The 54,077-nt window shown below is 59.9% G+C and carries 61 protein-coding genes (1 of these 61 only partly in view); 28 read left to right on the top strand and 33 right to left on the bottom strand.

Annotation, left to right across the window (positions count from 1 at the left end; all coding sequences use genetic code 11):
• The 3 genes from AC2FD8_RS03795 to AC2FD8_RS03785 form a co-directional block, all read left to right on the top strand.
• Positions 1-123: the 3' portion of a DMT family transporter gene (locus AC2FD8_RS03795; RefSeq protein ID WP_496854113.1), read on the top strand. Its footprint begins 756 nt before the window's first position; only the last 123 of its 879 coding nucleotides appear in the window; its start codon lies beyond the left edge, outside the window; the stop codon is at positions 121-123.
• 137 nt (positions 124-260) lie between these two features.
• Positions 261-1,538: a phosphopyruvate hydratase gene (gene eno, locus AC2FD8_RS03790; RefSeq protein WP_496854112.1), complete on the top strand. Its 1,278-nt coding sequence runs from the start codon at positions 261-263 to the stop codon at positions 1,536-1,538.
• Positions 1,539-1,758: 220 nt separating this feature from the next.
• Entirely contained in the window at positions 1,759-1,929 is a 171-nt protein-coding gene (locus AC2FD8_RS03785) for a hypothetical protein (protein ID WP_496854111.1), read from the top strand.
• On the opposite strand, the gene AC2FD8_RS03780 is transcribed toward AC2FD8_RS03785, so the two are convergent.
• From AC2FD8_RS03780 to mazG, 3 genes are all read right to left on the bottom strand, one after another.
• A complete protein-coding gene (locus AC2FD8_RS03780) occupies positions 1,926-2,375 on the bottom strand; it encodes a GNAT family N-acetyltransferase (protein ID WP_496854110.1) in 450 nt (149 codons plus the stop codon). The genes AC2FD8_RS03785 and AC2FD8_RS03780 overlap by 4 nt on opposite strands.
• On the bottom strand, positions 2,372-3,310 hold the full coding sequence (locus AC2FD8_RS03775; RefSeq protein WP_496854109.1) for a nucleoside hydrolase: 939 nt from the start codon (positions 3,308-3,310) through the stop codon (positions 2,372-2,374). Before AC2FD8_RS03775 ends, AC2FD8_RS03780 begins: the two co-directional genes overlap by 4 nt.
• Positions 3,311-3,373: 63 nt before the next feature.
• On the bottom strand, positions 3,374-4,219 hold the full coding sequence (gene mazG / locus AC2FD8_RS03770) for a nucleoside triphosphate pyrophosphohydrolase (protein ID WP_496854407.1): 846 nt from the start codon (positions 4,217-4,219) through the stop codon (positions 3,374-3,376).
• A 66-nt stretch (positions 4,220-4,285) separates the two neighbouring features.
• Here mazG and AC2FD8_RS03765 point away from each other — a divergent pair, with 66 nt between their 5' ends.
• The 4 genes from AC2FD8_RS03765 to AC2FD8_RS03750 all read left to right on the top strand — a co-directional run bounded on the left by AC2FD8_RS03765 (position 4,286) and on the right by AC2FD8_RS03750 (position 7,220).
• Positions 4,286-5,449, top strand: coding sequence for a M20 aminoacylase family protein (locus AC2FD8_RS03765; protein ID WP_496854108.1), 1,164 nt, complete (start codon positions 4,286-4,288; stop codon positions 5,447-5,449).
• Positions 5,450-5,544: 95 nt separating this feature from the next.
• Entirely contained in the window at positions 5,545-5,703 is a 159-nt protein-coding gene (locus AC2FD8_RS03760) for a hypothetical protein (protein WP_496854107.1), read from the top strand.
• 102 nt (positions 5,704-5,805) lie between these two features.
• The gene (gene speB / locus AC2FD8_RS03755; RefSeq protein WP_496854106.1) at positions 5,806-6,753 is read left to right on the top strand and encodes an agmatinase; all 948 of its coding nucleotides are present in this window, start codon (positions 5,806-5,808) and stop codon (positions 6,751-6,753) included.
• Positions 6,754-6,818: 65 nt separating this feature from the next.
• Positions 6,819-7,220, top strand: a complete 402-nt coding sequence (locus tag AC2FD8_RS03750) for a DUF1499 domain-containing protein (protein WP_496854105.1) — start codon at positions 6,819-6,821, stop codon at positions 7,218-7,220.
• Between the two features lie 7 nt (positions 7,221-7,227).
• Here the strand turns inward: AC2FD8_RS03750 and AC2FD8_RS03745 are convergent, their stop codons facing one another.
• Positions 7,228-7,509 (bottom strand): hypothetical protein, encoded by a 282-nt coding sequence (locus AC2FD8_RS03745; RefSeq protein ID WP_496854104.1) that lies wholly within the window; start codon positions 7,507-7,509, stop codon positions 7,228-7,230.
• Positions 7,510-7,572: 63 nt separating this feature from the next.
• Here AC2FD8_RS03745 and prfA point away from each other — a divergent pair, with 63 nt between their 5' ends.
• From prfA to AC2FD8_RS03730, 3 genes are all read left to right on the top strand, one after another.
• Positions 7,573-8,628 (top strand): peptide chain release factor 1, encoded by a 1,056-nt coding sequence (gene prfA, locus AC2FD8_RS03740; protein WP_496854103.1) that lies wholly within the window; start codon positions 7,573-7,575, stop codon positions 8,626-8,628.
• Positions 8,625-9,470, top strand: a complete 846-nt coding sequence (gene prmC, locus AC2FD8_RS03735; RefSeq protein ID WP_496854102.1) for a peptide chain release factor N(5)-glutamine methyltransferase — start codon at positions 8,625-8,627, stop codon at positions 9,468-9,470. The genes prfA and prmC overlap by 4 nt, the downstream gene beginning before the upstream one ends.
• Positions 9,471-9,712: 242 nt before the next feature.
• Positions 9,713-10,288: a DUF4167 domain-containing protein gene (locus AC2FD8_RS03730; protein WP_496854101.1), complete on the top strand. Its 576-nt coding sequence runs from the start codon at positions 9,713-9,715 to the stop codon at positions 10,286-10,288.
• Positions 10,289-10,294: 6 nt separating this feature from the next.
• Here AC2FD8_RS03730 and AC2FD8_RS03725 read toward each other — a convergent pair whose 3' ends face one another.
• The 7 genes from AC2FD8_RS03725 to lptG all read right to left on the bottom strand — a co-directional run bounded on the left by AC2FD8_RS03725 (position 10,295) and on the right by lptG (position 18,098).
• Positions 10,295-10,861 (bottom strand): TetR/AcrR family transcriptional regulator, encoded by a 567-nt coding sequence (locus AC2FD8_RS03725; RefSeq protein ID WP_496854100.1) that lies wholly within the window; start codon positions 10,859-10,861, stop codon positions 10,295-10,297.
• Between the two features lie 108 nt (positions 10,862-10,969).
• Positions 10,970-11,524 carry a YHS domain-containing (seleno)protein gene (locus AC2FD8_RS03720; RefSeq protein WP_496854099.1) on the bottom strand — a complete coding sequence of 185 codons (555 nt, stop codon included), beginning with the start codon at positions 11,522-11,524 and terminating at the stop codon, positions 10,970-10,972.
• Positions 11,525-11,702: 178 nt separating this feature from the next.
• Complete coding sequence (gene rsmA / locus AC2FD8_RS03715) at positions 11,703-12,545, bottom strand: 16S rRNA (adenine(1518)-N(6)/adenine(1519)-N(6))-dimethyltransferase RsmA (protein ID WP_496854098.1); 843 nt, start codon at positions 12,543-12,545, stop codon at positions 11,703-11,705.
• A gap of 84 nt (positions 12,546-12,629) precedes the next feature.
• Positions 12,630-13,595, bottom strand: a complete 966-nt coding sequence (pdxA, locus tag AC2FD8_RS03710; RefSeq protein WP_496854097.1) for a 4-hydroxythreonine-4-phosphate dehydrogenase PdxA — start codon at positions 13,593-13,595, stop codon at positions 12,630-12,632.
• Entirely contained in the window at positions 13,592-14,845 is a 1,254-nt protein-coding gene (locus AC2FD8_RS03705) for a peptidylprolyl isomerase (protein WP_496854096.1), read from the bottom strand. The genes pdxA and AC2FD8_RS03705 overlap by 4 nt, the downstream gene beginning before the upstream one ends.
• Positions 14,836-16,998 (bottom strand): LPS-assembly protein LptD, encoded by a 2,163-nt coding sequence (locus tag AC2FD8_RS03700; protein WP_496854095.1) that lies wholly within the window; start codon positions 16,996-16,998, stop codon positions 14,836-14,838. The genes AC2FD8_RS03705 and AC2FD8_RS03700 overlap by 10 nt, the downstream gene beginning before the upstream one ends.
• On the bottom strand, positions 16,998-18,098 hold the full coding sequence (gene lptG / locus AC2FD8_RS03695) for an LPS export ABC transporter permease LptG (protein ID WP_496854094.1): 1,101 nt from the start codon (positions 18,096-18,098) through the stop codon (positions 16,998-17,000). Before lptG ends, AC2FD8_RS03700 begins: the two co-directional genes overlap by 1 nt.
• Positions 18,099-18,327: 229 nt before the next feature.
• Between lptG and AC2FD8_RS03690 the strand changes: the two genes are divergently transcribed.
• Genes AC2FD8_RS03690 through AC2FD8_RS03680 form a run of 3 tightly spaced genes read left to right on the top strand, consistent with a single transcriptional unit; the run spans position 18,328 to position 21,338 of the window.
• Positions 18,328-19,794 carry a leucyl aminopeptidase gene (locus tag AC2FD8_RS03690; protein ID WP_496854093.1) on the top strand — a complete coding sequence of 489 codons (1,467 nt, stop codon included), beginning with the start codon at positions 18,328-18,330 and terminating at the stop codon, positions 19,792-19,794.
• A gap of 4 nt (positions 19,795-19,798) precedes the next feature.
• Complete coding sequence (locus AC2FD8_RS03685; protein WP_496854092.1) at positions 19,799-20,257, top strand: DNA polymerase III subunit chi; 459 nt, start codon at positions 19,799-19,801, stop codon at positions 20,255-20,257.
• Between the two features lie 34 nt (positions 20,258-20,291).
• Positions 20,292-21,338: an aldo/keto reductase gene (locus tag AC2FD8_RS03680; protein WP_496854091.1), complete on the top strand. Its 1,047-nt coding sequence runs from the start codon at positions 20,292-20,294 to the stop codon at positions 21,336-21,338.
• A gap of 175 nt (positions 21,339-21,513) precedes the next feature.
• Here AC2FD8_RS03680 and AC2FD8_RS03675 read toward each other — a convergent pair whose 3' ends face one another.
• From AC2FD8_RS03675 to AC2FD8_RS03665, 3 genes are all read right to left on the bottom strand, one after another.
• The gene (locus tag AC2FD8_RS03675; protein ID WP_496854090.1) at positions 21,514-22,494 is read right to left on the bottom strand and encodes a GlxA family transcriptional regulator; all 981 of its coding nucleotides are present in this window, start codon (positions 22,492-22,494) and stop codon (positions 21,514-21,516) included.
• Between the two features lie 290 nt (positions 22,495-22,784).
• Positions 22,785-22,967 (bottom strand): hypothetical protein, encoded by a 183-nt coding sequence (locus AC2FD8_RS03670; protein WP_496854089.1) that lies wholly within the window; start codon positions 22,965-22,967, stop codon positions 22,785-22,787.
• A gap of 80 nt (positions 22,968-23,047) precedes the next feature.
• On the bottom strand, positions 23,048-23,914 hold the full coding sequence (locus tag AC2FD8_RS03665; RefSeq protein ID WP_496854088.1) for a helix-turn-helix domain-containing protein: 867 nt from the start codon (positions 23,912-23,914) through the stop codon (positions 23,048-23,050).
• A gap of 109 nt (positions 23,915-24,023) precedes the next feature.
• On the opposite strand from AC2FD8_RS03665, the gene AC2FD8_RS03660 reads away from it, so the two are divergent.
• From AC2FD8_RS03660 to AC2FD8_RS03650, 3 genes are read left to right on the top strand one after another with little or no spacing between them, the layout of a single operon-like run.
• Positions 24,024-24,233, top strand: coding sequence for a DUF2061 domain-containing protein (locus tag AC2FD8_RS03660; protein WP_496854087.1), 210 nt, complete (start codon positions 24,024-24,026; stop codon positions 24,231-24,233).
• Positions 24,220-25,113: a fatty acid desaturase gene (locus tag AC2FD8_RS03655; RefSeq protein ID WP_496854086.1), complete on the top strand. Its 894-nt coding sequence runs from the start codon at positions 24,220-24,222 to the stop codon at positions 25,111-25,113. The genes AC2FD8_RS03660 and AC2FD8_RS03655 overlap by 14 nt, the downstream gene beginning before the upstream one ends.
• Positions 25,114-25,134: 21 nt before the next feature.
• Positions 25,135-26,037 (top strand): EamA family transporter, encoded by a 903-nt coding sequence (locus AC2FD8_RS03650; RefSeq protein ID WP_496854085.1) that lies wholly within the window; start codon positions 25,135-25,137, stop codon positions 26,035-26,037.
• A gap of 112 nt (positions 26,038-26,149) precedes the next feature.
• Here AC2FD8_RS03650 and AC2FD8_RS03645 read toward each other — a convergent pair whose 3' ends face one another.
• The 4 genes from AC2FD8_RS03645 to AC2FD8_RS03630 all read right to left on the bottom strand — a co-directional run bounded on the left by AC2FD8_RS03645 (position 26,150) and on the right by AC2FD8_RS03630 (position 31,040).
• The gene (locus AC2FD8_RS03645) at positions 26,150-27,517 is read right to left on the bottom strand and encodes a DEAD/DEAH box helicase (protein WP_496854084.1); all 1,368 of its coding nucleotides are present in this window, start codon (positions 27,515-27,517) and stop codon (positions 26,150-26,152) included.
• 184 nt (positions 27,518-27,701) lie between these two features.
• Complete coding sequence (locus tag AC2FD8_RS03640) at positions 27,702-28,631, bottom strand: glycosyltransferase family 2 protein (RefSeq protein ID WP_496854083.1); 930 nt, start codon at positions 28,629-28,631, stop codon at positions 27,702-27,704.
• Positions 28,628-29,383: a hypothetical protein gene (locus tag AC2FD8_RS03635; RefSeq protein ID WP_496854082.1), complete on the bottom strand. Its 756-nt coding sequence runs from the start codon at positions 29,381-29,383 to the stop codon at positions 28,628-28,630. The genes AC2FD8_RS03640 and AC2FD8_RS03635 overlap by 4 nt, the downstream gene beginning before the upstream one ends.
• A 49-nt stretch (positions 29,384-29,432) precedes the next feature.
• On the bottom strand, positions 29,433-31,040 hold the full coding sequence (locus tag AC2FD8_RS03630) for a peptide chain release factor 3 (RefSeq protein ID WP_496854081.1): 1,608 nt from the start codon (positions 31,038-31,040) through the stop codon (positions 29,433-29,435).
• Between the two features lie 110 nt (positions 31,041-31,150).
• Here AC2FD8_RS03630 and AC2FD8_RS03625 point away from each other — a divergent pair, with 110 nt between their 5' ends.
• The 7 genes from AC2FD8_RS03625 (at position 31,151) to AC2FD8_RS03595 (ending at position 37,439) form a co-directional block, all read left to right on the top strand.
• On the top strand, positions 31,151-31,513 hold the full coding sequence (locus tag AC2FD8_RS03625; RefSeq protein ID WP_496854080.1) for a SnoaL-like domain-containing protein: 363 nt from the start codon (positions 31,151-31,153) through the stop codon (positions 31,511-31,513).
• Between the two features lie 74 nt (positions 31,514-31,587).
• A complete protein-coding gene (locus tag AC2FD8_RS03620) occupies positions 31,588-32,367 on the top strand; it encodes an SDR family oxidoreductase (protein WP_496854079.1) in 780 nt (259 codons plus the stop codon).
• A gap of 2 nt (positions 32,368-32,369) precedes the next feature.
• Positions 32,370-33,485 carry a YhaZ family DNA alkylation repair protein gene (locus AC2FD8_RS03615; protein ID WP_496854078.1) on the top strand — a complete coding sequence of 372 codons (1,116 nt, stop codon included), beginning with the start codon at positions 32,370-32,372 and terminating at the stop codon, positions 33,483-33,485.
• 126 nt (positions 33,486-33,611) lie between these two features.
• Complete coding sequence (locus AC2FD8_RS03610) at positions 33,612-34,655, top strand: ABC transporter ATP-binding protein (RefSeq protein ID WP_496854077.1); 1,044 nt, start codon at positions 33,612-33,614, stop codon at positions 34,653-34,655.
• A gap of 111 nt (positions 34,656-34,766) precedes the next feature.
• Positions 34,767-35,549: a 5'/3'-nucleotidase SurE gene (surE, locus tag AC2FD8_RS03605; RefSeq protein WP_496854076.1), complete on the top strand. Its 783-nt coding sequence runs from the start codon at positions 34,767-34,769 to the stop codon at positions 35,547-35,549.
• Positions 35,546-36,196, top strand: a complete 651-nt coding sequence (locus AC2FD8_RS03600) for a protein-L-isoaspartate(D-aspartate) O-methyltransferase (protein ID WP_496854075.1) — start codon at positions 35,546-35,548, stop codon at positions 36,194-36,196. The genes surE and AC2FD8_RS03600 overlap by 4 nt, the downstream gene beginning before the upstream one ends.
• Positions 36,197-36,260: 64 nt before the next feature.
• Complete coding sequence (locus AC2FD8_RS03595) at positions 36,261-37,439, top strand: peptidoglycan DD-metalloendopeptidase family protein (RefSeq protein ID WP_496854074.1); 1,179 nt, start codon at positions 36,261-36,263, stop codon at positions 37,437-37,439.
• Positions 37,440-37,502: 63 nt separating this feature from the next.
• Here AC2FD8_RS03595 and AC2FD8_RS03590 read toward each other — a convergent pair whose 3' ends face one another.
• Positions 37,503-38,174 (bottom strand): helix-turn-helix transcriptional regulator, encoded by a 672-nt coding sequence (locus tag AC2FD8_RS03590; RefSeq protein WP_496854073.1) that lies wholly within the window; start codon positions 38,172-38,174, stop codon positions 37,503-37,505.
• 21 nt (positions 38,175-38,195) lie between these two features.
• Positions 38,196-38,498, bottom strand: coding sequence for a hypothetical protein (locus tag AC2FD8_RS03585; protein WP_496854072.1), 303 nt, complete (start codon positions 38,496-38,498; stop codon positions 38,196-38,198).
• Between the two features lie 218 nt (positions 38,499-38,716).
• Here AC2FD8_RS03585 and AC2FD8_RS03580 point away from each other — a divergent pair, with 218 nt between their 5' ends.
• The 4 genes from AC2FD8_RS03580 (at position 38,717) to AC2FD8_RS03565 (ending at position 41,231) form a co-directional block, all read left to right on the top strand.
• Positions 38,717-38,932, top strand: a complete 216-nt coding sequence (locus tag AC2FD8_RS03580; RefSeq protein WP_496854071.1) for a twin-arginine translocase TatA/TatE family subunit — start codon at positions 38,717-38,719, stop codon at positions 38,930-38,932.
• A gap of 6 nt (positions 38,933-38,938) precedes the next feature.
• Positions 38,939-39,397, top strand: a complete 459-nt coding sequence (gene tatB / locus AC2FD8_RS03575; RefSeq protein ID WP_496854070.1) for a Sec-independent protein translocase protein TatB — start codon at positions 38,939-38,941, stop codon at positions 39,395-39,397.
• Positions 39,394-40,269 (top strand): twin-arginine translocase subunit TatC, encoded by an 876-nt coding sequence (tatC, locus tag AC2FD8_RS03570; protein WP_496854069.1) that lies wholly within the window; start codon positions 39,394-39,396, stop codon positions 40,267-40,269. The genes tatB and tatC overlap by 4 nt, the downstream gene beginning before the upstream one ends.
• A 119-nt stretch (positions 40,270-40,388) precedes the next feature.
• Entirely contained in the window at positions 40,389-41,231 is an 843-nt protein-coding gene (locus tag AC2FD8_RS03565; RefSeq protein ID WP_496854068.1) for an ATP-binding protein, read from the top strand.
• A gap of 59 nt (positions 41,232-41,290) precedes the next feature.
• On the opposite strand, the gene AC2FD8_RS03560 is transcribed toward AC2FD8_RS03565, so the two are convergent.
• From AC2FD8_RS03560 to radA, 5 genes are all read right to left on the bottom strand, one after another.
• Entirely contained in the window at positions 41,291-41,947 is a 657-nt protein-coding gene (locus tag AC2FD8_RS03560; protein WP_496854067.1) for an SDR family NAD(P)-dependent oxidoreductase, read from the bottom strand.
• 42 nt (positions 41,948-41,989) lie between these two features.
• Positions 41,990-42,193: a hypothetical protein gene (locus AC2FD8_RS03555; RefSeq protein ID WP_496854066.1), complete on the bottom strand. Its 204-nt coding sequence runs from the start codon at positions 42,191-42,193 to the stop codon at positions 41,990-41,992.
• A 266-nt stretch (positions 42,194-42,459) separates the two neighbouring features.
• Positions 42,460-43,983, bottom strand: coding sequence for an amidophosphoribosyltransferase (gene purF / locus AC2FD8_RS03550; RefSeq protein ID WP_496854065.1), 1,524 nt, complete (start codon positions 43,981-43,983; stop codon positions 42,460-42,462).
• A gap of 602 nt (positions 43,984-44,585) precedes the next feature.
• Positions 44,586-45,176, bottom strand: a complete 591-nt coding sequence (locus tag AC2FD8_RS03545) for a CvpA family protein (RefSeq protein WP_496854064.1) — start codon at positions 45,174-45,176, stop codon at positions 44,586-44,588.
• A gap of 40 nt (positions 45,177-45,216) precedes the next feature.
• Positions 45,217-46,581 carry a DNA repair protein RadA gene (radA, locus tag AC2FD8_RS03540; RefSeq protein WP_496854063.1) on the bottom strand — a complete coding sequence of 455 codons (1,365 nt, stop codon included), beginning with the start codon at positions 46,579-46,581 and terminating at the stop codon, positions 45,217-45,219.
• Between radA and AC2FD8_RS03535 the strand changes: the two genes are divergently transcribed.
• The gene (locus AC2FD8_RS03535; RefSeq protein WP_496854417.1) at positions 46,484-46,696 is read left to right on the top strand and encodes a hypothetical protein; all 213 of its coding nucleotides are present in this window, start codon (positions 46,484-46,486) and stop codon (positions 46,694-46,696) included. The two genes, radA and AC2FD8_RS03535, sit on opposite strands and share 98 nt — an antisense overlap.
• A gap of 5 nt (positions 46,697-46,701) precedes the next feature.
• On the opposite strand, the gene AC2FD8_RS03530 is transcribed toward AC2FD8_RS03535, so the two are convergent.
• The 8 genes from AC2FD8_RS03530 to AC2FD8_RS03495 all read right to left on the bottom strand — a co-directional run bounded on the left by AC2FD8_RS03530 (position 46,702) and on the right by AC2FD8_RS03495 (position 53,910).
• Positions 46,702-47,484, bottom strand: a complete 783-nt coding sequence (locus tag AC2FD8_RS03530) for a kinetochore Spc7 family protein (protein WP_496854062.1) — start codon at positions 47,482-47,484, stop codon at positions 46,702-46,704.
• Between the two features lie 155 nt (positions 47,485-47,639).
• Positions 47,640-48,086 (bottom strand): paraquat-inducible protein A, encoded by a 447-nt coding sequence (locus AC2FD8_RS03525; protein ID WP_496854061.1) that lies wholly within the window; start codon positions 48,084-48,086, stop codon positions 47,640-47,642.
• Positions 48,087-48,096: 10 nt separating this feature from the next.
• Positions 48,097-48,489: a hypothetical protein gene (locus AC2FD8_RS03520; RefSeq protein WP_496854060.1), complete on the bottom strand. Its 393-nt coding sequence runs from the start codon at positions 48,487-48,489 to the stop codon at positions 48,097-48,099.
• Positions 48,489-49,235 (bottom strand): ABC transporter ATP-binding protein, encoded by a 747-nt coding sequence (locus AC2FD8_RS03515; RefSeq protein WP_170466619.1) that lies wholly within the window; start codon positions 49,233-49,235, stop codon positions 48,489-48,491. Before AC2FD8_RS03515 ends, AC2FD8_RS03520 begins: the two co-directional genes overlap by 1 nt.
• Positions 49,232-50,014, bottom strand: a complete 783-nt coding sequence (locus AC2FD8_RS03510; RefSeq protein WP_496854059.1) for an MlaE family ABC transporter permease — start codon at positions 50,012-50,014, stop codon at positions 49,232-49,234. The genes AC2FD8_RS03515 and AC2FD8_RS03510 overlap by 4 nt, the downstream gene beginning before the upstream one ends.
• On the bottom strand, positions 50,011-51,045 hold the full coding sequence (gene alr, locus AC2FD8_RS03505) for an alanine racemase (protein ID WP_496854058.1): 1,035 nt from the start codon (positions 51,043-51,045) through the stop codon (positions 50,011-50,013). The genes AC2FD8_RS03510 and alr overlap by 4 nt, the downstream gene beginning before the upstream one ends.
• Before the next feature lie 224 nt (positions 51,046-51,269).
• A complete protein-coding gene (locus AC2FD8_RS03500; protein WP_496854057.1) occupies positions 51,270-52,313 on the bottom strand; it encodes a Hint domain-containing protein in 1,044 nt (347 codons plus the stop codon).
• 106 nt (positions 52,314-52,419) lie between these two features.
• Positions 52,420-53,910, bottom strand: a complete 1,491-nt coding sequence (locus AC2FD8_RS03495) for a replicative DNA helicase (RefSeq protein ID WP_496854056.1) — start codon at positions 53,908-53,910, stop codon at positions 52,420-52,422.
• Positions 53,911-54,077 lie beyond the last annotated feature (167 nt).

The following is a 54,077-nucleotide window of genomic DNA, read 5'->3' as shown; positions in this document are numbered from 1 at the left end:
GTCTTGATGTTCAACGAACGCCCTGATGCGATGACTTTGGCCGGCGCGACGCTGATCATCGGGTCGGGCCTGTACACCTTTGTCCGCGAGCGTCGCTTGGCCCGGCAGTTGGCTGCCGCCTGATCGGTGTTGGCGCAAACAGCAAACTGTTAGCCCTAAACGCAGGAAAATATGCGTGTTAGCGATAACGCAACCGGTTTACTTTTCGCCGGTTGCTGTTATGAGGCGTGCAACTGATTGCAGCCATAGGAATGGACCTCATGAGCACCATCATCGACATCCACGCGCGCGAAATTCTGGACAGCCGGGGCAACCCGACGGTTGAGGTGGACGTAATTCTGGAAGACGGCACCATGGGCCGCGCGGCTGTGCCTTCGGGCGCGTCGACCGGCGCTTATGAGGCGGTCGAGAAACGCGACGGTGACAAATCACGCTATATGGGCAAAGGCGTGCTGGAGGCCGTGGCCGCCGTGAACGGCGAGATTGCCGAAGAACTGGTCGGCTTTGATGCGACCGAGCAGGTGGCCATCGATCAGGCGATGATTGAGTTGGATGGCACCGACAACAAAGGCCGTCTGGGCGCAAACGCTATTCTGGGTGTCTCGCTGGCAACGGCGAAAGCAGCGGCGGATTTCACCACACAGCCCTTGTATCGTTACGTGGGCGGCACCTCGGCCCGTGTGCTGCCGGTGCCGATGATGAACATCATCAACGGTGGTGAGCACGCGGACAACCCGATCGACATTCAGGAATTCATGATCATGCCGACCTCGGCTGCGAATATCCGCGAAGCCGTGCGTATGGGCTCCGAGGTGTTCCACACGCTGAAAAAAGAGCTGTCGGCCGCAGGTCTGGCCACCGGTGTGGGCGACGAGGGCGGCTTTGCCCCGAACATCGCCTCGACCCGCGAAGCGTTGGATTTCATTCTGAAATCCATCGAAAAGGCGGGCTATAAGCCGGGCGAGGAAATCCATCTGGCCCTGGATTGCGCCGCGACCGAATACTTCAAGGACGGCAAATATGTTCTGGCGGGTGAGGGCATCTCGCTGTCGTCCGAAGAAAACGCGGCCTATCTGGCGGCGCTGGTTGCGGACTATCCGATCATCTCGATCGAAGACGGCATGTCCGAGGATGACTGGGATGGCTGGAAAGCCCTGACCGATGCCATCGGTGACAAGGTGCAGCTGGTGGGCGACGACCTGTTCGTGACCAACCCTGCACGCCTGGCCGAAGGGATCGAGCGTGGCTGCGCCAACTCGATGCTGGTCAAGGTGAACCAGATCGGATCGCTGACCGAAACCTTGCGCGCCGTCGATATGGCGCACCGCGCGCGTTACACCAACGTGATGTCGCACCGTTCGGGCGAGACCGAGGATGCCACTATTGCCGATCTGGCCGTGGCGACCAATTGCGGACAAATCAAAACCGGATCGCTGGCGCGTTCGGACCGGTTGGCCAAGTATAACCAACTGATCCGGATCGAAGAATCTCTGGGTGAAGTTGCGGAATATGCCGGGGCGTCGATCCTGAAACGGTGATTTTAGAACCGGTTCTGAACTCTGTTAGAGGCCCTCTTTCCCCGGAAAGAGGGCTTTTTTGATAGCAATAGGACGGCTGCGACTGTGAATTCCTTCGGCTAAGAGAATTCGCTCTATTTGCAGGTAATTAGAGACTTATTGGATGTTATGTGTGAACTTAATCACACAGAGCTCACGGTTTCGTGTTCTATACTGAAGTCATTACAGAAAGGAGCACACCATGACTGGTTCGAAATTCCTTCTCGTAGCGACAGTTTTCAGCACTGTATTTCTGACGGCCTGTGCAGGGCCGGGGACCTATCCGATCACAGGGCAAAAGGTCTCCTCCGACGATCCGGTGCAGGAGATGTACTATAACCCGAGTGTGGTTTTCCGGGGCGAGTCGCGCTAAAGCGCTTTGCTCATCAGCATGTAGCGCTCGCGTGGTTTGAAGCCGGTGCGCAGATATAGTTTCTGCGTCGCCTCATGCGTTCGGTCGACTTCAAGGTGCAAGGCGGTCAGCCCGGCTTCGGCCAGGGCTTTGGGCAGTTCCAGCAGAACCTCGGTTGCGATTCCGCGGCCGCGGACAGCGGGGCGGATGTAGATTTCGTCCACGAACCCGTCCATGCCGCCAAATTCAACCGACCAGCCGAAGGTCAGGATGATATAGCCCAAAGGCGCGCGGCCCGGGCCGATCAGGTAGATGCAGCCATGGGGGATGCCTTCAAGCAGAGGCACCAGCGCCTCGCGCCGTTGGTCAGCGTCCTGTGCGATCCCCTGTTCGCTGTGGAACGCAGAGACAAGCGCCATCAGGCGGTCCAGGTCTTCGGGGCGAGCCAGTCTTAAAGCGGCGGTCATAGGCGGGCCAGCCTTTCTGTCAGAAGGGTGAAGAAACCATCAGCATCCAGATCGCCCATGAACAGAGCGTTGGGCGTGCGGTCGGTCACGCCCCACCAGTCTGCGACGGTCATGCCAAGGGTCAGCTCGGATTGGGTTTCGATCTCGACATTCACATGGCGGCCCGTGAACAACTCAGGCCGGATCAAGTAGGCCGTGACGCAAGGATCGTGCAGCGGAGCGCCCTCGCTGCCGTATTTGTTCTTGTCGAACCGTTCAAAAAAGTCCGTCATTTCTGCAACGGCAATACCCGCATTGTTGCCAAGCGCCCGGAACGCATCGTTACGCGGCTTGGTGACCAGCGCCTTGTGGGTCACGTCAAGCGACATGACCACGATAGGTCTGCCGCATTTAAACACGATATCAGCGGCTTCCGGGTCGACATGAATGTTGAATTCAGCCGTCGGCGTGATGTTCCCAACCTCGAAATAAGCACCGCCCATCAGTACGATTTCCTGCACCCGGTCGACGATATCGGGGGCCTTTTGGAAGGCGGTGGCTATGTTCGTCAGCGGCCCCAGCGGGCAGAGCGTGACAGTTCCCGGTGCCTCAGCACGCAGGGTGTCGATGATGAAATCAACCGCGTGGCCCTCGGTCAAAGGCATCTGCGGATCCGGCAGAACGGGACCGTCCAGCCCGGTTTTGCCATGCACATGCTCGGCCGTGATCAGGGGGCGGTTCAGCGGACGGTCGCATCCGGCATAGACCGGCACCTCGGTGTGGCCGGCCAGTTCACAGACGATCCGCGCGTTCTTGGCAGTCAGCTCAAGCGGCACATTTCCGGCGACGGCAGTGATGCCCAGCACCTCGATCTCTTCGGGGCTGGCGAGCGCCAGAAGAATGGCGACGGCGTCATCCTGACCAGGGTCGGTGTCGATAATGATTTTGCGGGGCATTGGTGTCTCCGGAGAGCGTGAAGGTCGGACAGTCGCAAGTGTCACGCGACTTGTCCACCTGTTTCAGGCGCCAACTGGCGGGAGTTTGCCATTCGCGCGATGTTCCTCGGTTTTCACTTCGTCCCACAGCGCGTCCATCTCGGCCAGATCGCTTTGTGAGGGGGTCTTGCCACGCGCGGCCAGGCGGGCCTCGACCTGTTCAAAGCGGCGGGTGAACTTGGCGTTGGTGCGGCGCAAAGCGGCCTCGGGTTCGATCCCCAGATGCCGCCCGAGATTGACCATTACAAAGAGCAGATCGCCGAATTCATCCTCAAGCGCGTCGGCGTCCTTGGCGTTACGCGCTTCTTCCAGCTCGGCGGCTTCTTCGGTGATCTTGGCAAGGACATGGCTGGCATCGGGCCAGTCGAATCCCACTCGTGCGGCGCGTTTCTGCAGTTTGTGGGCGCGTAGCAAGGCGGGCAGGTTGGCGGCGACACTGTCGAGCGCGCCTTTCTGTTCCTTGCCTGCGCGTTCCGCCGCTTTGATGGTTTCCCAATCCTGCGTTTGCTGCTCGGCGGATTTGTCGCGAGATTCGTCGCCGAAGACGTGCGGGTGACGGTCGACCATCTTGTCGGACATGGTGCGCACCACGTCCTGAAAGGTGAAATGCCCAGCTTCTTCAGCCATTTGCGCGTGGAAGACGGATTGGAACAACAGATCGCCCAGCTCTCCCTTCAGCTCATCATAGGCCTGCCGTTCGATGGCATCGGCGACCTCATAAGCCTCTTCGATCGTGTAAGGGGCGATGGTCGAAAAGTCCTGTTCTATGTCCCACGGGCAGCCGGTTTGCGGGTCGCGCAAGCGGCGCATGATTTCCAGCAGGCGCTCGATACCCGCATCGCTGTCATGGATCAGAGGATTTTCGGCCATTGCGAACCCTTTCGTTCCGGTGTCAGATGCATCCATTCCGCAGTCCCGATCAGGAGTCCACCCCAGATGCCCGTCGTCAACCGAATTGCCGATTTTGCCGCCGATATGGCCAAGTGGCGGCAGCACTTGCACACGATCCCTGAACTGGAGTTCGAATGCTACGAGACCGCTGCCTTCGTGGCCGAACGCCTGCGCGAATTCGGCGTGGATGAGCTGCACGAAGGCATCGCAAAAACCGGGATGGTGGCGATCATCAACGGGCAAGGCGACGGCCCGACCATCGGGTTGCGGGCCGATATGGACGCGCTGCCAATCTCCGAGGAGACGGGTGTTGAATACGCCTCAAAAAACCCTGGTAAGATGCATGCCTGCGGGCATGACGGGCACACCACGATGCTGTTGGGGGCAGCGCGCTATCTGGCCGAGACGCGGAATTTCACGGGTCGTGTAGCGCTGATCTTTCAACCGGCCGAAGAAGAAGGCGGTGGCGCGGATGTGATGGTGCAGGAAGGCATCATGGACCGGTTCGATATCTCTCAGGTCTATGGCATTCACAATGATCCGGGTAACCCCGAGGGGGCCTTCTACACGACTGCCGGGCCGATCATGGCGGCCGTGGACACGTTCGAGATCCACATACAGGGGCAGGGCGGTCACGGAGCGATGCCGCACCAGACAAAAGACCCGGTGATGGTGGCGTGCGGGATTGCGCAGGCGATCCAGACGATTGTCAGCCGGAACCACTATGCGGTGCAGGATCTTGTCATCTCGGTGACGCAGATTCACGCCGGAACGGTGAACAATGTGATCCCGGATACGGCTTACCTGAACGGCACTGTCCGCACATTTGATCCAACTGTTCAGAAGATGGTGATCGAGAGGATGGAGCAGATCGTGGCGGGGCAGGCGGCCTCATACGGGGTTGAGGCGAGGTTGGACTATCAGATCGGCTATCCGGCAACGATCAATGACGCCGAGAAAGCGGGCTTTGCTGCGGATGTGGCCCGCGAGGTTTCGGGGGACGACCGCGTTATTGACAATATGGGCCGTGAAATGGGGGCCGAGGATTTCTCATACATGCTGCAGGCGCGTCCAGGGGCGTATCTGTTTCTGGGGCAGGGAAAGGGCGCCGGGCTGCATCACCCGAAATACAATTTTAACGATGATATCGCGCCGGTCGGGGCATCGTTCTTTGCCCGGATCGTGGAAAAGGCGCAGCCGCTGGGCTGATAGGGCTGTCCGTCGTTGACTGGCGCGATTACGCCAATATCTTCGCCTCTCCCGATAGGCGGATCGAGTGGAATCGCACCATTCCGGTGTACGGTGTGGCTTTGATCACTTTCGGCGGCCGCCCCGTCTATCCGAAGCGCAACATCACCGGTCTGGACCCGGCCTTTGTGCCGGGTACGGGAACGCCGGTTTTGGGGTGGTTAGCCCTTGATCCAGACGCGGATCAACTGTCTTCTGGCAGGGGCGGTAAGTGAGCGAAAAAAGTAAACGAGGATCGATGCATGTTAACCAATGGTTAGCCAAGTTTCCGCTAAGTGCTGAGAGACGTGATCTGAAGGGATGGGAACCAACTGCACATGACTGAGTATAACCAACCGATCAGCGGCAATGATCTGGCACGGTTCTCCGGGCCGAGCACGTACATGCGGCTGCCGCAGGCGAGTTCTCTGGCGGGGCTGGATGTGGCGCTGTTGGGGATACCGATGGATATCGGCACCTCGTGGCGGTCGGGTACGCGGTTCGGACCCAAGCAAATCCGCAGTGAAAGCGCGATGATCCGGCCCTATAACATGGCGACTTCCGCTGCTCCGTTTGACACATTGCAGATTGCTGATATCGGCGATCTGGCGATCAATACGTTTTCGTTGTCGGAAAGCCTAAAGATCATCAAGGACAGCTATGACGGCATTCTTGCGCAGAATGTGATCCCGGTGGCGATGGGCGGGGATCATTCCATCACCCTGCCGATCCTGCGCGCGATCGCCGCCAAACACGGGCCGGTGGCCTTGGTGCATGTGGATGCCCATGCGGATGTAAACGACGAGATGTTTGGCGAGCGTGAGACCCATGGCACCGTCTTCCGCCGCGCCTATGAGGAAAAGCTGATCGTTCCCGACAAGACCTTTCAGATCGGCATTCGCGGCTCGGGCTATGCCTCAACCGACTTTACCGAGGCGCGAGGCTGGGGCTTCCAGCAATTCCCCGCGTGGGAGTTGTGGCAGCAGAACCTCACGCAGATCGGCTCGCAAATCCGAAAGACGGTCGGCGATCACCCGGTCTATATCACCTATGACATCGACAGTCTGGATCCGGCCTACGCCCCCGGCACCGGCACGCCCGAGATCGGAGGGCTGACAACCCCGCAAGCGCTACAGCTCATCCACGCGCTGCAAGGGGTGAACGTGGTGGGCTGCGATCTGGTCGAGGTTTCTCCGCCCTACGACCCGTCGGGGAACACGGCGCTGACGGCTGCCAACCTTCTGTTCGAGCTTTTGTGCATTCTGCCCGGCGTGACGTCACGGTAGCTGTCCGGGTTCGCCTTGAAACGGCACCTGTTCCGCGTAGGGTTCAGGAAAGGGACAGAGACGGAATGAAACGCATGCTGATTTTGGGTGTTGTTGGTCTGGTGATCGCGCTGGGGGCCTATATCCGGTTTGCGCCTTCTGATCCGGCGGACTGGCACACCGCCCCTCGGGCCGAGACCAACCAGGATCTGCAAGGCGGTGTTCTGCGCGTCGTTGAAACCGGACCCGGGGGACTGGCGGCACTGGATGCCATTGCCCGCAACGGGCCGCGTACAAGCGTTCTGGCTGGGTCGGTAAGTGAGGGGCGGATCACCTATATCACCCGCACCAGGATCATCGGATTTCCCGACTACACCACAGTCCAGCAGGACGGAGACGTGCTGCGCATCCATGGCCGCTTGCGCTTTGGCCGCAAGGATTTCGGGGTGAACAAGGCCCGCGTTGATGGCTGGCTGGCGCAGATGTAGGCAGCGTTCAGGACGCGGATGTCTTGAGGGTCTGATCCAGATCGGGCCAGTCCAATTCTGAGGACAGGCATCCTTCCTGCACCTCGCGCCACATCGGCACATTCAGCGACATCTGGCATTGCGCGGTGAACATTCGGCCATCGACCTGCAGGCAGATCATCTGTCCCAACTCGATCCGCGAGCCTGACGTGTCGGTGCAATAGCAATCGCGCACCTTGCCATCCGGCCCAACATAGTCGGCCATGGCGGGAAGTGCGAGCAGTGATAAAATGAAAACCAACCCCTTCATGCCGGGAACCCTAGCATAAGGCTGGCCCTTGACCAAAGCCCCAGATTGAGAGACACCCGCCGGATGATCCCCGAAGAACGCCTTGAGCAGATAACCCAGCGTTTCCAATACCTCGAAGCCGCCATGGCCGATGGCGCCTCGGGCGGGGATATTGCGACCCTGGCCAAAGAGTATTCCGACCTAAAGCCGGTGGTCGATCAGATCCTGTCCTGGCGCCAGCTGGTCACGGATCTGGCCGAGGCCGAGGCGATGCTGGCCGACCCGGATATGAAGGAACTGGCCGAGGAGGAAATCCCCCAGCTTCAGTCTCGTATCCCCGAGGCCGAACATGCGCTGCAACTGGCGCTGCTGCCCAAGGACGCAGCGGATGCGCGCCCGGCCATGCTTGAAATCCGTCCCGGCACCGGCGGGGATGAGGCGGCGTTGTTCGCCGGGGACCTGCTGCGCATGTACCAACGCTATGCCGAGGCGCGGGGATGGCGGTTTGAGATCATCGAAGAACAGGCCTCGGATCTTGGTGGCATCAAAGAGGTCGTTGCCCACATCAAGGGCGACAATGTCTTTGCACGGATGAAATACGAATCCGGCGTACACCGTGTGCAACGCGTGCCCGAAACCGAAAGCGGCGGACGGATTCACACCTCGGCTGCGACGGTCGCGGTTCTGCCCGAGGCCGAGGATGTAGACATCCAGATCGACGCCAATGACATTCGCATTGATACGATGCGGTCGTCCGGGGCCGGGGGGCAGCACGTGAACACCACCGACTCGGCTGTGCGGATTACCCACTTGCCGACCGGCCTTGTGGTGACCAGTTCCGAGAAATCGCAACACCGCAACCGCGAGATCGCGATGCAGGTGCTGAAGACACGCCTCTATGATCTGGAACGCCAGAGGATCGACAGTGAACGTTCGGCGGATCGGGCCAGTCAGGTGGGATCGGGCGATCGGTCCGAGCGGATCCGGACCTACAACTTCCCGCAAGGCCGGATGACGGATCACCGTATCAACCTGACGCTCTACAAGCTGGATCAGGTCATGCAGGGCGATCTGGATGAGGTGATCGACGCCCTGACCGCGGATGATCAGGCCCGGCTGCTGGCCGAGATGGCGCAATGATTGCGGCCCTGACTGCCGCCAAGGCCATGGCCGCCGCTACAGCCCGGTTGCGCGCTGCAGGGGTCGACGACCCGGCCCGCGACGCGCGGGTCCTGTTGGCGCACGCGGCCCGCATTGAGGCCAGCCGCGTTACGCTGATCGCGCCCGAGGAACTGTCGCCCGACATCGCCGAACGCTATGAGCAACTGGTGTCGCTGCGCGCAATCCGGGTGCCTGTATCGCATCTGTTGGGTGAGCGAGAGTTCTATGGCCGCACTTTCCACGTCAGCCGCGATGTGCTGGACCCGCGCCCGGAAACCGAAACGCTGATCGAGGCCGCGCTGAGCGAGCCTTTTGACCATGTTCTGGACCTTGGGGTCGGCTCGGGCTGCATTCTGGTGACGCTGCTGGCCGAACGCGCCAGCGCCACGGGCCTTGGGGTGGATCTGAGCGAAGCAGCCTGTTTGCAGGCCAGCGCCAACGCGGTGCAGCACAAGGTACAGGGCCGGGCCGAGATTGTGCGCTCGGATTGGTTCGAGCGGATTGAAGGGCAGTTTGACCTCATCGTTTCTAACCCGCCCTATATCGCGCTGTCTGAAATGCAGGCCCTGTCGCCCGAAGTGCGCGAACATGAACCGCGCATGGCTTTGACCGATGAGGGGGATGGGCTGGACGCCTATCGCCGGATCGCGGCAGGCGCGCCGGATTTCCTGACCGAGGGCGGGCGCTTGATGGTTGAAATCGGTCCGACACAGGCAAGGGATGTGTCTGCTTTGTTCGATGCCGCTGGCCTGTCGGATATCCGTGTCATTCCTGATCTGGACGGGCGAGATCGCGTTGTTTTGGGCAGAATTCCAGGTTGAGCGACGGGCATTGAGGCCGAAAAACGCCGGTCTTTGTAAAAAAGCTGCGAAATTTCCCAGAAACCCCTTGTCTGTGGCGGCAGGACATGTTTACTCAGATTTAGTCGGCGAGGTTGACGCTGTTTCAGCGCGCCCCTGACGCCAAGCCCAAAATAGCCGATGACACGTTACGGGACAGGCCTCTGAGCAGCGTAAGGTACGGGTTGATCGGCAGCGAATTGACAAGGCTGACGTAAAGTAAGATGAGATCTTCCAAATCCCGCTCGCGGGCCAAAAACAACCGCAATCGTCCGTCTGGCGGCAATGTCGTCAACCGGGTGTTCGACAGCTCGGGCCCCGAGGGCAAGGTGCGTGGCACGCCGCAGCAGATCATTGACAAATACAACCAGCTTGCGCGCGATGCCCAGCTGTCCAACGACCGTGTCGCGGCTGAGAACTTTCAGCAACACGCCGAGCACTATCTGCGGATGCTGAGCGATGCACAGCGCGAGATTGAAGCGCGTCGCGAAGAGCAGGAGCGCCAGAACCGCGAACGGCAGGCCGAGCGTGACCGTGAACGCGCTGAGCGTCAGGAACGTGAAGCCGCGCGACAGGCCGACCCGGCTGAGACCCCACAGCCCGATGTGATGGATTTCGGCGCGCCCGAGCCTGCACCGGAAAGCGGCTTGGTCGAAACCCCCGAGAACAAGAGCGCCAAGGCCCCCGAGAAGGCTGAAAAGCCTGCGCGCAAACCGCGTGCCCCGCGCAAGCCCAAAGCTGCACCTGCGGCTGAGGAAGCGCCAAAAACCGATGGGGACGCGCCCGAAGCGGCTGAATAAGCTGGTTCAGAGCAGGTCGGACAGCAGTTCGGACCACTGCTGAAACGATCCTCCCATGCGGCCCATCGCGTGGGAGCCGAAATAAAGCCGCTCTAACGCGGCTGATTTTCGACTAAGTATTGCATCCGAGGCGTCGGGATGCATCTCTTTCAGAACCGAACGCAGGTCCCGGCACAGACGGTCCGAAACTCGGGCGCAGCGTTTGGCGCTTTCGGGATCGAATGGCGCCATTTCCACCATGGCGTTGCAGACAAAACACCCCACCTTCCGGGAAGGTTTTGCCGGGTGATACTCTGTCCGCATGAACAGCGCCGTCAATCTGTCCATCGGCGTACCGTTTGCCTGATCAGTCAGTGCGGTCAGCGCGATATTCATCCGTGTTTCGGCATAGTGGTCGATGGCGCGCAGATAGACGGAATGCTTGTCCACGAACGCCTTGTAGAAAGAGCCACGCGTCAGAGACATCGCATCCAGCAGGTCGGGCAGGTTCGTGCCGGCATAACCATGCTGCCAGAAGGTCACCATCGCGCCTTCCAGCGCGGCGGCTTCTTCAAATTCTCTGGGTCTGCTCATGCTCAGGTCGCTTCTTTATCGAAAGGAAACCGTCCGGATCGTTCCGGACGGCTCCAACAAAAGCAACGTATCCTGTGTTGTAATCAAGGACAATTGCTGCCTGCTTGATCAGGATTCAGGCAGGGGTTGTGGGTGGATGAATCCCAATTCAGGTTTGGCGGAATGCGGGAAGAATTTGGCGGTACCGTCCTGCAGTCCGGAATGCACCTGATCCCAGTTAGCCTGCGTCAGGGCTAGCATATTGTCCATATCCTTCAGATAGCGCTCTTTCACCTCTTCGGACCAGTTGAGGTACAGCTTGTCTTCGTGGATGAACCAGCCGTTCACGAAATCGACCTCGGCGGCATACCCATTGGCCACGGCCCATGAGCACCAACCGTTGTTCTGCGGCGCATAGGCCTCAGGGTTTTCGTTGAACAGGTTCAGGTTGTCGGCGCTGGAAAACACCCAGATACGATCTTTGTATTCGGTGCGATGCTCCATCACTCCTTTGGCCGGTTTGCCTTCGATGAAATAGGCCACCGGATCAAAGCCATCCATGGCGATGCCACGGCTGGTTGAGTTCACGACATGATCGCTGAACGCGGCGGATTCGGCCTGCGCGGACTGAGCGCCAAGTGCCACCGCAATGGCGCAGACAGCGCCCATGATGAGATGTTTCATAGATACCTTCCCTTTGTTGTTTTGTTGGGGCTCTTTTATTGGGTACCAATTAGTACATAACTCATGGAGCGAGTTTGTTCACGTTTTCGTTACAACTATGCACCGAAGTTTTCGACTAGAAAAAGTAAAGAAATAACAAAGGTATGCGCGGACGGGCAGCAATGCCGCCCGAGGCGGTTCAAGGGGATTTTACCGCGCGTGCAAGCGCACAGAACGCTTCAAGCGGGATTTGTTCAGCCCGATCGGTGGGCTTGATTCCCGCTGTAATCAGGCGGTCTTCGATATCCGGAGCAAGGCCTTTCAAGGACGCGCGCAGCATCTTGCGGCGTTGATTGAAAGCGGCGGCCACGACGCGGGACAGGGTGGCGGCGTCGGCGGGATAGCGCGGCTCGGGCAGGGCGGTCAGGTGGACCACGGCGCTGGAGACTTTGGGCGGTGGGGTGAACGCGCCGGGGGGCAAGGACATGGCGATGCGCGCCTCAGCCCGCCATTGAGCCAGAATCGCAAGGCGGCCATAGGCTTTGCTTCCGGGTTGGGCGACGATGCGTTCGGCCACCTCGCGCTGGAACATGAGGGTCAGGCTCTGCCAGAAGGGCGGCCATTCCGGCGGGGTCAACCAGCGCACCAGCAGTTCGGTGCCGACATTGTAGGGCAGGTTGGCTGCGACCCGGATGGGCGGGGTCAGGTGTTCCAGCGGGTTGATTTCCAGCGCGTCGCCGTTGATCACCTCAAGCTGGCCCGGATAGGCGGCGGCGATGTCGTTCAACGCGGCGATGCAGCGGGTGTCTTTTTCCACCGCCACAACCTTGCGCGCGCCCTCAGAGAGCAGCCCGCGCGTCAGTCCTCCGGGGCCGGGGCCGATTTCCAGAACGTCACAGGTGCTGAGGTCCCCGGCCTGGCGCGCGATCTTGGCGGTCAGGTTCAGATCCAGCAGAAAGTTCTGGCCCAGCGACTTGCGGGCTGACAGCTGGTGGGTCGCGATAACCTCACGCAGTGGGGGAAGGGTGTCGATAGCGCTCATGATCCGGTTACCGTGACGCGTTTGGGGTGGTCAGTGCCAGAGATTTATTGCCTCTGGCGGGGATATTTCCAGCCAGGTGAAGGATCAAGCGCATTGTGCCATCTTCTGCGCCAGTTTCAGCGCTTCGATCAGGCTGGTTGGGTTGGCGATGCCTTGGCCTGCAATATCCAGCGCGGTGCCGTGATCGGGCGAGGTGCGGATGAAGGGCAGGCCCAGGGTGACATTCACGCCCCGGTCGAAATCCAGCGTTTTGATCGGGATCAGGGCCTGATCGTGATACATCGCGATGGCTGCATCATAGCGGCTGCGCGCGGCGGCATGGAACATCGTGTCGGCGGGATGTGGGCCGGTCACGCTGTAGCCCTCGGGCTGCAGGTTCGCCAGCATTGGGGCGATCCAGTCCAGCTCCTCGGTTCCCATTTTGCCGCCTTCGCCCGCATGGGGGTTCAGGCCAGCCACGGCGATGCGTGGTGTTTCAATACCGAACTGCGCGCGCAAACCTTTGGCGGTGATCTTGATCGTGTCGTGTAGCAGGGCCGGGGTCAGCTCTTGCGGGACGCGGGAGAGGGGGATGTGAATGGTCGCGGGCACGACGCGCAATTGATCGCTGGCCAGCATCATCACCACCCGTTCACGGCCCGCCAGCGCGGCCAGAAACTCGGTATGACCGGGGTAAGAAAAACCGGCGCCGTCGATGAGCGCCTTTTTGTGGATCGGAGCGGTACATAAGGCCGAGGCCACACCGGATTGCACAAGGGAAACGCCCTGTTCAATGGCATCAATGACCGAGGGCGCATTGGCGGGGGTGGGTTGGCCGGGCGTGTTGGGGGCTGGGAAGTCCAGTTGCAGAACCGGTAGCGCGGTTCGGGATACAACGATGGCTTCGGCCGGGTCTGTGATCGGCCGAGCAGGGGTGCCGGTGGGTAGATGTGCACTATCCCCGATGTAGACAAAGGGACAGGTGTCGCGCAATTCCGCCCATGCTTTTGCGGCGATTTCAGGGCCTATGCCCGCCGGATCGCCGCAGCTGAGCGCAATGGGCGCGCTCATTGTTCGATGATACTGGCGTCGGCGCGCAATTGTTCCAGCAGGCTGTCGGCAAAGGCCTGCAGGCGTTGTTGTGTCAGCGCATTGGCCACATCCGCGCGCGACGTGTTTTCGCCCAGATCGCGGGTGCGGTTGCACAGCATCAGGAACATCAGCGTTTGACCGTTGTTGCGTGTCAGCGTGGTTGAGACGTCGTTCGGGTCCAGCTTGGCCAGTTCAACCGCAATATCGCGCGGGATCTCGGAGGGCGCAGCATCCACGCGCTCCAGCACTTCGGCAGGCTGATCCTGTGCGATGCCGTAGAGGTCATCACAGGTGTCGATCTCTTCGCGCAGTTTCGCGGCTGCTGACAGGGTTTCAGCGCTGCGACCACCGGCCAGATAGTAGATGGCGTAGTCGATCTTGGAAAAAGAAGGCGCGCCGGTCGCAACCTCGCGCAGGCCACGCATCTGGAACAGAGCAATAGCATTGGGCAGGGCGATCGGGCTGGTGATTTCACCATCCTTCAAGCCCAGAACCACGGGCTGCAGCGCAGGAGGCAGACCGGACAGGTTGAGCCAGTCAAGACGACCGCCATTGCTGCGGGTTTCCGCAGCCGAATATTGCGCCGCCGCCGCCGAAAACGCATCAAACCCTTCGAGATTGGCGATCTCTTCGGCCAGAAGCTCGGTCTGGGCGAGGGTCTGCTGGTTTACCGGAATGATGATTTCGGACAGCAACACCTGAAGGCCGCCGCCGCCGCCCTGACCAAGCGCGCGGTTGATCTCTTCCTCAGAGGGGTTAGCCTGAGACAGAAAACGCGCGCTGACATAGTTCCGCCAAGTCAGCTGATCGGCGACGAAATCGCGCACGGTTTCCGGATCGACACCCTCATTGGCCAGCAATTGCAGGAATTGTTCGGTGCTCAGTTGCCCACGGGCTGCGAATTCATCGACCCCGGCCTGAATTGCCTCGGGTGGAACCTCGATCCCGGCTTCGCGCACAGCCTGTTTGCGCAGGCGGTCGTCGATCAGGGCCTGCCGGACTTCGGCCTCGGACCCGCCAGAGATACCGAGCGCATTCACAAATTGCTGTCGTTGTTCTAGCTCGTACCACGTGACAACGTCCTGATTGACCCGGATTGCGGGCGAAAACAGGCTTTGTGCAAAGGCCTGCGGGGCGGCGAAGGTCAGAGTCGTTGCGGCCAGGGCCGGAAGCACCAGCCGGATCGAAGCGGAACGAAGAAACCGTGAGAAAGTTGATATCAACTGCATGTTCTCTTGTAAGTGTTACCAGCGCCTTCGAGGGCGTATCCTGTCAACGATACGGTAAAGCCGAATTCGGTCGAAGGCTCAATAGTTGATGTTGAAGTAAAGCGCCGCCTTACGGACATGTTAACCTGTACGCATTCGTTTTGGTAGGTCACTCCAAGGCCCAGGCGGATGGGTTCGGATTCGTTCAGGTCATAGCGGGCTTCGGCCCGGGTCAGCCAGTTCTGGTCGATCTGATAGCGCCCGCGCAGCCAGATCTCCGAGATTTCCTCGTCGATGTTTTCAGCCGGGTCGGGTTCAAGCCAGATATAGCTGCCGATGATACCTGATCCTTCTTTCTCCCACTCTCCGCGCAGCTCGGCTTTGGCAAAACTCAGGTCGCCGTTCAGAATCCCGCGACCGGCCAAAGACCATCCGTTGGCTGTTTTAAGCTGACCGGCCAGCAGGATATCGGACGATGTGCCCTGCAACCCCGAGGTCAGCGTGAAATCCGGATCGGCATCGGCGCGGAAGACCTGACCCACCGTGGCAAGTGCCTGCCAGCCCCCGCGACCATAGCGTGCCCAGTTGACGCCCACGGCGGCGGTTGCACCGTCTTCGCGGCGATCCTCGGCGGGAAAGCGGGACAGGGACAGAAGGTTGCCCTGATCGAATTCCTGAAACGTGCTTTCGTCGATCGGCACGTCATTGTCGGACACATCCGTCCAGCCAAACTGAACGATGGGTTCCAGAAATTGCGTTGCGCCGGATTTTTCGCGGCGGGTCATCGGATAGCGCAGGGTCAGCGCGGCGCGCGGGGTCGTCCGGGTCACCTGTGTGGGAAAGTTGCTGTCGTGGCGGATATTGAACGCATCAATGGATGCGCCGACCAAGGCATCGGCCCTGAGCCCGGTCGCAAAGGTCCAGCTGCGCAGCCATTCGGCGTCAAAGGTCGTGCGCGCCACATCGCGCCCGACCACATCCGCATCGCTTGTGCGCTCATGCGCGTGGGCGATAACGTTCAGCCGCACTTCGCCACCGACGGAAGTTGGGAAATAGCGCTTTTGAAAGTTCAGGTCGAAAATGCGCGAGGGAATCTCATCCTGATCTTCACTGTCACGCAGGGTCTTGTAGTGAATGAAGCTGGTCCGGAACGCCGTATCGCGTTTTATCCGTTCGAGCGCGATTTCGCTGCGCAAGCGGTCGAAATCGGGCTGGCCGTAATCGGCCAGATAGGAATCATCCGAGGTCGTCCGCAAATCAAAGGTAAAACGATAGTCATTTTTCAGGTCGAACCAGCCGTTTGCGAACAGGTAGCCGCGATCCTGACCCGGTTGAATGTCGTCCCGGGTCTGGGCGCCTTCGATCTCGATCCGGCCATTCACGAAAGCCTGCCGATAGCGATATCCCAGCGTTTTGGTTTTCGATGAGACATAGGGCGTCAGGGTCAGGTCCTTGTGGTCGCCAATTTTGAAGAAATACGGCACCTGCACGCCGGTTCCGAGCTGCGAGGTGGTGCGGATGGACGGCACCAGAAAACCGGTCGCACGCTCCAGCGTAGGGTCGGGCAGGCGCAGATAGGGGAAGTAGAAAACGGGGAAATCCAGCACCCGCAACTGCGCCCCTTCAAAGTAAAGCTGCCGCTCTAGCGAGTCATGCGTAACCTTGCGTGCCCTGATCTGCCACAGCGGCGGGCGGCCATCGGTACAGACATGGCACGAGGTTGCGGCGATCTTACTGAATTGCGTAAAGCGCCCTCCGGCGCGGCGGGCCTGAACGGATGCGATTTGAACCTGCTGCTCGAATACAATCCGTGCGCCCACCAGCAGGCCGTTCTGCAGCCCGTTGTCCAGCTGCGCCGAATCCGCCAGCACCGTTGATTGCCCGTCCTGATCGATGCGGACGGGACCATCCAATGTCAGCTCACCCGTTTCGCGATCATAGACGATGCGACTGGCGCTGAGTTTGACGTTGCCCTGGAATGCCTCGACATTGCCCTCGGCCACCAGCTTGCGCTCGGGCGTGATAAAGATCTTGTCGGCCACAAGCAGCGCCGGCTCTTCCTCTTGGGCCGGGCTTTGGGTGACGGTCGGGTCGGTCAGGTTCTGCGCGGCCAGGCCAAGGGGCAGGGTCAGGGCCAGCAGGCTGGTCGCTGCAAACGGTAGAATACGCCGCATCAGCCGTCCTCCGCGTGCAGCAACAGGCCAAGTGAGAGCAGGATCGCGGCAAAGGGAGGTGCCCAGGCGGCGACATAGATCGGAAGCTGGCCGTTTTCGCCCAGAATTTGCGCGAAGTTGCGTATGAAATAGATCGAAAAACCCAACAGAACCGCCGTCAGCACTGCAACGCCGGTTCCGCCAAAGCGTACATGGCGCATGGTAAAGGCGGCTCCGATCAGGACCATCGAGACCAGAAACAGGGGGCGGGCAAGCTGAACTTGCAGCCAGACCTCGTATTGCTTGGTCGAAAAACCGGCCTCGGCCAGATCGCTGATCAGCTTTGGCAAATCATAGACCGAGACCGAGTCTTGCTTGCCAAGCGTGTCCAGAATGCGTTCGCGCGTCAGCGTGGTCGGCAGCTCAAGACGCTCATGCGATTCGGCATTTATTTCGGGGTTGAGGTCGTCTTGCAGGGGCCAAAGCTTGGCGTCGGTCAAAACCCATGTTCCTTTGTTCAGCTCGGCCCTCTCGGCCACGATCTGCTGGGTCGGCTTGCCATCGCCCGAGAAGGTGATGATGGTCACATCATCGAGACCCAGAGTATCTCCGTTCGATGTGCCTCGGGCGTGGATCACCGATTGGCCATTTTCCGAGCTTTGGCGCAGCCACAGCCCCTCGCGGCTGATCGACAGAGCTGAGCTGCCATCGTTGCGGTACGCGTCCGAGAGGCGCTCGAACTCTTCCGAGGTGGCGGCGGCGATCGGGTTCAACAGCGCGACAGCCAGAATGCCGATGGTCAGAGCCAGTATGACCGGGGCCACCAGCGCCCGAAGGCCCGAGCGCCCGGTGGCGCGGGTCACTACCAATTCTGAGGTGCGTGCCAACCCAACGAACAGGGCAATGGTCGACAGGATGACCAGCAGGGGCAGCATCTCGCTGATCGCGGCGGGGGTGTTCAGCAAAGTCAGGCCCAGCAATTGGCCGATGGACAGGTCGTAGTCGTCGAAGCGACGCAGCTGTTCGATCAGGTCGATCAGAATCATCAGGGTCAGAAAGATGCCGCCGATGACAACAAAGCTCTGAAGAAAGCGGCGCGCAAAATAGCGGTCAAGGATCACGGAAAGACCCTCGCAAGGCTTGAAACGCAGGGATTCACGCCGGAAACGCATCGGCATGTCATCATGCGCGACGGCGAATGCCTGCCGTTTGGTGCCACTTAGATCTCCCCCGAGCCTGCCGTTTATTTTTGCAGGACCTTAATGCAATTGGCGGGCGGGGAAAACTGCTATCTGGTCAAGTCGCGCAGCGCGGGCTAGGTCTTGGGGAACAGAATTTGAGGAGTTTGCAATGAGCAGTCTGGTTCCAATCCGTTTTGAGGCGTTTGACGTGGATGCCATGGCGCAGGCAGAGGGGCGCGTGGCGATCATCATTCCCGCCGACGGCAAGATGAGCCCCGCCGTGCGACGTGCCAATAAACTGACTCGTGGGGCCGTTGCTCGGTTGGTCGAAAGCGACCGGTTTGAAAAGGTCAAAACCGGGGATGTGATTTCTCTGGCGTGGCCGGTTGGCATGGCTGCTGACGCGCTGGACGTTGTGGTCCTGCCGCGTCGTCCCGAAACGGACGAAGCGCGCAAGGCGGGTGCGGCATTGGCAAAGCTGTCTGCGGGCAAAGACCTGTTGGTGATGGCAGGCAATCAGGTCCGCGCGGAAGATTTCGCTATGGGCATCGCGCTGCGCAGCTACGATTTCGACGCCCACAAGACCAAAGACAGCGATGCGGCAGGCTCGGTCACGATCAGCCATGGCAAGCCTGACGAGGTCGAGGCGGCGTTTACCCCTATGTATGCGGTCGCTGACGGCGTGCGGATGACCCGCGACTTGACGAATGAGCCTGCAAATATCCTGACCACCACCGAATTCGCCGACCGTCTGGACGAGATGAAGTCGCTAGGCCTTGAGGTCGAGGTGCTGGAGGAGGACAAGCTGGCCGAACTGGGCATGCGCACGCTGCTGAGTGTCGGGCAGGGCTCGGTCAGCCCGTCGAAAGTTGTGGTGATGCAGTGGAAGGGCGGCGATACGGACGATGCGCCGCTGGCTCTGGTCGGGAAGGGCGTTGTGTTCGACACCGGGGGTATCTCGCTGAAACCTGCGGGTGGCATGGAAGACATGACCATGGATATGGGCGGTGCAGGCGTTGTGGCAGGCACTTTGCGCGCGCTGGCCAAGCGCAAGGCCAGGGCCAATGTGGTCGGTCTTGTGGGTCTGGTCGAGAACATGCCCTCGGGCAATGCGACCCGTCCGGGTGATGTGGTCAAGTCAATGAAAGGCGACACGGTCGAGATCATCAACACCGATGCCGAGGGCCGTTTGGTTCTGTGCGACGTGATGTGGTATGCGCAGGAAAGGTTCTCTCCGGTCGGTATGATCGATCTGGCGACCCTGACCGGGGCGGTCATCATCGGGCTGGGGCATGAGAATGCAGGTGTCTTTTCGAACAATGACACGTTCTGTGATGCGTTCCTGAAATCAGCCAAGGCTGAGGACGAAGGCGCGTGGCGGCTGCCATTGGGCGCGGCCTATGACAAGCAGCTGAAATCGCGCATCGCGGATATGAAAAACGTGGGCGGGCGGCCTGCAGGCTCGATCACGGCGGCGCAGTTCCTGCAACGCTTCGTCAAGGAAGAAACGCCATGGATTCACCTCGATATCGCTGGTGTTGCCTCGGTCGCGGCCGAGACATCCTATGCCCCCAAAGGGGCCACAGGCTGGGGCGTTCGAGCGCTGAGCCGCTTTGTGCAGGACAATTTCGAGTAAACCCATGGGGGCCGTCTATTTCTATCACCTGACCCGTCAGCCGCTGGAGCATACTTTGCCGGTCCTGCTGGACAAGGCGCGTCAGGCCGGGTGGAAGATCGCCGTGCGGGGGGCTGATCCTGCGCGGCTGGATTGGCTGGATGAAAAACTGTGGTTGGGACCCGAGGACGGGTTCCTGCCGCATGGACGGGCCGGAGGGGCGCATGATGCGATGCAACCGATCCTGCTGACATCGGAGATGCAGGCCGCAAATGATGCCAGCTGCGTGATGGCGGTGGATGGGGCCTCGGTCGAGCCAGATGAGGTCGCCGCGCTGGACCGGGTTTGCATCCTGTTCGACGGCAATGACATGGAGGCCGTTCAACATGCGCGCGGCCAATGGAAAGCGCTGACCGGCGCGGGATGTTCAGCGCAATACTGGTCCGAGGAATCGGGCCGTTGGGAAAAGAAAGCCGAAGCCTAGCGCGCGGCCGTTGCGGAAATCAGGAGAGCGACAAATGGAAATGAAGCCTTTGGGCCGCACCGGAATCCTTGTTTCTGATCTGTGTCTTGGGACCATGACATTCGGATCACAAACCTCGGAAGCGGACTCGCATGCGCAGATGGACATGGCGCTGGCGGCCGGGATCAACTTTGTCGATGCCGCCGAGATGTACCCGGTCAATCCGGTCGCCAAAGAGACGATTGGCCGGACCGAAGAAATCCTTGGCAACTGGAATGCGGCCAATGCCGCGCGTCGGGGCGATTATGTTCTGGCCACCAAGCATTCAGGCGAGGGGCTTGGCTTTGTCCGCGATGGCGCGCCGATCACCGCTCAGACGATCCCCGAGGCGATTGAGGGCTCGCTGAAGCGTTTGAAGACCGACTATATCGATCTCTATCAGTTCCACTGGCCCAATCGCGGCAGCTATATGTTCCGGCAGAACTGGACGTTCTCTCCGACGGGGGGCAACACGGACGAGATTCTGGAGAATATGCAGGAGTGTCTGGAGGCACTTCAGGTTCAGGTCGACAAGGGCAATATCCGGGCCTTTGGTCTGTCCAACGAAAGTGCCTGGGGGACGGCGCAATGGCTGCGATTGTCCGAACAGATGGGCGCGCCAAGGGTGGCGTCGGTTCAGAACGAATATTCACTGCTGTGCCGGCTGTTTGATACGGACATGGCCGAGTTGAGCGTTTACGAAGATGTGGGCCTGATGGCGTTCTCGCCTTTGGGTGCGGGTTTGCTGACGGGCAAGTATCAGGGCGGGGCCATTCCCGAAGCCTCGCGCATGTCACTGTCGCCCGAACTGGGTGGCCGCAAGTCCGAGCGGGTGTTTGATGCGGTTGCTGTCTATTTGCAGATCGCCGCGCGGCATGGGTTGGACCCGACATTGATGGCACTGGCGTGGTGCCGGACCCGGTCGTTCATGTTGTCGGCCATCTTTGGCGCGACGACAGTGGCGCAGTTGGAGCATGTTCTGTCAGGTTTGGATTTGCGCCTGTCGGATGAGGTTCTGGCCGAGATTGAGGCTGCGCACAAAGCACATCCGATGCCATATTAACGCGTTTTGGGTTCTACCTGAATCATCAAGTGAAACGAATGCCCCGAGACCGCTGAAAGCGTGGCAGGGTATTCGTATCGTGGGTTTAGCCCGAAGCGATCTAGGGGGCGCTGCCCCCGCCGCGCGTTCCGCGCGCCTCCCCCGAGGTATTTTTAGCCAGATGAAGCGGATCCGGTCAGTGATGGGTGGGGTGCGTGCTGTCCTGTCTGAGGTCACGGGCCGACAATCCGTGGGCCGTGCGGAAGGCGCGGGCAAAGCTGGATTGTGAGGTGAACCCGGTGGCCTGGGCCACGTCCATCAACGACATGTCTGTATCGGTGACCAGACGGCGGGCCTCGGCCATGCGCAGCTGCAGGTAGTGGTCCTGCGGCGTGGTGTTCAGGCGCAGGCGGAATTGCTGCTGCAAGGTGCGCGGGCTGGTGCCCAGACGGTCGGCGATATGGGCCAGTGGTAGTGGATCGTCGAGTGCGGCCTCCATCAGGCTGTTGGCTTTTGACGTCAGCGCGGAGTGGTGGTTCGCCTTGGGCGTGGCTGTTTTGGCTTGGGTCGGAGCGCCTTGGTACAGGAACTGGTTAGAGACTCGGGCGGCAAATCCGGCACCATGGCGCGTAGCGATGATGTGAAGCATCATCTCGACCGCGGGAACCGCACCGCCTGAGGTCAGACGGTTTTCGGAGATTGCGAAACGGTTTGCCTGAACATCGACCTTGGGAAAGCGGGTTGCGAAGCTATCGAGGTCATCCCAATGGGTGGTCGCGGTGTGACCATCCAGCAGGCCGGCCTCGGCCAGCAGCCAGGGTCCTCCGTCTATTCCGGCCATGGCGGCACCCGTGGCCGCGATGCGCCGTAATCCCGCGAGAAGGCTGGGGGTTGCTTGGCGGGCGACTTGAAACCCGGCAACCACAATCATCAGGTCGCAGTTTTGCAGACGGGCCAGCGGGATGCCCGGAACGCTGAGCGCGCTGGTCAGCATGACCGGCGTATCCGTCGGTGTGACGTAGTCCCAGTCAAAGGCCGGGCGGTCCGCCAGACGGTTGGCGGCGCGCATCGGATCCACGGCCGATGCAAAGCTGAGCGTGTTGCATTCATCCAGCACCAACAGCGCCGTTTTCAGGGCGCGATGTTCCGGTTGCAGTATGTTTTTCGCGGATTTCATCAAGTTCGATTCGCATTCTGACAAGTGTTTCCACAAGGCTGCGTCACAGGCGGCGGTTGCGCAAATCGGAATCCGGGGAGAACCCTGGGGAAAACTTTGGTCAAAACTGGGTATAACCTGGGGAAAACGTTTTTGCCCTGAAAACGACCAGTATTTCATTGTTCGGACCCCAGCCGTCAGCGAGGGCCGGGCACCGTTTTTGGAATTTCTGGCCAGCGGAGTCGGCCTGCTGATCGGATGGCCGGAGCGTGTCGTTCTTGATGGCGCGACAAGCGCGTATAGCTATCGCGTCAGCCTTGATTCGGGCCTCGGATCTGGCGAATTGTACTGCGGACGGCCTGCCAGTCTTTGGCCTCTTGCGTATTTCCCGCGGCCTCACATTCGCGCATCTTTTGGGCGGCTTCTGCCTCGGCCCGGTCGCCATGCGCGGAATAGAGGGCGCGTGCATATTGAGCGGTTTGTAATGCGTCCATTGTGATCATCCTCCGTGGAAGGTCTGCGCGTTCGCGGTGTCACTATACTACACAATCAGGAAAACCGCACGATTGGCGCGTCAGCCCTGCGTGATCTCGGCCCGCAAGCTGTGCAGGTATTCAGGGAAACGGCGGGCGGTCATCTCGGCCTCGCGGATCAGGGTGTCGAAATGTCGGCTGAACATTTCGATCCGGTCGCGGTCTCGGAAGGCCATATAGTGGCTGCCCGCATAAAAGACGCAAAGAAGTGGCCCGAAGATCGTGACAGGTGCGGAATACAGGCGTTTGGCATCGAACAGATAGATGCGCAGGCGGGGATAGTGTTGTTCGCTGAGGTTCAGAAGGTGGTCGATCTGTTCAAGGCGTACATCAAGCGGCAGGCCCTCGTAGTAGCCGGTGCCGAGGGCAAAGCTGCGGATCTCATACAGAGGCATGGCGATCTCATAGTCCGACTGCGCGCTGCGCATCCAGGACAGGCGATCTTCGGACGCGCCAATCGCTTGATCCGCGGTACGGCCCAAATGCGGGGCGTATTCCCATTCGAGGATGGCCCGGGTCTTGAGCATATCGGGCAGGGTGGCGGGCACGTAACGGATTTTGTAGCCCGCCGCCTCTTGATGCCATTGGAAAATACGCTCATCGACAAGGGCGCGGGGGGCTTCTGTCATTGTCAGGGAACTGGCCAGCAGCTCGGCGGCACTTTCTGGACGGTCCGACAGGCTCAGCAGCCAATCTGCCGAGACACCCAATGCAGAGGCGCAACTGCCGACCACATGGGCGTTGGGCAAGCGGGCGCCCTCATCGGTCAACAATTGTGACACGGTCGAGCGGTCGACACCGATGTGCCGGGCAAGCGCGCTTTGGCTGACATGGGTGTCCTCCATCGCGCGGGAAAGGCGCTGGCGAAACTGGGCAGCGCGATCTCGTTTGTCTATTTTCTTAATCATGTGGTGATAAGTATCACTTTTGATGAATTTTGGTAATCATATTCAGAATTCCCAACACGCAGCCTGTTGGGTAACGCTTTTGTGACAGCAATCAAGAATAGGGTTCGGAATGGAAACGCGACGAAGATCTGTCGTGAAAGCGGTCATTTGGAATGTGATGGGGTTGGTGATGATGACGCTGGTGGGCCTGATCGCCACCGGATCAGTTGCAGTGGGCGGCGTGTTGGCGCTGGTCAACACGGCCATCGGACTGACGCTTTACATTGTTTATGAGCGGATCTGGGCCGGGATCTCGTGGGGGCGTCATGGGGAAAGCTGAACCGCCTGAATGGGGCACCTTAGCCTTGATCGTCGCATGCTATGCCGCGTGGGCATTCGCCATATTCTACGTCGCGGATTGGAGCCTGTGGCTTGCCATTCCAACGATGGGTGCTGTTGCAGCGCTTCATTCCTCGCTGACGCATGAGGCGTTGCACGGCCACCCGTTTCGTACCAAGTGGCTGAACGAGGCGCTGATGGCCTTGCCTTTGACGCTGTTCATTCCGTTCAACCGTTTTCGCGACCTGCACCTTGCGCATCATCAGGACTCGAACCTGACCGACCCCTATGATGATCCGGAAAGCAACTATCTGGACCCACAGGTCTGGGCGCAGCTGTCTGGCTGGCAAAAGAGGGTGCTTGCCGCCAACAACACCTTGTTTGGGCGCATAGTGTTGGGGCCTGCCATCGGGCAGGTGATGTTTCTGAGGGACGAATGGAAAAGCCTGATCCGCGGAGACCGAGAGGTTGCCCTTGCATGGGCGCTGCATATCCCCGGAGTTGCGGTGGTTTTGTGGGTTGTTGCGCTGTCTTCCATGCCGATTTGGGCCTATGTCATGTCGGCCTATGTCGGGTTGGGCCTTGTGAAGATCCGCACCTTCCTTGAACACCGAGCGCATGAGAAATCGCGCGCCCGAACGGTGATCGTAGAAGATCGCGGTGTTCTGGCTTTCTTGTTTCTAAACAACAATCTGCATGTGGTTCATCATATGAACCCATCGGTCCCCTGGTACAAATTGCCCGCGCTCTACCACTCCGGAAAGCAGCGGTATCAGGACTGCAACGAAACTTATGTGTATGCATCCTACGGCCAGATTATCAGAGAGTATTTCTGGCGGTCGAAAGACCCGGTTCCGCACCCCCTATGGCCAAAGCCCTGATTTAAAGACACAAGGGGGTCCATGAGTTTATGGATTCCCATCACCATCGCGGCCGCTGGTTTTCAGACGGTTCGGTTCATGCTGCAAAAATCGCTCAGCAGCGTGAAACTGTCTGCGGCCGGGGCAACTTTTGCACGCTTTGCCTATTCCTTTCCGCTGGCTCTGGTGGGGCTGGTCGTGGCCATTCAGGTCTCGGGCCTGAGCTTGCCCGAGTTGTCCGCGCGGTTCTGGGTATTTGCAGTGATCGGCGGCACCTCGCAGATTCTGGCGACGATCTGTGTGGTCGCGCTGTTCAAGCAGCGCAACTTCGCCGTCGGAATCACGTTCAAGAAAACCGAGGTCATCCAGACCGCTATGTTGGGCTTTGTGGTGCTCGGCGATCAGGTCTCGACCGGTGCGCTGGGGGCGATTGTCGTTGGGCTGCTGGCGGTGCTGCTTCTGTCCAAAACCCCCGGAGGGGACGGGGCGTGGTGGCAGTACCTGACCAATCGCGCCTCGCGGCTTGGGCTGGGGTCGGGGGTGTTGTTCGCCTTTTCGTCGGTCAGCTACCGCGGCGCCTCGCTTGAGCTAGGCGATGTCGACGCGTGGTTTCGCGCGCTGGTCACGCTGGCCGCAGTGGTCACGTTCCAATTCGTCAGCATGGGGGTCTGGCTGCTGTGGCGCGACCGGGCCGAGTTGCGCGCGGTGTGGAACACGCGCCGCACCGGCGTGTTTGTTGGCCTGACCAGCCTGAGCGGATCGTTCTGCTGGTTCTTCGCCTTCACCTTGCAGAACGCGGCCTATGTCAAAGCACTGGGGCAGGTCGAGCTATTGCTCAGCCTGTTCGCCTCGATCCTGTTTTTCCGTGAGACCATCACCCGGCGCGAGATCGCCGGGATGATGTTGTTGGGGGCGTCGATACTGGCGCTGGTGCTGGCGATCTAAAGCGTCAGCCGACTAAGCGTTTTGCGCTTTTGTCTGAGGCAAAACTATCGAAATACACGTTCGACCGTAGGGAGAGGCAGCGTATTTCGATTCAAATCAAACGCAAAGCGATCTAGCCCGCGCGACGCTCATCAAAGCTGAGGGCGATGAAGCTGGGCAGGTGATCGCCCATGCCGACAACGGCGGGGCCATGATCGTCCCTGCGGCCACGACCCCGACCTTTGGGTTCGCGAGGCTCGCGAGGTTCGCGCTCTTTCCGGGTTTCGCTGCGCTTGCTTTCGGCCGCTTTTGCGGGCCTTTCGGCTTTTGGCTTTTCGGGTTTCGGCTCTTCCTTGACCGGGTTGTCGAGGCGCGGGATTTCCTTCTGGATCAGCTTTTCAATCGCATCCAGAGCCTTTTCATCACGACCCGAGCAGATCGTTATGGCCTTGCCTTCACGCCCGGCACGACCGGTACGGCCGATGCGGTGAACGTAATCCTCGGCATGGCCGGGTACGTCGAAGTTGAACACATGGCTGACCGACGGAACATCAAGGCCCCGTGCCGCCACATCCGACGCCACCAACAGCCGCAACGATCCGTCGCGGAACCCGTCGAGTGTTTTCATCCGCTGCGACTGGTCCAGATCACCGTGGATCGCGGCCGCGTCATAACCATATTTCTTTAGCGATTTCGCGCAGATATCCACATCCGTCTTACGGTTGCAGAAGATAATCGCGTTGGTGCATTTGTCGCCTTCGGCGTCGATCAGCGCACGCAAAACCTTGCGTTTTCCGCTGGCTTCACGATCCCGGCGGCCGCCTTTGAACATCACCACGCCCTGTTCGATCGTCTCGGATGCGGTGGCCTGACGGGCGACCTCGATCCGGGCGGGGGCGGACAGGAAGGTGTCGGTGATGCGCTCAATCTCTGAGGCCATGGTGGCCGAGAAGAACAGCGTCTGGCGGGTGAACGGCGTCAGCGAGAAGATGCGTTCGATATCGGGGATGAAGCCCATATCCAGCATCCGGTCGGCCTCATCCACAACCATGATCTGCACGCCGGTCAGCAGCAGCTTGCCACGTTCGAAATGGTCCAGCAGGCGGCCCGGGGTCGCGATCAGGACATCCACGCCCCGGTCGATCAAGGCATCCTGTTCCTTGAAGCTGACACCGCCGATCAACAGCGCTTTGGTCAGCTTTACGTTCTTGGCATAGGTGTCGAAGTTCTCAGCCACCTGCGCGGCCAGTTCCCGCGTCGGGCACAGTACCAGCGAGCGCGGCATCCGCGCACGGGCGCGGCCACGGGCCAGCAGGGTGATCATCGGCAGCGTGAAGCTGGCGGTTTTCCCGGTGCCCGTCTGGGCAATGCCCAACACGTCGCGCCCTTCAAGCGCGGGTGGAATCGCGCCTTCCTGAATCGGAGTGGGAGTTTCGTATCCGGCTTCCTCAATTGCCTTGAGGACCTTCGGGTTCAGGTTCAGTTCGGTAAATTTTGTCATGTATGTCCGATTGTTGCGGACACTTGACCTGGCCCGCGCGTCTGCGTCATGCCGGGTCGATCTGACCATGCGCACCATGCGCGTTTCGGCTTGAGGGCGGACATAACAAAAACGTGGGGCGGGGTCAAATGAACTCAATCCCGCAGAGGGTCAAGCAGCACGAAAAGGCAATTAATTCAACAATTCAGCAACTTCCGGGGAAGTGTTTCGCCACTTTTTCATCCAGATGCAACGGGCGGTGCCGGATCTGACCATGCGCTTCAAGCCGGGCGCGAACGTCCGGGTCGGCAGCGCTGAGTTCATCATAAAACGCACGCAGCCCGTCGATGCCACCTTCCGATTCTATTCGGCTGAACAATTCGTTCTTGTTCAACCCGCCTTGATCGCGCGGAATATTGGGCGACATACCCGGCTGGTACGATCCACGCTCCATCCGGAAGGGGTAGTGCTTGATCCAGTGCTCCCAATCCGGGGCGTGGCGGTGGCAAAGTTCCAGTCCCGGCAGTTCGAATTTGCAAGGTAGCAGCTGCTTGTTTTGGAATAGATTGTGAATGCGAAAATTTAGCTTCTCCATCCCGGTTCGAACGATAAGCTTTCCCTGAACATGACTGAGAAACCCACCCATCACATGCGCGCCATAGGTGGGGTAGAGGGTCTGAACCAGCGGCCCCCGGTCAGGGCCGTGGGGAATATGGGCTTTGTAAAGATCGTCTGTATTGGCAATGGCCTCAAGCGGGCGCGCGCGTATGGCGGGGATGTGATCGGGTACGGTCTGCAACTGATCCCGGATCGTGCCCGAGGTCCAAAGGAACTCATCCACGTCGATATGGGCGAGCCAATCCAGTTTAGTGTTACGATAGACAAAGGTCGCGTGAACTGTCTGGCGGATCTGGTGTTTCGGAGGGCGATTGCGCCGACGCTCTTGCCAAAACGCATCATCACAAATCCGGGCGCGGATTTTCGGATGCCGTTTGAGGATTTTCCAAGCCTCGCGGTTCGGTTCATCAAAATAGATGTACATGTAATCCGCACCCAGATCGAGGTGATGGGCCGCAAACCGCAGAATATCCTGCGTCAGGCCCCGCACCATGGAGACAACACCCCATGTGGTCATCGGCGTTGCATCCGGGCAAGACGCCGCTCGCGCATCTTCTTGAGGCGGCGAAATACGGTTCCGGGATCCTTGTTCAGTTCGGTCATCAGGTGATCCGCCAGCGGCGCGATGGTCGGGTCGGTCAGCGCCTTGGTCCAGATCGGCGCGATCAGCGCCACGGCCAGCCCGCCGCGTTCCAGCGAGAAGGACTCCATCTGCAACGGCAGCGGGGCGGTGCTTTTGCCGCGAAACCAATGGGTTTCCTCGGGGCCGCGTTTTGAGAACAACCGCTCGAACTCATAAAGCTTCATCATCCCGAACAGCATCCGCAGCGCCTGACCAACCTCGCGCTGGGTCGCGGTGTCGCCGTGATCGGCAAAGGTCTGCACCGACGAGACGAGCCACCGCAGATCAAGCGCCGCAAGCAAATGCGGCGATTGCTCGGCCCAAAGCCGCCGAAACAATGCGGGCGTGTGACGCGGATAAGAGCGTTTGCGCAGATTGGCGATCAACTGGGCGTTCAGAAAGGCCAGTTCCGAATTGCCTACGAATTCAGTCGCGATCTTGGCGCGCTTCTGGTCCCACGCGGTGGCATCGTCGCTTTCTGGGGCAAGGGTTGCGCAGTCTGACACGATCTGTTGCGCCAGCGTGTTCAGATCAACGTCCAGATCGGGCAGGGGCCGAAGGCCGAACACAAAAGGGGCGCGCCTGTTTTCCAGGATCTCCAGCATGTCGGGCAGGCCGCCGGGAAAGGTCAGGTCGTCATCGCTCATGCGGGCAGAATTGCACAGCCGGGATTGGCTGTGCAATCAGGCAGTTGGATCACACCATCATCTCTTTGGTGGCCGTCAGGTTCAGCGCCGGATAGTCACGCACGACGCGGTCGATATCCCACTGCAGGCGGGTCAGATACACGATGTCACCGTCGTGGTCATTGGCGATATGCTGTTTGTTGGCGTTGACGAATTTCTCGACCTCGGCCTTCTCACCGCTGACCCAACGGGCCGAAGTGAACTGAGACGCTTCGAACCGCACTGGCAGGCCGTATTCCATCTCGATCCGGCTGGCGAGGACTTCGAACTGCAGCGCGCCGACGACGCCCACGATAAAGCCCGAGCCGATCGAGGGTTTGAACACTTTGGCCGCGCCTTCTTCGGCGAATTGCATCAGGGCTTTTTCCAGGTGCTTGGCCTTCATCGGGTCGCCCGGACGGACGGTCTGCAGCAGTTCCGGCGCGAAGGACGGGATGCCGGTCACGCGGATTGCTTCGCCTTCGGTCAACGTATCACCGATGCGCAGCTGACCATGGTTCGGGATGCCGATGATATCGCCGGCCCAGGCTTCCTCGGCCAGTTCTCGGTCCGAGGCCAGAAATAGGACAGGGTTTGAGATTGCCATCGGCTTTTTGGACCGAACATGGGTCAGTTTCATCCCACGTTTGAAATGACCCGAGGCCATGCGTACAAAGGCCACTCGGTCACGGTGTTTGGGGTCCATATTGGCCTGCACCTTGAAGACAAACCCGGCGACTTTCTTTTCCTCGGGGGAGATCTGGCGCGGCTCAGCCGATTGGATCTGCGGCTGCGGGCCATAGGCGCCGATGCCCTCCATCAGTTCTTTCACCCCGAACGAGTTTATCGCCGAACCGAACCAGATCGGGGTCATGTGCCCCTCCAACACGGCCTGAGGGTCGAGGGCGGGCAGCAATTCGCGCGCCATCTCGACCTCTTCCAGCAGCTTGTCCAGCAGATGCTCGGGCACGTGTTCGGCCAGTTTGGGGTCGTCCAGACCGTCGATCTGGATGCTTTCGGCCACCTTGTTGCGGTCGGCGCGGTCCATCAGCTCCAGCCGGTCGCGCAGCATATCGTAGCAGCCGATGAAGTCGCGGCCCACGCCGATCGGCCATGCAGCGGGCGTGACGTCGATGGCCAGCATTTCCTGAATTTCGTCAATGATCTCGAACGTATCGCGGCTTTCGCGGTCCATCTTGTTACAGAAGGTCAGGATCGGCAGATCGCGTAGGCGACAGACCTCGAACAGCTTCTGCGTCTGGCTCTCCACACCTTTCGCGCCGTCGATCACCATCACAGCTGCATCAACGGCAGTCAGCGTGCGATAGGTATCTTCCGAGAAATCGCTGTGGCCTGGGGTGTCCACCAGATTGAACCGGAAATTCCCATAATCGAAGGACATCGCCGAGGCGGAAACCGAGATGCCCCGGTCTTTTTCCATCTGCATAAAGTCCGACCGCGTCCGGCGGGCCTCGCCCTTGGCGCGCACCTGACCGGCCATCTGAATGGCGCCCCCGTACAGAAGGAACTTTTCGGTCAGCGTCGTTTTGCCCGCATCCGGGTGCGAAATGATGGCGAACGTCCGGCGACGAGCGATCTCGGGCGGCAAGACGGGTTGGTTCGAGGCGGTATCAAGCATGAGCGCGCGTATAGGCGGGGAAACCCGCCGAAGCAAGACAAACGGACTGGTTCGAATCGGCAAGCTGTGGCAAATAGAACATATAGTGAACAAATTGGAGGAGTGGACAAATGGAATTGAAAGAGATTGCAAATGAGCTTGTCGCCGGTTGTCGTGAAAACCGGACCGCTGAAAACCTGGGTAAACTCTACGCCGCAGATGCTGTTTCCGCCGAAGCGGTAGATGATGTTGGCATGGGGCGCGAGGTTCAGGGCGTGGACGCCATTCGCGGCAAACACGAGTGGTGGGACAATGCGGCAGAGGTAAGCGATGTCTCGGTCAGTGATCCGATGCTGCATGGCGATGACCGCTTTGCCGTGATTTTCAAGATCAAGGGCAAATTCATAGAAAGCGGTGAGAATTTCGATATGAGCGAGGTGGGTGTCTACCACGTGGCCGATGGCAAAATTGTGCGGGAAGAGTTCTTTTACTAGGGCCTGTTGAATTCTGGTCTTCTCTGTCTGGCTGGTGCTAGACATGCGGGCAACAACAGATAGAGGGGATCAGAATGGATCTTGGAATTCGCGGCAAGCGTGCGTTGGTATGTGCCAGCAGCAAGGGGCTTGGTCTGGGCTGTGCCGAGGCGCTGGCCGAAGCGGGCGTTGATCTGGTGATGAATGCGCGCGGTGCTGACGCGCTTGAAGCTGAAGCGGCGCGGTTACGTGCAGATCATGGCGTCTCGGTCGAGACGGTGGCCTGTGATGTGACCTCGACCGAAGGTCAGGCGCAAGTGACCCAAGCCGCGCAAGGTGTGGATATTCTGGTCACCAACGCGGGCGGGCCGCCTCCGGGGCTGTGGTCGGACTGGGATCGTGAGGATTTCATCAAGGCGCTGGATTCCAACATGCTGACACCGATTGCCTTCATGAAAGCGTTATTGCCGGGGATGATGGACAAAGGCTGGGGACGGGTGGTCAATATCACCTCACAATCCGTGCGTGCGCCGATCCCGGTTTTGGGCTTGTCGAACGCCGCGCGCACCGGGCTGACCGGTTACGTGGCCGGAACGGCGCGTCAGGTCGCCCCGCAAGGTGTGACGATCAACAATCTGCTTCCGGGGATTCACGACACCGACCGCGCCTTGTCTCTGGATACCGGTGTGTCCGATCAGCAAGGGATTTCGCTGGATGAGGCCCGCGCGGCCCGGTCTGCCACGATTCCGGCTCGACGCTACGGCACACGTCAGGAATTCGGGGCAGCCTGTGCATTCCTGTGTTCTCAACATGCGGGCTTTATCGTTGGACAGAACATCCTGCTGGATGGCGGCGCAACCAATTTGACGATGTAAGTATGGCTCAGAATTTCTCTCTCAAGGATCAATTGTTCAACGCGGAAAAGACCCGCTATCTGGCAGGTCTGTTCCATGCGGCGGACCCGGATTTCGACGCTGAGATGTTTGAAACACGGGTCATGTCGCGCCTGTTGGAACTGGAATTGAAAGAGAGAATGGTCTGGATCGCCGATTGCCTGCAACACGCGGTTCCAGGCGATCTGCCAGCCGTCGCGCCGGTGATCCTGCGCGCCTTGCCGCCGCCACTCGACCCCAGCAAAACGGATGATGATTTCGGCGATTTCATTTTTGCACCGCTTGGGGATTGGGTTGTCGCAGTTGGCGCCGCGCATCCAGAGTTGGCCCTGGACGTGCTGGAGGAACTTACACAACGCTTTTCGATGGAATGGGCGATCCGCCCATTCCTGAACAGCCACCCCGATCTGGTCTTGGCGCGGATGCAGCGTTGGAGCATGCACGACAGCTATCATGTGCGCCGTCTGGTCAGCGAAGGCACGCGGCCCCGTCTGCCATGGGGGCAGGCGGTGGGCCTTTCGCTGACCGACCCCTTACCTTTGCTGGATGGTCTGCATCGGGACAAAACGCGCTATGTGACGCGCTCGGTCGCGAACCATCTGAACGATATCACCAAAAAGGACCCCGAGCTGGTTCTGGACTGCCTGCAGCGCTGGCGCGAGGTAGGTGAGCAGGAAAAGGCAGAGCTGGAGTGGATGATCTCTCATACGCTGCGCGGTCTTGTGAAGGCGGGGCATCCGGGGGCGATGAAGATGCTGGGCTATGACCCGGATGCGGATGTCACTGCAGTCATTTCTGTTGAGGGCGAGGCCCGGATTAATGGCGCATTGACGTTCTCGGTCGATTTGAAAGGATCTGCTGATCAACCGGTTTTGGTGGATTATATCATTCATTTTCAACGTCCTACCGGGAAAACTTCGGCCAAGGTTCACAAGTTGAAACAGGCCGCGCTGAAGAACGGCGCGTTGCGTCTGGACAAACGCCACAAGCTCAAAGGCAATGCGACGACGTTCAAGCTGGTGCCCGGTGCGCATCGGCTTGAGGTTCAGGTGAACGGAAAAATCCGAGCCGGTGTCGATTTCGATCTGCTTGCGGAATAGCTGATCCCTTGCGCCGGGCGGGCGGGGTTGCTATCCCCGCTCAAGCCCGATGGAATTGATCGGGTAAGGCAACAGGACCCATCTGTGACAGGCAACGCACCTCCTCCTCGTTTGGAAATTCGCAATATGATCCGCCGGTTCGAAGGTCGGGTTGTGGTGGATGACGTCTCGCTGACGGTGGACGCGGGGCGGGTGACCTGCCTGCTTGGGCCGTCCGGGTGCGGCAAATCCACCACCTTGCGGATGATCGCCGGGGTCGAGATGCAGGACGCAGGCGAGATCTATGTCGATGGCAAGCTGATCTGCGACACGGTGTTCCGTGTCCCCCCTGAACGGCGCGAGATTGGCTTGATGTTTCAGGACTTTGCCCTGTTCCCGCATCTCAGCGTGGCCGACAACGTGAGCTTCGGCCTGAAAGGCAGCAAGGATCAGAAACGCGCGCGGGTCGAGGAACTGCTGACCAAAGTCGACCTGATGCGGTTCATCGACGGGTTCCCGCATCAACTATCCGGCGGCGAACAGCAGCGGGTGGCTTTGGCCCGCGCGCTGGCCCCGCGCCCCCGGATCATGCTGATGGATGAGCCGTTCTCGGGCCTCGACAACCGCCTGCGCGATGGTATCCGGGACGAAACGCTGGCCATCCTGAAAGAGGAAGACGCCGCCGTTCTGCTGGTCACCCATGAGCCGGAAGAGGCGATGCGCATGGCCGATGAGATCGCCTTGATGCGGGGCGGCAAGATTGTCCAGCAAGGCGCGCCCTACAACGTTTACACGCGTCCAGCGGACAAGGCGGCCGTCGCATTCTTCAGCGATGTCAACGTATTGCAGGCGCAAGTGAATGGTGCTTTGGCCGAGACCCCGTTTGGACAGTTCCTGGCGCCGGGCATTCCGGATGGCACCGATGTCGATATCGTTTTCCGCCCCCAGCACGTCAGGCTGGATTTCGACCGAAATGGCAAAGGGCCTTTGCCCACGGCAACAGACGGCGTCGCCGCGCGCGGCGTGGTCGAGCGTGCCCGGTTCCTGGGCAATGAAAGTCTGGTCGAGTTCCGGATGGACTATGACGGTTCGGTCCTGAAAGCGACGGTTCCGAACGTGTTTGTCCCCGCACCCGGGCGGGCGATGTGGCTGACCATTCGGCGTGACCGCTGTTTCGTTTTCCCCAGGTAGAGCGCAATTTCCCTGCAAGTGGTGCGCGAAAGCCGCAGATTGCGGGCCTGCATTGCTTGCCGCAACGCGGGGTCGGGTCTATCAAGGGCGAAACGCGGGGGTGGGACGGTCATGCGTATTCTGATTACCAATGATGATGGCATCAATGCGCCGGGGCTGATCACGCTTCAGGCGATTGCAAAGGATCTGGCCGGGCCAGAGGGCGAGGTCTGGGTCGTGGCCCCGGCTTTTGAGCAATCCGGTGTCGGCCATTGCATCAGCTACACCCATCCCATGATGGTCGCCAAACTTGATGAGCGGCGATTTGCGGCCGAAGGCTCTCCGGCGGATTGTGTGTTGGCGGGGCTGCATGACGTGATGAAAGACTGCCCGCCCGATCTGGTGCTGTCTGGCGTGAATCGGGGCAACAACTCGGCTGAAAATACACTCTATTCCGGGACCATTGGCGGCGCGATGGAGGCCGCTTTGCAGGGCGTGCCGGCCATTGCCTTGTCACAGTATTTCGGCCCGCGAAATCTGGGGCTCGAGGATCCGTTCGAGGCCGCCAGTCGCTTTGGCGCTGATCTGGTACGCCGCATTCTGGACGCGACACCCACGGAACAGGGCGATTACCGCCTGTTCTACAATGTGAATTTTCCACCTGTTCCCGCCGATGAGGTTCTGGGCACTCGGGTTGCCCCGCAAGGGTTCCGCCGCGATACAAATTTCTCGGTCGAGCCACACAGCTCGCCCTCGGGGCGGCGGTTTCTGTGGATCAAGGGCGGATACCAGCACAACCCAACCGCGCCCGGCACGGATGCGGCGGTCAATCTGGAAGGCTATATCTCGGTCACGCCGATGCGCGCGGATCTGACCGCGCATGACACGCTAGAGGCATTGAAGTCGATCGAATGAGTGGACTGGACCCAGAAACCGTCATGCAGTTCCTGTTCGCCCTGCGCAAGCGGGGCGTGACCGATGCGCGCGTTCTGGCTGCGATGGAGGCGGTCGACCGGGGGCGTTTCGTCACCGGCCTGTTCGCCGACCGCGCCTATGAGGATATGCCGCTGCCCATCACCTGCGGCCAGACGATCAGCCAGCCGTCTGTTGTGGGGTTGATGACGCAAGCTCTGGACGTGCGTCCGCGCGACACTGTCCTCGAGATCGGGACCGGGTCGGGGTATCAGGCGGCGATTCTCGCGAAACTGGCGCGGCGCGTTTACACGGTTGAACGGCACAGGCGGCTGGTCAGCGAGACCGGCAAGCTGTTCGCCGAACTGGGGCTGACCAATGTCACGGCGATGCTGTCCGATGGCTCGTTCGGTTTGCCGGAACAGGCGCCTTTTGATCGGATCATCGTGACCGCAGCCGCCGAGGACCCGCCAGGCCCGCTCTTGGCGCAGCTGAAAATCGGGGGTATCATGGTGCTACCCGTCGGGCAGTCGGATGCGGTGCAGCAGTTGATCAAGGTAACGCGCACCGAGACCGGTCTGGAATATGATGAATTGACGTCGGTTCGGTTCGTGCCGCTGCTTGAAGGGCTTGGCAAGGACGAGACGTAACAGGTTTTTTGGAATGGATCGCCGGAACCCCGGACAACAGGGGCAGGTGTTGAGGACATAAGTCATGAGAGCAGTTAGCAAATCAACGATGCGCCGTTGTGCGACCGGAGTTGCGGCCCTGGCCATTCTGGCCGGGTGCGAAGGGCCGTTGGATTACGATCTACGCGGACAACTCGGCGGGTTTTCCACCACGGATGCGGCGCAATCCGCCACCACCAGCCGCCCTGCGCCTGATGCGCGCGGGGTGATCACCTATCCAAACTATCAGGTCGCCGTGGCACGCCGAGGCGATACCGTGCGCGATGTGGCAGCTCGGGTCGGTCTGCCCGAAGGTGAGTTGTCGCGGTACAATGGCTTGCAGACAACCGACACGCTGCGCGAGGGTGAGGTTCTGGCCCTGCCGCGATCTGTTGGCGCGTCAAGCGGTGTGGATATTGCCTCGATCGCTGGAAACGCGATTGATCAGGCCCCGGATACGGGCGGGGTGCAGACGACCCTGCTGAAACCTGTTGAACCTGCGCCAACACCGGCGCCAGTTGCCTCTGGTCCTGAGCCGGTGCGCCACAAGGTGAAACGGGGCGAGACGGCCTTTACCATTTCGCGTCTCTATCAGGTGCCGGTTGAGGCGTTGGGCGAATGGAACGGTTTGGGCCTGGATTTCGCCATTCGTGAGGGACAGTATTTGCTGATTCCGGTCAAGAACCAGGCCGCCCCGCGTCAGGCGGCGGCAGCTCCGCTTGCTGCGACGGAGGTGACAGAGCCGGGACAGGGATCCCCGACACCGACACCGCCAAGCGCGACCCAGCCGCTACCGGACGAGCAGGTTGCGCCGCTGGCCGAGGCCCCTGCGGCCCCGGATGTCACAGCCGAAGCGCCGACCAGAAGCTCTGGCAACTCCGTGCTGTCCTTGCCGGTCGCGGGCAACATTATCCGAACCTATGACAAGGGTAAGAATGAGGGCATCGACATTGCGGCCGCACCGGGTACGTCGATCACCGCCGCTGAGGCCGGAACCGTGGCTGCAATCACTGCAGATGCGGATCAGGTGCCGATCATTGTTGTGAAGCATAACAATGACTTGCTGACGGTTTATGCCAATGTCGAGGATATCACCGTCAAGAAGGGTGATCGCGTACGGCGGGGACAGAAACTGGCGGAACTGCGCGGTGGCGACAATGCTTATGTGCATTTCGAAGTCCGCAAAGGGTTCGAGTCGGTCGATCCTGAGCCATATTTGAAGTGACCAGAATGGCCCGTTCCGGGCCATGCCTCCGGCGGAGGTATTTTTGGCCAGATGAAGGGCGGATCACCCGTGGGGATCGAAATCGCTGAGGCGTTTTCCCGGCTCGTCTGTGAAAAGCTCGGGCAGCGGGGTGACGGTTTCGATCAGGTCGATGCGAAAGACGCGGAAGCCGTTGCGCAGCTCGCACCACGCCGTAAGGGTCCAGACACGGCCCCAGTATTCCATATGCAGGGGGCGGATGGTGCGCTCGGTCAGGGTGCCGTCAATGCGGCGGTAGGACAGCTGCAGTTTCTGACGGGTTTTGATGGCGGCGCGCAGCGGGGACATATGCGCCAACCCGCGCGCGGCATCGGCGAAGGGGTAAACCGCGAATTTCCAGGTATCAGCCTCGGCCACGACCTGCGTGGGCAGGACGGCATCGATCTTTTCCGCCAGCGACTCGGCCGCGGCTTTCAGGTCAGGGTCAGCGGCCTCGGCGACGATGGCCATCCCTAGGTTCAGCGCCTCAAGTTCGGCCGTGGTCAGGTTGAGCGGGGGCAGGGTGATCTGCTCACGAACCATATAGCCCACACCGCGTTCGCCTTCGACGGGAACGCCCGAGGCGACCAGCGTATCCATGTCGCGATAGATGGTGCGGACCGACACTTCGAGCCGGTCCGCGATGTCCTGCGCGCGGTGCAGTTTGCCGTCGCGCAGGATTTGGATGATGTCGAACAGGCGATCAGTGCGACGCATGATGCGCCGTTCTGACCTGCGTCAGGTCATGTTCCATAGCACTGCCTCATGCCGCATCTGCAGGCTTTCGGGGTTGATTGCCGCCATCAGCGCCGGTGCAAAATCTTGCTGCGGAAATTCTGCGGCCGCCGTCTGAGCAGCGTTCATATCTTGCCAGACGACATAGTCCGTCCAGCGACCATCCTCCCCTTGGCTGAGGTGGCGATGGGCAAAGCCGGGTGCTGCGCGCACGAAGCTTTCGGTCGATTGGCTGAGTTTGACGAAGGCCTCGGCTGAGGTGCCCTCGGCCAGGGTGAAGGTGACGATTTCGGCGACATGGGTCATGTGTTTCTCCGTTGACCAGGTTGCGATACCGCTGTCCTAGCCCGTTACAACTGACATATACCTGTCAGTTGAGAAAGGCGAGAGCCATGAATTCGCAAGATCACATTAAATTTGCCGCCCGAATTGGCTGGATCGTCTTTTGAGACGGCGGCTTGCCGCGTAAACACGGGGTCAGACAAGGGTTCAGGCGCAATGCGCCTTTGAGAAGGAGAATAAACATGCTCAACAATATCGGACTTCCCGGCCTGCTGCTGATCGCCGTCGTGGTGCTGGTGCTGTTTGGCCGCGGTAAGATCAGCTCGCTGATGGGAGAGGTTGGCAAAGGCATCACCTCATTCAAGAAAGGCGTCAAGGAAGGCGCGGATGAGCTGGATCAGGACGCCTCCGAAGTGGCTAAGGACGTCACGCCCGAAACCGAGAAAGACAAGGTCTAAACCCGGATGTTTGATCTGGGCTGGACCGAGCTTCTGGTCATCGGCATCGTTGCCCTGATTGTGGTGGGACCAAAAGACCTGCCCGTGTTGTTTCGCAATGTCGGGCGGTTTGTCGGCAAGGCCCGCGGGATGGCGCGCGAATTCACCAGCGCCATGAACGAGGCTGCGGATCAGGCAGGTGTGAACGAGATCAAGAAGGGCCTTAACGCGGCCACGAATCCCGTGAACAGCGCGATGGATGGTGTGAAAAAGGCCGCTCAAGACTTGAGCAGCAGCATCGACCCCACCAAGTTCGACCCTGAAAGCGAAACGGGCAAGCTGGCGGCTGAACGGGCTGAACAGGCCAAGAAGATTCAAGCCACCTCCGCCCGCGCCGCTGCCGAACGCAAGGCCAAAGAAGCTGCTGACGCGTTGGCCAAGGCTGAAGAAGCCGAAGCTGCGCTGCACACTGAGAACAAGACATGACCAAGACCGACGAAATCGAAGACAGCTCGGCCCCGTTGATCGAGCATCTGGCCGAGCTGCGCACACGACTCATTCACTGCGTCGTGGCGTTCCTGATCGGTATGATCATCTGTTTCACGGTTGCGACGCCTCTATTCAACTTCCTGACGCATCCTTTGTGTGAGGTGTTGAATGAGCGCGGGCAGGATTGCGGGCTGATCTTCATCTCGCCGCAGGAAGGCTTCTTTGTTGCGATCAAGGTGTCGCTTCTGGGGGGCTTTATTCTGGCTTTCCCCTATATCGGGATGCAGATGTGGCGCTTTGTTGCTCCGGGGCTCTATCGGACCGAAAAGAACGCGTTCCTGCCATTCATGTTGGCCTCGCCCTTCATGTTCCTGCTGGGGGCAAGCTTCGCCTTCTACGTCGTCACGCCTTTGGCATATGACTTTTTCCTCGGGTTCCAGCAGTTCGGCGCGGAAGGTGAGGCCGTCGTTGACGGAAGCACCGCAGCACCGCTAAGCGTCGTGTTCCAGGGTTCCGCTCAGGAGTACCTGAACCTGACGATCAAGTTCATCGTGGCCTTTGGGCTGTGTTTCCAACTGCCCGTGTTGCTGACGCTGATGGGCAAAGCGGGGCTGGTCACGGCCGAGGGGCTTGGTGGTGTTCGCAAATACGCGGTGGTCGCCATTCTGGTGCTTGCGGCGTTGGTAACGCCTCCCGACGTGATCACGCAGGTCATTCTGTTCGTGGTTGTCTATGGCCTCTATGAGGTTTCGATCTTCCTCGTCGCCCGGGTTGAGAAGAAACGCGAAGAACAACTGCGTGCCGATGGCTACTATGACGACGAGGCCGAAGCAGATGAGGATCTGATGCAGGAAGAAGACGGGAAGTAGTCTCTTGCTATTCCCTAGGTAGGCGCGTCTATAACGGGCGCGCCTTTTTCGTTGGAACCCCTTGTTGCCTAAAGCCGAACGTGGTTTGACACCGTTGGAAAAAGATCCCGGAGGCCGCCATGGACACTCAAGCCCTCAACCGTATCGCCAACGCGCTAGAGCGGATGGCTCCGGCCCCTCTGGCGGCTCCGGACTTCGATGGCGCACCGGCCTTCGTCTGGCAGGTTGAGCCTGACCGGCTTGAGCCTGTTCCTCAGGTCAACCGCGTGGATCTGGATCTGTTGGTCGGTATCAACCGTTCACGCGATACCCTGCTGGACAACACAAGGCGTTTCGCGGCGGGTTACAAGGCCAACAACGCGCTGCTCTGGGGCGCGCGGGGGATGGGGAAGTCCAGCCTAGTCAAGGCCGTCCACGGCACGCTGCAAGCCGAGTTCCCCGACCTGAAACTGGTCGAGCTTCAACGCGAAGACATGAGCTCGGTCGCGCGCCTGTTGAACCACCTGCGTTCAGCGCCACACCGGTTCATCCTGTTCTGCGATGACCTGTCGTTCAGCCACGATGACCAGCACTACAAGTCGCTCAAGGCCGTGCTGGATGGCGGCATCGAAGGTCGCCCCGAAAACGTTGTCTTCTACGCCACCTCGAACCGCCGCCACCTGATGCCACGGGACATGATCGAGAACGAGCGCTCCAGCGCCATCAACCCGTCCGAAGCGGTCGAAGAAAAGGTCTCGCTATCAGATCGTTTCGGGCTGTGGCTCGGCTTCCATCCCTGTGACCAGGACGAATACCTGGCCATGATCGACCGTTACTGCGCCGCCTACAAGGTGTCCGTCGACCCGGAAACCCTGCGCGCGGAAGCCATCGAATGGCAGGCGACGCGCGGGTCACGCTCGGGCCGTGTTGCGTGGCAATTCTTCGTCGATCTCGCTGGGCGCAACGGCGTCCATATCGCGTGATCCCAGCTTCATCTGGCTAAAAATACCTCCGCCGGAGGCATGGCCCAAAGGGCCATTCCTTACAACAACGCCAGAATCCGAGCCGCCTCATCCGTTGTGCTGGTCAGCACATCGCGATCCTCGCCGGGATGAAACCGCGCACGCACGGCTGTCGGCATCGGCGCAGGCTCGACAATTGACACCTTTGGTCCTGTCCGTTCAGTCTCAACCTGCCAACTGCGCGCAAGTGCCATCTGGGCGGCCTTGGTGGCGCCGTAGATGCCGTAGAACTTCTCGCCCGCTTTGGGGTCATCAAAGAACACGGCATGCCCGGCCTCACCCAACAAGGGCGTCACATAAGGGATCAGAACCGAGGTGGCATTGGCGTTTGTGTTCATCGCCTTTGTCCACTCTTTGGGGTCGACGAAATGCGCCGGTGTAAGGGCCGAAGAATGCACGGCCGTATGCAGCCACAAATCCACTTTGCCCCAGCGGTCATGAATGCCCCGGCATAGGGTGGCCATTGCGTTGGGATCGGTGATGTCCATCGGTGCAAGGGTGGCTGATCCGCCCTTGGCCTTGATCCTGTCGTCCAGCTCTTCCAGCCCGCCGGTGGTGCGGGCAACGGCAACGATATGGTACTCGGGGGCCAGCGCTTCGGCCAGCGCCGCGCCCAACCCGCGTGAGGCCCCGGTGACGAGGGCAATTTTGGTGGCAATTTTAGTCTGATCGGTCATGGCAGCGGTTTGAACGCCCGCGCGCGGGTCGTCAAGAGGGCGCTAGCCCCCCGGAATTCCAATCCGGCGGGTCTGGCCGCTTTGTCGCAGCATGATCCCGTGTTCATCAACGGCGACAACGGTGCCCGAGGCCACACGGCTGCCCGGCTTGACCTCTTTTACACGTCCCGAAGACAGGCGCATCAAAGCGCGCAGGTCGGCTTTCGGGCCAAAGACACCCAGAACCGAGACCGAATTTCTTTTCAACGCGCCCCGCTGCGTGGCCGCGCTTTTGACATTTGCATTTGGCATTTTCTGCGGCTCGAACCCGGCTCGAACCCCTTGTGTGAGTGGTGGTGGGGCGCTGCCTAACAAACCGTGAGGTAAATCAAAAGGCCACCTAGCTCGCATTGGATCACGGTGGGGAGAGGGGGCCGGAAGCCTTTGCAATCAGGCCATTCCTATCGGCGAAATCCAGCCAAAACCGTGGCAATACCCACGGCCTGCGCTGTTTTCCGATTCGCGTTGTCTCTTTAGCCCGACGCCAGCTTCGCCGCGTTCCACGACCCACCGACAACCTGCATGTCTTCGCGTTTTTTGCTGACACGCGTGCTGTTTTCAAGATTGTCGAGGTAATCGTCGTTGATGCTGCCGGTGATGTAGTCACCATTGAAACAGGAACAATCGAATGACTCGATCTCGGGGTTGCCTTCCTTGGCGGCCCAGATCAGATCGTCGAGGTTCTGATAAATCAGGGCATCTGCGCCCAGTTCTTCGCGGATCTCTTCGATCTCTTTGCCGTTGGCGATCAGTTCATGCTTTGTGGGCATGTCGATGCCGTAGACATTGGGGTATTTCACTGGCGGCGAGGCGCTGGCGATATAGACCTTCTTGGCCCCGGCCTCACGGCACATCTGAACGATCTTCTTGATCGTATTGCCGCGCACGATCGAGTCGTCGATCAGCAGGACATTGTGATCCTTGAACTCCAGCGGAATGGCGTTCAGCTTGCGGCGGACGGATTTCTGGCGCTCGGCCTGACCGGGCATGATGAATGTCCGACCGACATAGCGGTTCTTCACCAGACCCTCGCGATAGGGAATGCCGGTGATCTTGGCGGCCTCAAGCGCCACGGGGCGGGCACTGTCGGGGACCGGGATGATCCGGTCGATCTCAAGACCCGAATCCTGAATCTGTTTCGCCAGCGTTTGCCCCATACGCATCTGGGTTTTGTAGACTGAAACGCCATCCAACAAAGAATCCGGGCGGGCCAGGTAGACATATTCAAAGATACAGGGCGTCAGCTTGCCTTCGACGGCCTGAAACTCGTGCATGTTGCCGTCCAGATCAATCAGGATGGCCTCGCCGGGGTTCAGGTCGCGGATCTTGTCAAAGCCATTGATGCCAAAGGCCACATCCTCCGAGGCGAAGGCGTAGTCATTGCCGTCGCCTTCGCTCTCGCGAATGGCGACCGAAAGGGGGCGAATGCCGTGCGGGTCCCGGAAGGCCAGCATGCCAACACCGGCAACAAGGCAAATGACCGAGTAAGCGCCCTGAACACGTTCCATCGTCATCTTCACGCCGGCAAAGATATTGCGGATAGGTTCCGCGTTTCCGTTCACCTTGATCGCGTCGGCCACCTTGTCTGCCAGAACGTTCAGCATGATCTCGGAATCCGACGTCGTACGCAGGTGGCGGCTGTACTTGCCGGTGACCTTTTCGCGCTGCTCGGCGGTGTTGGTGATGTTGCCGTTATGGACCAGATAAATCCCGTAAGGCGCATTGACGAAGAAAGGCTGCGCTTCGGACGCGCTGAGCGACCCTGCGGTGGGATAGCGCACATGGCCCATGCCAACCTTGCCCTTAAGCGTCTCGGCGTCCGTAGCGTTAAACACGTCCTTGACCAGGCCGTTGGCTTTCTTCTCGCGGAAGTTCTCGCCGGTATAGGTGACGATCCCCGAGGCATCCTGCCCCCGGTGCTGCAGCATCAGCAACCCGTCATAGATTTCAGCAAACACATCATGTGTCCGACTTGCGATCCCCAAAATCCCACACATGTACGGGCTCCAATTTCTATGACGTTGTGACCAGAGGTTTGTGCAACGGTCGGATATGGATCGGTCGTATCGTTCGTATCGTGCAGGCCAGACGGTGCATCATCACCGCATAGCAGGCAGATGAACATAGAAAGGACAAACCCGACAGCTCCGATTCCGTGGCAGTTTGGCCTCCACATACTGCCTTAGAACGCGGCTGTCATCAAAGGATCACAATTATGCAGGCCGTAGTTTCGATTTCTACAGGTTGAGCGTGGTGACATATGAATTCATTTGTGCTGACATAACGATAATGTCATCGCAGATCTTAACGGGGAGGGGGCCAGAATGTGGCAGCAACGCTCACCAAACAAGAAAGATGAGCCGCCCAAAAGGCGCTGCCACCGATGTCGGGGCATGGGGCGTGCCCCGTGTCAGATCTGCAATGGCGCAGGCGAGGTCGTTAAAAGCCGCGATATTCTGGGCAAACCGATTTCCAGCCGCTGTGATGGCTGTTTTGGACTGAAGACCATCCGCTGTACGGTCTGCGGGGGTGAGGGGTTCGTCCAATGACAAAAGCCCGGCGCATGAGGCCGGGCTTTTCGGTGAATAGTCTGAAAGGATCAGCTGTCGCTGGTTTCCGCCGCAGGGGCCGAGCCACCCGCGGTGCAGCTGGCCACCAGCTCTTCGTATTGCGAGGTGATCCAACCCAGTGCGGCTTCGGGGTTTTGTTCTTCAATCTGGGTGCTGAACTGTTCGAACACCTTGGCCGAGCGGCTTTCGTCCACAATCGTGTAGGACTGGCCGGTCATCACAGTGTCGTAGACAAAGAACGCGATGGCGACCAGCAAGATACCGCGCGCGATGCCGAAGAAGAACCCAAGCGCCTGATCCAGACCGCCCAGAGCCGATCGTTGAACCAGCGAGGAAAACAGCGGTGTGAAGATGCTGACCACGATCAGGGCAATTGCAAACACGGCTGCAAACCCGGTAATGACCGACAATTCGCAGCTGTCGCGCAGGAAATCCCCGACCACCGGGATTTCCTTGACCAGTGGCACGGCCTGCGGCGCGAAGATGAATGCCAGAACGGCGGCCGCGACCCAGCCCGCGATGGCAAGAACCTCGCGCATGAAACCGCGCGAATAGGCCAGAATGCCTGACAGCACGATGATCAGGGCCACAACCCCGTCAATAATTGTAAAACCTTCCATGGCCCTCGCCTGTTCTTTTTCTGCCCCTCAAGGCGCAACTCTAACCTGCTCCGAAGGTTTCGCCAACAAACCCCACCAAATCAGAGGGTCGGGTGAGTGTCAGACCTGCCACAGTACCGGTTTTGCCGCCTGCCGGAGCGATTGCCGATGTGAAACCAAGTTTTTGTGCTTCTTTCAACCTGTTTTCGGTCTGAGGGGCCGGTCTAAGTGCCCCAGACAGCGAGATTTCTCCGAAAACGACTGTATCGGCGGGCAGGGCACTGTCTTCTCGTGCGCTCAGCAGGGCTGCTGCCACGGCCAGATCGGCAGCGGGTTCACTGATTTTCAACCCTCCGGCCACGTTCAGATAGACATCAAGGCCCGTGAAAGGGACGCCGCAGCGGGCCTCTAACACAGCGAGGATCATGGCGAGACGCCCGCTGTCCCAACCCACTACGGTGCGTCTTGCCTGAGAATGGGGCGAGGGCGCGACGAGTGCCTGAAGTTCAACCAAAACGGGGCGAGTGCCTTCTATGCCGGCAAAAACCGCTGATCCGGGGCTGGGTGTCCCGCGCTCCGACAGGAACAGCGCCGACGGGTTGGTGACCTGCGCCAGCCCCTTGCCCGTCATCTCGAACACGCCAATCTCATCTGCGGGGCCAAAACGGTTCTTGACCGCGCGCAGGATGCGGAACTGATGCCCGCGTTCGCCTTCGAAATAGAGCACGGTGTCGACCATATGTTCGACGACGCGGGGGCCTGCGATCTGGCCCTCTTTGGTGACGTGGCCGACCATGATGATTGAAACACCGTGTCGTTTCGCAAACGTGGTCAATTCATGCGCTGCGGCCCGGACTTGTGACACCGAGCCGGGCGCGCTGTCTACATTGTCGGCCCACATGGTCTGAATCGAGTCGATGATGGCGAGGCCGGGTTTTTCAGCCTCAAGCGTTGTCAGGATGTTGCGCAGATTTGTCTCAGCCGCCAGTTGAACCGGCGCGTCTTCAAGCCCCAGACGGCGGGCACGCATACGGACCTGCGCACTGGCTTCCTCGCCCGAGACATAAATCGTTTTGACGCCGGCACGCGCGAACCGAGCGGCGGCTTGTAGCAGAAGAGTGGATTTGCCGATGCCGGGGTCTCCGCCCACCAAAAGGGCCGAGGCGGGGACGAGGCCGCCGCCCAGAACGCGGTCAAGTTCATCCACCCCGCTGAGTGTACGGGGTGGCGGGGTCTCCTCGGTCGACAAGTCCGTGAGTGCAATGGACTGGCCCCGCTTGCCGCCGAGGGATTTCTTGGCAGGACCCGCCGACAGGGGCACATCCTGCGTGATCGTATTCCATTCGCCGCAGGCGTCGCACCGCCCGGACCATCTTGTATGTGTCGCGCCGCAGGCCGAACAGGAGAAAGAAGTTGTCTTTGCCATGGGGCCTTTGGTGCCCGAGGATGGGCGGTTCTTCAAGCCCTTGCGGGCATTCATCTCCGCCGGTGGCGCGCCGCGTCCTCAGGCCCTTCGGGCCATCGGGTACGGCGGGCGCTGACGCGCCTATTCCGCCGCGCGAGGGGGTGACATGGCCACCACGCTGGAGGCGCTTGGGTCACTGCCGTCGGGGGGTGTCTGCAATTGCGCTGAAAGCTCGGGGAGGAGGTCGAACAGCTCATCGCGCAGGCGCGACAATTGGGATTTGGCGATGGATTCCTCGATCTCTATATCGCGGGTCCATTGGCCGAGTTCGTGCAGGATGGTCTGGGCGTCTTCGATCCGTTGCTGGAACAGTTCGACCTCTTCCTGCCGTTGCTTCAGGAATGTGCGGGCGCGTTCGACCCGGTCGTTGCCATAGGTTTCGGCCAGTTCGTGGCTGATCTGGCTCATCTGAGCAGCCGATTCCAGGATCTCAGGTTCCAACGCCTGAAGGTCGGGGTGGTCGCGCAAAAAGGCCATACGCTCTTTGACCGCATCGAATTCCGAGGCCAGAGCGAAAACACCGCTGCGGTCGGCGGCGTGGGCGATCTGGTAGGCTTCGACGATGTCCTGCATGTTCAGCGAAAACTTCCTGTGCGCATTCTCAAGCGCCATCATCCGGGCGCTGGAGGGCAGGTAGAAGCCCAGCATGAGAATCAGGCAGGTCAGGCCGATCTGGACAAAAATGCCCGCGTCGATCACGCCGGTCTGGCCGAATCCGGCCTGAAGGGACAGCCAGGGCAAAACCCCCAGCGCCGAGAGTGAGGTTGCAACCACCGCTCCGAGGGCCGCGATGCAGATCATGAAAAAAGTCAGTCTTAAAAAGGCATTCTGAAATTGCAATGTAATGTTGTTGAGGGCGGGCATGGTCGTCCATCTCCTTCTCAAACCGATACAAATCGGGCCGAAGCGGAGGACATATCAAACACGCTAGGTGATCCTCTGCGGACCCGTAAACACTAGAACTTGGCTGCTCGAAATATAAAGATGATACTTAGAAATGTGTTTTCAATCAACACGGTCTAAGCTTTTCGTGAAGTGGATGTCATCTCGGTAATATATCCCAGCGCGATCGAGGCCAGAATGCAGCCGGTAAACAGGTAGAGGCCCCAGGCCGTTTCGATGGTCGCGTAAGAGATCCCCTTGGCCAGCGTGATGTAGAGCGCGATCAGGAAGATATCGGCCATCGCCAGCTTGCCGAGGATGTTGAGCGCGGGTTGGACGCGTGGGTCCAGCAGGTTCCATTGGATCAAGGCGGTGCCGATGGTTTTGATGTAAGGCGCGAAGAGGGCGAAGATTGTGACGACCAGCGCGAGGAAGATATCGGATTTCCACAGGGATTGGAGGCCGGTGATGACGCTGATTTCGGATAAGCCGAAGATCGGCAGCAGGCCGGCGCGCATCAGCGGGGCGAACCACGCGATGGGGTAGAGGATCAGGAGGGAGAGGGTGGCGAGGCGGAGGGTCATGACTGCAAACTTAGGCATTCATGCTCGTTACGGTAAGCACTGTACCAACAGAATAGATCACAAAGACCGAAGCGATCAGGAGGTCAGACTGCCGCTTTTGGGATACGGTCGATCGCAGTTTTCGATGCAGAATTACCCCTGAAACGATGGAACCGGCCATCACTGAAAGGTTAGATATCGGACCTGCAACGTCAAACACCATTGACATGATTGCGGCAAAAACGACGCCGGGAAGAAGGCCGTACAGCGCAGCGAGAATAACAGGGAAGAAGACCACTTCCATTCCAATTGATCTGCGCACGCCTGACTTTTCGCCGATGAAGTGAACAATGAACCAAGCGATTGCGACTGATAGAAAATACGAAAACAGCAATTGGTCTATAATCAGGCCTATGCTGCCCATCACCGCACCGCCTCAATCGGCCCCTCTGCGCTCCCGCTGATGAACTGCTCCAGATACGGATCGCCCGAGGCATCCATCTGACCCACAGGCCCGGTCCACTGGATCACCCCGTCATGCAGCATCGCCACGTTGTCGGCAATTGCGCGGACGGAGGTCATGTCGTGGGTGATGGTCATGGCGGTTGCGCCCATCTCGGTCACGATCTCTCGGATCAGGTCGTTGATGACGCCGGACATGATCGGGTCGAGGCCCGTGGTGGGCTCGTCGAAAAAGATGATCTCGGGCTCGGCGGCGATGGCGCGGGCAAGGCCCACGCGTTTCTGCATCCCGCCCGACAGCTCGGACGGAAAGCGGTCGGCGACGTTGGATTTCAGGCCCACGCGGCGGAGTTTCTCGATGGCGATCTCGCGCGCCTCATCCGTGGGGCGTTTCAGCGAGCCGCGCAGCAGGCGGAAGGCCACGTTCTGCCAGACGGGTAGCGAGTCAAACAGGGCGGCGCCCTGAAACAACATGCCAAAGCGCGCCAGAAACGCGTCTCGGTCGCCTTTGCTGGCGTCCTTGCCGTCAACATAGATCATGCCGCTGTCGGGCTTGATCAGGCCAAGGATACATTTCAGCGCAACCGATTTGCCCGTGCCGGACCCGCCGATGATCACCATCGAGGTGCCCTTGGGAATCTCAAGGTTCATGCCTTGCAGCACGTGGTTGTCATCAAAGGACTTTTTGACGTTCTCCATCCGGATCATAGCGAGAAGAACACTCCTGTCAGAACGAAGTTGGCGGCGAGGATCAGCACGGCGGCGGCCTCGACCGAGCCTTTGGTGGCGCGACCCACACCCTGTGCGCCCCGGCCCGAGTTCATGCCGTAGTAGCAGCCCATGATGGCGGCGATCAGGCCGAAGGCGGCGCCTTTGACCAGGGATGAGACGATGTCGCGGGTTTCAAGGAAGTTGACCGTGTTTTGCAGATAAGCAGCCGGGTTGAACCCGAGGTTCTGTGTCGCCACCGTATAGCCGCCCATGATGCCGATGATGTCCCCGATACCGACAAGAATTGGCACCGTGATCAGCGCCGCCAGAACACGCGGGGCGGTCAGATATTTCATCGGATGGGTCGACAGGGTGACCAGCGCGTCAATCTGCTCGGTCACTTTCATCGTGGCGATCTCGGCCGCGATGGAGGAGGTCACGCGGGCCGCGATCATCAGGCCGACCAGAACCGGGCCAAGCTCTCGTACCATGCCGATGGCAACGATCTGAGGGACCACCGCCTCGGCATTGAACCGCGCGCCGCCTGCATAGATCTGCAGGGCAAGCGCGCCTCCGGTGAAGATGGCGGTCAGGCCGACCACGGGCAGCGACAGCCAGCCGATATTCAGCAATGCCAACGCGATCTCGCGCGGATAATAAGGCGGGCGCAGGATGTGGGACAGGGCGTCGAGACCGAACAGGGTCACGCGCCCAAATGCGGCCAGCAGGCTCAAGACGGCGCGGCCCAGCCCACCCAGCAGAGACAGCGGGTTCATTCCACATACCCTCGGGAGTAGCGACTGCCCATGGCGGTCAGGATCTCATAACCAATGGTGCCGGCGGCCTCGGCCAGATCATCGACGGTCTGATGTCCGTTCAGGATGCGCAGTTTTTCGGGTTCAAAGCCCAGATCGGTGACGTCGATGGTGATCAGGTCCATCGAGATGCGACCGACGACCGGGCAAGGTTGATTGCCTGCAAAGGCGTCAATACCGCCGCCGATAGCCCGGTGCAGGCCGTCGGCGTATCCAGCTGTGACGGTGGCGATCTTCGACGGGCGGCGTGCTGTCCAGCTGTTGCCATAGCCTACGGTTTCTCCGACCGCGACGTCACGCACCTGCACGACCGGCAGATCGACGGTGACGACGGGCTTAGCCTCGGCAAAGGGCATTCCGCCATAAAGGCCGATGCCGGGGCGGCAGAAGTCAAAGTGGAATTCAGGCCCCATCATGATGCCGCCCGTGGCTGCCAGAGACCGTGGCGCGGTCGTGCCTTCGGTCATCCCGCGAAACGCGGCCAGCTGTTGGCGGTTCATTGGATGGTCCGGCTCGTCCGCGCAGGCCAGATGAGACATCACAACCGCCGGGTTCAGGGCTTCGGCCTGCGGGCGCAACTCGGCCCAGTCGGCGGGCTCCAGCCCCAGTCGGTTCATGCCGCTGTCCAGTTGGATGCCAAAGCTGTGGCCGGGCAGGGCCTGTTGATGGCGTTGGAATTGCGCGCCCGAGTTCAGCAGTGGTGTCAGGTCGTGATCGCGCAGCAGCTGGGTATCGCCTTCCATATGGCCCGCGAATACGGCGACCATCGGCCCCGGCCCGACGGCGCGGCGGACGGCGGCGCCTTCTTCGGCCGCGGCCACAAAGAACTTGCGAACGCCCTCCTCGGCCAAAGTTGCGGCCACGGGTTCGGCCCCCAGGCCATAGCCGTCAGCTTTCACAACGGCGCCGGTTTCGACATCCGTTTTCGCGTCTAGCGCCCGCCAGTTGCTGGCAAGCGCCTGAAGATTGATGGTCAAACGTGCGGTACTCATGATGCTGTTCATGACACTGGATCGGGTCAGGTCAAGAGGGGATCGTACATAGCTCGGCAGGAAAACCCGCAAGATAGGCGGCATACGGCCATCTGCCGCAGCGATTTGGCAAGGATTGAGGGGGCGTAGCCGCAACGAGGCGCGTCGTGGGACTGTGCAGCGATAGAGATCAAAGGCCTCTGGCCCGGCGGATCGTTCAGAGCGGACCACGTCGGCGGGCAGTCTTATCGCCGCTCGTCGAGCAGGGGTTTGTTGTTGTTGAGATGCCGGGTCACCAATTTGCGCTGGTGTTTGTTGCTTGGAATATAGCGGGCGGGCCGTGGGGCGGCAAAGAGGGCGAGCTCTGGGAAAAGCAGCATCAACTCCTCGCGTGAGGCTTCATCCATGGATTGCAGCGCCTGCGGGCCGGTAAACAGGCTTTCGCTGGGGGCGTCTTCGGCAAACAGAACAACGTGGCGGGCGAACACAAGGTGGTGATAGGTCACCTGCGATACGGTGGTGTCGATGAAAACGCCGGGCATTCGGGTCAGTTGAATGGCCGAAATCAGAACAGATTCAGTTCCGAACATGCGTCGCGCAATAGGGGATCGGATCAGCATCCGGTGCTGGCGCGAGACCAGAAGATCGCGTTTCGGCAGCGACTGTCCAAGCGCCCCCGCGACAATGCGAACAGGAAACAGGCGCGGGGTCTTTAACATCTCGGCCCGGTTCAGAGTGCGCGACAGGGTCAGGCGCAGCGTCTCGGGCAAGCCACTTTCGGTCAAAACCTGATCGCCGGCGCGCAGTGCTTCAACGGGAACATTGCCTCGTGGGGTGCCGATCAACGTGCCCGCAGTGAAACAGGGCGCGCCGGGGCTTGGGTTGGGGTTCTCGACGAAATTCACCCCGTCAGTCGACGTGAGGGACGAGGTGTCATCTGTCCCATTGCTGCCGATCTGGGTCGAGGTCTGCCCGCTGGCCGCGCCTTGTGTGGCGGTGACCTGACTGTCGAAGGACACAAAGCTCAGCACTGTGCCGTTGTCGTCCAGAGACACTGCACCCAGCCGATTGATACGGGCCGAGACCACGTAGTAGTCGAAACCGCTGACCGTGTTCACCGGCGCAGTGTCGACATCCGTGGAGCTTCGAACCGAGCCGTTGGCGTTGTAAACCTGAACCCTCAGGCCCGAGACATCCGTACCGGTCGGAACGCGAATTTCGATGAAATCCCCGTCCGGCGCAAAATTCGGCCCGTTTCTGTATCGTATTTCCGAGATGATTGCGGGCAATGACGTTGGCCTTGCTGAAATCCGGCAGTACGTGCCGTCATTCAGTACATACTAACACACGACGATTGGCATTCAAAATCGGCAATTTGAAGATTTATGGTGACTTTTAGTAACCTTCGATTTCGCCGCTCTGCTGCCAAGGCTTGACCAGATTGCCAAAGCGGGTGAACTGCGCCTCGAAGGACAGCTCGACCGTGCCGATGGGACCATGGCGCTGCTTGCCGACGATGACTTCGGCCTTGCCATGCAGGCGTTCCATGGCCTGCTTCCAGTCTTCCATCTTGTCCAGCTCGTGATCGCCGGGCTTTTCGCGTTCTTTATAATATTCCTCGCGGAACACGAACATCACCACGTCCGCATCCTGTTCGATCGAACCCGATTCCCGCAGGTCAGACAGTTGCGGGCGTTTATCGTCGCGGTTTTCCACCTGACGCGACAGCTGCGACAAGGCGATGACCGGGATGTTGAGCTCTTTGGCGATGGCCTTCATGCCCATGGAAATCTCGGCAATCTCGTTGACGCGGTTTTCAGCCATGCCCCGGCACAGCTGCAGATAGTCGATCACCAGCAGGTCCAGCCCGTGCGTCCGCTTCAACCGGCGCGCACGCGCCGCCAGTTGCGAGATCGGCAGGGCGGGCGTGTCGTCAATGAACAGAGGGCAGGCCTCAAGTTCCTTGGCGGCATCGACGAAGCGGCGGAACTCGGCCTCGGTCATGTCACCCTGACGGATCTTGTGGCTGGAGATTTCCGAGGCTTCGGCCAGAACCCGGCCCGCCAGTTGCTCGGCGCTCATCTCAAGCGAGAAGAACCCGACCACGCCGCCATCAATCGCGCCTTCGCTGCCATCGGGTTTCAGCCCGCGCTTGTAGGCCTTGGCCACGTTGAACGCCACGTTGGTCGCAAGCGAGGTTTTCCCCATCGACGGACGCCCGGCCAGAATGATCAGGTCCGACGGGTGCAACCCGCCCAATTGTTTGTCCAGATCGGCCAGACCGGTGGATATCCCCGCCATGCCGCCACCGCGCTGGTACGCTTCGTTGGTGACGTTGACGGCTTCTGTGACCGCCTTGAGGAAGGATTGAAACCCTTGTTCGGTCTGGCCCTGCTCGGACAACTGGTAAAGCTGCTGCTCGGCTTCGACGATCTGTTCTTTCGGCTCGCTGCTGACATCGACGCGCGCGGCTTTGTCCGAGATGTCGCGCCCCAGCCGGATCAGTTCGCGCCGGATGGCGAGGTCATAGATCATCTGGGCATAGTCATGTACCGCGAAGGCGCTGATGGAGGCCCCGGCCAGCTTGACCAGATAGGCCGGACCACCCAGTTCCTTCAGGCCCTCATCTTCGGCCATGAAGGATTTAAGCGTGACGGGCGACGCCAGCGCGTTTTTGGCGATACGGGTCGAAGCGACCTCGTAGATGCGGGCATGCACCGGGTCATAGAAATGCTCGGGCCCGATGATCGAAGCCACCCGGTCATAGAGGTCGTTATTGGTCAGAATGGCACCCAGAAGCTGCTGTTCGGCCTCAATGGAATGCGGCATGGTTTCGGCGTTTTGAATCTGCGCCGCTGCCTGTTCGATACTGCTGATCTCGTTCATTGCTGCTCTCACCGTCCCTTGGGACAAAGTCCATAGCTTAGCCCTGCGAGTCGGGGCAAATTGTATGTTTTCTGGGGATATGCTGTGAATATCTCCGGACCCCATCATCTTGAAGCATGATGGGACCGGACGTCAACATATTGTGCGGATTAAGCCCGCTTGGCAGT

The organism is Ruegeria sp. YTSC192 (assembly GCF_059609705.1).
This window is presented reverse-complemented; position numbering and strand designations above follow the sequence as displayed.

Excerpts from the sequence above, each read along its gene's own strand:
- eno (WP_496854112.1), top strand. The coding sequence starts at position 261 with ATGAGCACCATCATCGACATCCACGCGCGCGAAATTCTGGACAGCCGG.
- AC2FD8_RS03785 (WP_496854111.1), top strand. The coding sequence starts at position 1,759 with ATGACTGGTTCGAAATTCCTTCTCGTAGCGACAGTTTTCAGCACTGTA.
- AC2FD8_RS03780 (WP_496854110.1), bottom strand. The coding sequence starts at position 2,375 with ATGACCGCCGCTTTAAGACTGGCTCGCCCCGAAGACCTGGACCGCCTG.
- AC2FD8_RS03775 (WP_496854109.1), bottom strand. The coding sequence starts at position 3,310 with ATGCCCCGCAAAATCATTATCGACACCGACCCTGGTCAGGATGACGCC.
- mazG (WP_496854407.1), bottom strand. The coding sequence starts at position 4,219 with ATGGCCGAAAATCCTCTGATCCATGACAGCGATGCGGGTATCGAGCGC.
- AC2FD8_RS03765 (WP_496854108.1), top strand. The coding sequence starts at position 4,286 with ATGCCCGTCGTCAACCGAATTGCCGATTTTGCCGCCGATATGGCCAAG.
- speB (WP_496854106.1), top strand. The coding sequence starts at position 5,806 with ATGACTGAGTATAACCAACCGATCAGCGGCAATGATCTGGCACGGTTC.
- AC2FD8_RS03750 (WP_496854105.1), top strand. The coding sequence starts at position 6,819 with ATGAAACGCATGCTGATTTTGGGTGTTGTTGGTCTGGTGATCGCGCTG.
- AC2FD8_RS03745 (WP_496854104.1), bottom strand. The coding sequence starts at position 7,509 with ATGAAGGGGTTGGTTTTCATTTTATCACTGCTCGCACTTCCCGCCATG.
- prfA (WP_496854103.1), top strand. The coding sequence starts at position 7,573 with ATGATCCCCGAAGAACGCCTTGAGCAGATAACCCAGCGTTTCCAATAC.
- prmC (WP_496854102.1), top strand. The coding sequence starts at position 8,625 with ATGATTGCGGCCCTGACTGCCGCCAAGGCCATGGCCGCCGCTACAGCC.
- AC2FD8_RS03730 (WP_496854101.1), top strand. The coding sequence starts at position 9,713 with ATGAGATCTTCCAAATCCCGCTCGCGGGCCAAAAACAACCGCAATCGT.
- AC2FD8_RS03725 (WP_496854100.1), bottom strand. The coding sequence starts at position 10,861 with ATGAGCAGACCCAGAGAATTTGAAGAAGCCGCCGCGCTGGAAGGCGCG.
- AC2FD8_RS03720 (WP_496854099.1), bottom strand. The coding sequence starts at position 11,524 with ATGAAACATCTCATCATGGGCGCTGTCTGCGCCATTGCGGTGGCACTT.
- rsmA (WP_496854098.1), bottom strand. The coding sequence starts at position 12,545 with ATGAGCGCTATCGACACCCTTCCCCCACTGCGTGAGGTTATCGCGACC.
- pdxA (WP_496854097.1), bottom strand. The coding sequence starts at position 13,595 with ATGAGCGCGCCCATTGCGCTCAGCTGCGGCGATCCGGCGGGCATAGGC.
- AC2FD8_RS03705 (WP_496854096.1), bottom strand. The coding sequence starts at position 14,845 with ATGCAGTTGATATCAACTTTCTCACGGTTTCTTCGTTCCGCTTCGATC.
- AC2FD8_RS03700 (WP_496854095.1), bottom strand. The coding sequence starts at position 16,998 with ATGCGGCGTATTCTACCGTTTGCAGCGACCAGCCTGCTGGCCCTGACC.
- AC2FD8_RS03690 (WP_496854093.1), top strand. The coding sequence starts at position 18,328 with ATGAGCAGTCTGGTTCCAATCCGTTTTGAGGCGTTTGACGTGGATGCC.
- AC2FD8_RS03685 (WP_496854092.1), top strand. The coding sequence starts at position 19,799 with ATGGGGGCCGTCTATTTCTATCACCTGACCCGTCAGCCGCTGGAGCAT.
- AC2FD8_RS03680 (WP_496854091.1), top strand. The coding sequence starts at position 20,292 with ATGGAAATGAAGCCTTTGGGCCGCACCGGAATCCTTGTTTCTGATCTG.
- AC2FD8_RS03675 (WP_496854090.1), bottom strand. The coding sequence starts at position 22,494 with ATGAAATCCGCGAAAAACATACTGCAACCGGAACATCGCGCCCTGAAA.
- AC2FD8_RS03670 (WP_496854089.1), bottom strand. The coding sequence starts at position 22,967 with ATGGACGCATTACAAACCGCTCAATATGCACGCGCCCTCTATTCCGCG.
- AC2FD8_RS03665 (WP_496854088.1), bottom strand. The coding sequence starts at position 23,914 with ATGATTAAGAAAATAGACAAACGAGATCGCGCTGCCCAGTTTCGCCAG.
- AC2FD8_RS03660 (WP_496854087.1), top strand. The coding sequence starts at position 24,024 with ATGGAAACGCGACGAAGATCTGTCGTGAAAGCGGTCATTTGGAATGTG.
- AC2FD8_RS03655 (WP_496854086.1), top strand. The coding sequence starts at position 24,220 with ATGGGGAAAGCTGAACCGCCTGAATGGGGCACCTTAGCCTTGATCGTC.
- AC2FD8_RS03650 (WP_496854085.1), top strand. The coding sequence starts at position 25,135 with ATGAGTTTATGGATTCCCATCACCATCGCGGCCGCTGGTTTTCAGACG.
- AC2FD8_RS03645 (WP_496854084.1), bottom strand. The coding sequence starts at position 27,517 with ATGACAAAATTTACCGAACTGAACCTGAACCCGAAGGTCCTCAAGGCA.
- AC2FD8_RS03640 (WP_496854083.1), bottom strand. The coding sequence starts at position 28,631 with ATGACCACATGGGGTGTTGTCTCCATGGTGCGGGGCCTGACGCAGGAT.
- AC2FD8_RS03635 (WP_496854082.1), bottom strand. The coding sequence starts at position 29,383 with ATGAGCGATGACGACCTGACCTTTCCCGGCGGCCTGCCCGACATGCTG.
- AC2FD8_RS03630 (WP_496854081.1), bottom strand. The coding sequence starts at position 31,040 with ATGCTTGATACCGCCTCGAACCAACCCGTCTTGCCGCCCGAGATCGCT.
- AC2FD8_RS03625 (WP_496854080.1), top strand. The coding sequence starts at position 31,151 with ATGGAATTGAAAGAGATTGCAAATGAGCTTGTCGCCGGTTGTCGTGAA.
- AC2FD8_RS03620 (WP_496854079.1), top strand. The coding sequence starts at position 31,588 with ATGGATCTTGGAATTCGCGGCAAGCGTGCGTTGGTATGTGCCAGCAGC.
- AC2FD8_RS03615 (WP_496854078.1), top strand. The coding sequence starts at position 32,370 with ATGGCTCAGAATTTCTCTCTCAAGGATCAATTGTTCAACGCGGAAAAG.
- AC2FD8_RS03610 (WP_496854077.1), top strand. The coding sequence starts at position 33,612 with ATGATCCGCCGGTTCGAAGGTCGGGTTGTGGTGGATGACGTCTCGCTG.
- surE (WP_496854076.1), top strand. The coding sequence starts at position 34,767 with ATGCGTATTCTGATTACCAATGATGATGGCATCAATGCGCCGGGGCTG.
- AC2FD8_RS03600 (WP_496854075.1), top strand. The coding sequence starts at position 35,546 with ATGAGTGGACTGGACCCAGAAACCGTCATGCAGTTCCTGTTCGCCCTG.
- AC2FD8_RS03595 (WP_496854074.1), top strand. The coding sequence starts at position 36,261 with ATGAGAGCAGTTAGCAAATCAACGATGCGCCGTTGTGCGACCGGAGTT.
- AC2FD8_RS03590 (WP_496854073.1), bottom strand. The coding sequence starts at position 38,174 with ATGCGTCGCACTGATCGCCTGTTCGACATCATCCAAATCCTGCGCGAC.
- AC2FD8_RS03585 (WP_496854072.1), bottom strand. The coding sequence starts at position 38,498 with ATGACCCATGTCGCCGAAATCGTCACCTTCACCCTGGCCGAGGGCACC.
- AC2FD8_RS03580 (WP_496854071.1), top strand. The coding sequence starts at position 38,717 with ATGCTCAACAATATCGGACTTCCCGGCCTGCTGCTGATCGCCGTCGTG.
- tatB (WP_496854070.1), top strand. The coding sequence starts at position 38,939 with ATGTTTGATCTGGGCTGGACCGAGCTTCTGGTCATCGGCATCGTTGCC.
- tatC (WP_496854069.1), top strand. The coding sequence starts at position 39,394 with ATGACCAAGACCGACGAAATCGAAGACAGCTCGGCCCCGTTGATCGAG.
- AC2FD8_RS03565 (WP_496854068.1), top strand. The coding sequence starts at position 40,389 with ATGGACACTCAAGCCCTCAACCGTATCGCCAACGCGCTAGAGCGGATG.
- AC2FD8_RS03560 (WP_496854067.1), bottom strand. The coding sequence starts at position 41,947 with ATGACCGATCAGACTAAAATTGCCACCAAAATTGCCCTCGTCACCGGG.
- purF (WP_496854065.1), bottom strand. The coding sequence starts at position 43,983 with ATGTGTGGGATTTTGGGGATCGCAAGTCGGACACATGATGTGTTTGCT.
- AC2FD8_RS03545 (WP_496854064.1), bottom strand. The coding sequence starts at position 45,176 with ATGGAAGGTTTTACAATTATTGACGGGGTTGTGGCCCTGATCATCGTG.
- radA (WP_496854063.1), bottom strand. The coding sequence starts at position 46,581 with ATGGCAAAGACAACTTCTTTCTCCTGTTCGGCCTGCGGCGCGACACAT.
- AC2FD8_RS03530 (WP_496854062.1), bottom strand. The coding sequence starts at position 47,484 with ATGCCCGCCCTCAACAACATTACATTGCAATTTCAGAATGCCTTTTTA.
- AC2FD8_RS03525 (WP_496854061.1), bottom strand. The coding sequence starts at position 48,086 with ATGACCCTCCGCCTCGCCACCCTCTCCCTCCTGATCCTCTACCCCATC.
- AC2FD8_RS03520 (WP_496854060.1), bottom strand. The coding sequence starts at position 48,489 with ATGGGCAGCATAGGCCTGATTATAGACCAATTGCTGTTTTCGTATTTT.
- AC2FD8_RS03515 (WP_170466619.1), bottom strand. The coding sequence starts at position 49,235 with ATGATCCGGATGGAGAACGTCAAAAAGTCCTTTGATGACAACCACGTG.
- AC2FD8_RS03510 (WP_496854059.1), bottom strand. The coding sequence starts at position 50,014 with ATGAACCCGCTGTCTCTGCTGGGTGGGCTGGGCCGCGCCGTCTTGAGC.
- alr (WP_496854058.1), bottom strand. The coding sequence starts at position 51,045 with ATGAGTACCGCACGTTTGACCATCAATCTTCAGGCGCTTGCCAGCAAC.
- AC2FD8_RS03495 (WP_496854056.1), bottom strand. The coding sequence starts at position 53,910 with ATGAACGAGATCAGCAGTATCGAACAGGCAGCGGCGCAGATTCAAAAC.